The sequence below is a fragment of the Cryptosporangium japonicum genome, assembly GCF_039524755.1.
GTDB classification, from domain to species: Bacteria; Actinomycetota; Actinomycetes; order Mycobacteriales; family Cryptosporangiaceae; genus Cryptosporangium; species Cryptosporangium japonicum.
Genome location: NZ_BAAAGX010000018.1, coordinates 279,198 through 336,253, shown reverse-complemented (window position 1 = coordinate 336,253; position 57,056 = coordinate 279,198). Strand labels below are relative to the sequence as shown.

Annotated in this window: 50 protein-coding genes and 2 tRNA genes (2 of these 52 cut by a window edge); 16 read left to right on the top strand and 36 right to left on the bottom strand. The window is 71.6% G+C overall.

What is annotated here, in order from left to right; translation table 11 throughout:
• Positions 1-798, bottom strand: partial view of a hypothetical protein gene (locus ABD437_RS24840; RefSeq protein WP_344651316.1) — the 5' portion only. It extends 324 nt beyond the left edge of the window; the window shows 798 of its 1,122 coding nt (coding positions 1-798); it begins with the start codon at positions 796-798; its stop codon lies off the left edge, out of view.
• Positions 799-1,009: 211 nt separating this feature from the next.
• Between ABD437_RS24840 and ABD437_RS24835 the strand changes: the two genes are divergently transcribed.
• The gene (locus tag ABD437_RS24835) at positions 1,010-2,569 is read left to right on the top strand and encodes a sugar transferase (RefSeq protein WP_344651315.1); all 1,560 of its coding nucleotides are present in this window, start codon (positions 1,010-1,012) and stop codon (positions 2,567-2,569) included.
• 5 nt (positions 2,570-2,574) lie between these two features.
• Here ABD437_RS24835 and ABD437_RS24830 read toward each other — a convergent pair whose 3' ends face one another.
• On the bottom strand, positions 2,575-3,369 hold the full coding sequence (locus ABD437_RS24830; protein ID WP_344651314.1) for a YveK family protein: 795 nt from the start codon (positions 3,367-3,369) through the stop codon (positions 2,575-2,577).
• A gap of 108 nt (positions 3,370-3,477) precedes the next feature.
• Between ABD437_RS24830 and ABD437_RS24825 the strand changes: the two genes are divergently transcribed.
• The gene (locus tag ABD437_RS24825) at positions 3,478-4,302 is read left to right on the top strand and encodes a phosphotransferase (RefSeq protein ID WP_344651313.1); all 825 of its coding nucleotides are present in this window, start codon (positions 3,478-3,480) and stop codon (positions 4,300-4,302) included.
• Here the strand turns inward: ABD437_RS24825 and ABD437_RS24820 are convergent, their stop codons facing one another.
• On the bottom strand, positions 4,303-5,430 hold the full coding sequence (locus ABD437_RS24820; protein ID WP_344651312.1) for a glycosyltransferase: 1,128 nt from the start codon (positions 5,428-5,430) through the stop codon (positions 4,303-4,305).
• A gap of 184 nt (positions 5,431-5,614) precedes the next feature.
• On the opposite strand from ABD437_RS24820, the gene ABD437_RS24815 reads away from it, so the two are divergent.
• From ABD437_RS24815 to ABD437_RS24795, 5 genes are read left to right on the top strand one after another with little or no spacing between them, the layout of a single operon-like run.
• Entirely contained in the window at positions 5,615-8,026 is a 2,412-nt protein-coding gene (locus ABD437_RS24815) for a glycosyltransferase (protein ID WP_344651311.1), read from the top strand.
• Entirely contained in the window at positions 8,023-9,360 is a 1,338-nt protein-coding gene (locus tag ABD437_RS24810) for an O-antigen ligase family protein (RefSeq protein ID WP_344651310.1), read from the top strand. Before ABD437_RS24815 ends, ABD437_RS24810 begins: the two co-directional genes overlap by 4 nt.
• A complete protein-coding gene (locus ABD437_RS24805; protein ID WP_344651309.1) occupies positions 9,357-10,988 on the top strand; it encodes an oligosaccharide flippase family protein in 1,632 nt (543 codons plus the stop codon). The genes ABD437_RS24810 and ABD437_RS24805 overlap by 4 nt, the downstream gene beginning before the upstream one ends.
• Positions 10,985-11,908: a sulfotransferase domain-containing protein gene (locus ABD437_RS24800; RefSeq protein ID WP_344651308.1), complete on the top strand. Its 924-nt coding sequence runs from the start codon at positions 10,985-10,987 to the stop codon at positions 11,906-11,908. Before ABD437_RS24805 ends, ABD437_RS24800 begins: the two co-directional genes overlap by 4 nt.
• Before the next feature lie 7 nt (positions 11,909-11,915).
• Complete coding sequence (locus tag ABD437_RS24795) at positions 11,916-13,655, top strand: fibronectin type III domain-containing protein (RefSeq protein ID WP_344651307.1); 1,740 nt, start codon at positions 11,916-11,918, stop codon at positions 13,653-13,655.
• Positions 13,656-13,689: 34 nt separating this feature from the next.
• Here ABD437_RS24795 and ABD437_RS24790 read toward each other — a convergent pair whose 3' ends face one another.
• From ABD437_RS24790 to ABD437_RS24750, 9 genes are all read right to left on the bottom strand, one after another.
• On the bottom strand, positions 13,690-14,433 hold the full coding sequence (locus ABD437_RS24790) for a 3'(2'),5'-bisphosphate nucleotidase CysQ (protein WP_344651306.1): 744 nt from the start codon (positions 14,431-14,433) through the stop codon (positions 13,690-13,692).
• Positions 14,434-14,578: 145 nt separating this feature from the next.
• Entirely contained in the window at positions 14,579-14,980 is a 402-nt protein-coding gene (locus ABD437_RS24785) for a hypothetical protein (RefSeq protein WP_344651305.1), read from the bottom strand.
• 93 nt (positions 14,981-15,073) lie between these two features.
• Positions 15,074-15,829, bottom strand: coding sequence for an RNA polymerase sigma factor (locus tag ABD437_RS24780; RefSeq protein ID WP_344651304.1), 756 nt, complete (start codon positions 15,827-15,829; stop codon positions 15,074-15,076).
• The gene (locus ABD437_RS24775) at positions 15,826-16,200 is read right to left on the bottom strand and encodes a hypothetical protein (protein WP_344651303.1); all 375 of its coding nucleotides are present in this window, start codon (positions 16,198-16,200) and stop codon (positions 15,826-15,828) included. Before ABD437_RS24775 ends, ABD437_RS24780 begins: the two co-directional genes overlap by 4 nt.
• A 29-nt stretch (positions 16,201-16,229) precedes the next feature.
• Complete coding sequence (pth, locus tag ABD437_RS24770; protein WP_344651302.1) at positions 16,230-16,805, bottom strand: aminoacyl-tRNA hydrolase; 576 nt, start codon at positions 16,803-16,805, stop codon at positions 16,230-16,232.
• A gap of 69 nt (positions 16,806-16,874) precedes the next feature.
• Positions 16,875-17,498 carry a 50S ribosomal protein L25/general stress protein Ctc gene (locus ABD437_RS24765; protein WP_344651301.1) on the bottom strand — a complete coding sequence of 208 codons (624 nt, stop codon included), beginning with the start codon at positions 17,496-17,498 and terminating at the stop codon, positions 16,875-16,877.
• Positions 17,499-17,678: 180 nt separating this feature from the next.
• Positions 17,679-18,656 (bottom strand): ribose-phosphate diphosphokinase, encoded by a 978-nt coding sequence (locus tag ABD437_RS24760; protein ID WP_344651300.1) that lies wholly within the window; start codon positions 18,654-18,656, stop codon positions 17,679-17,681.
• Positions 18,657-18,734: 78 nt separating this feature from the next.
• Positions 18,735-20,189 carry a bifunctional UDP-N-acetylglucosamine diphosphorylase/glucosamine-1-phosphate N-acetyltransferase GlmU gene (glmU, locus tag ABD437_RS24755; RefSeq protein ID WP_344651299.1) on the bottom strand — a complete coding sequence of 485 codons (1,455 nt, stop codon included), beginning with the start codon at positions 20,187-20,189 and terminating at the stop codon, positions 18,735-18,737.
• Positions 20,190-20,277: 88 nt separating this feature from the next.
• Positions 20,278-20,349 (bottom strand) — tRNA-Gln (locus ABD437_RS24750).
• Positions 20,350-20,506: 157 nt separating this feature from the next.
• Here ABD437_RS24750 and ABD437_RS24745 point away from each other — a divergent pair.
• The gene (locus ABD437_RS24745; protein WP_344651298.1) at positions 20,507-21,499 is read left to right on the top strand and encodes an acyl-CoA desaturase; all 993 of its coding nucleotides are present in this window, start codon (positions 20,507-20,509) and stop codon (positions 21,497-21,499) included.
• Between the two features lie 143 nt (positions 21,500-21,642).
• On the top strand, positions 21,643-22,242 hold the full coding sequence (locus tag ABD437_RS24740) for a TetR/AcrR family transcriptional regulator (RefSeq protein ID WP_084701744.1): 600 nt from the start codon (positions 21,643-21,645) through the stop codon (positions 22,240-22,242).
• A 45-nt stretch (positions 22,243-22,287) separates the two neighbouring features.
• Here ABD437_RS24740 and ABD437_RS24735 read toward each other — a convergent pair whose 3' ends face one another.
• The 8 genes from ABD437_RS24735 to ABD437_RS24700 form a co-directional block, all read right to left on the bottom strand.
• Positions 22,288-22,770, bottom strand: a complete 483-nt coding sequence (locus ABD437_RS24735; protein ID WP_344651297.1) for a hypothetical protein — start codon at positions 22,768-22,770, stop codon at positions 22,288-22,290.
• A gap of 107 nt (positions 22,771-22,877) precedes the next feature.
• On the bottom strand, positions 22,878-24,659 hold the full coding sequence (locus tag ABD437_RS24730) for an ABC-F family ATP-binding cassette domain-containing protein (RefSeq protein ID WP_344651296.1): 1,782 nt from the start codon (positions 24,657-24,659) through the stop codon (positions 22,878-22,880).
• Positions 24,659-25,564, bottom strand: a complete 906-nt coding sequence (locus ABD437_RS24725; protein WP_344651295.1) for a 4-(cytidine 5'-diphospho)-2-C-methyl-D-erythritol kinase — start codon at positions 25,562-25,564, stop codon at positions 24,659-24,661. The genes ABD437_RS24730 and ABD437_RS24725 overlap by 1 nt, the downstream gene beginning before the upstream one ends.
• 120 nt (positions 25,565-25,684) lie before the next feature.
• On the bottom strand, positions 25,685-28,762 hold the full coding sequence (locus tag ABD437_RS24720) for an immunoglobulin domain-containing protein (protein ID WP_344651294.1): 3,078 nt from the start codon (positions 28,760-28,762) through the stop codon (positions 25,685-25,687).
• A gap of 315 nt (positions 28,763-29,077) precedes the next feature.
• Positions 29,078-31,291 carry a hypothetical protein gene (locus ABD437_RS24715; protein WP_344651293.1) on the bottom strand — a complete coding sequence of 738 codons (2,214 nt, stop codon included), beginning with the start codon at positions 31,289-31,291 and terminating at the stop codon, positions 29,078-29,080.
• 70 nt (positions 31,292-31,361) lie between these two features.
• Complete coding sequence (gene rsmA / locus ABD437_RS24710; RefSeq protein WP_344651292.1) at positions 31,362-32,216, bottom strand: 16S rRNA (adenine(1518)-N(6)/adenine(1519)-N(6))-dimethyltransferase RsmA; 855 nt, start codon at positions 32,214-32,216, stop codon at positions 31,362-31,364.
• A gap of 10 nt (positions 32,217-32,226) precedes the next feature.
• Positions 32,227-33,447 carry a resuscitation-promoting factor gene (locus ABD437_RS24705; protein WP_344651291.1) on the bottom strand — a complete coding sequence of 407 codons (1,221 nt, stop codon included), beginning with the start codon at positions 33,445-33,447 and terminating at the stop codon, positions 32,227-32,229.
• 130 nt (positions 33,448-33,577) lie between these two features.
• Positions 33,578-34,627 (bottom strand): aldo/keto reductase, encoded by a 1,050-nt coding sequence (locus ABD437_RS24700; protein ID WP_344651290.1) that lies wholly within the window; start codon positions 34,625-34,627, stop codon positions 33,578-33,580.
• Positions 34,628-34,703: 76 nt separating this feature from the next.
• Here ABD437_RS24700 and ABD437_RS24695 point away from each other — a divergent pair, with 76 nt between their 5' ends.
• Positions 34,704-35,294 carry a TetR/AcrR family transcriptional regulator gene (locus tag ABD437_RS24695; RefSeq protein ID WP_344651289.1) on the top strand — a complete coding sequence of 197 codons (591 nt, stop codon included), beginning with the start codon at positions 34,704-34,706 and terminating at the stop codon, positions 35,292-35,294.
• Between the two features lie 9 nt (positions 35,295-35,303).
• On the opposite strand, the gene ABD437_RS24690 is transcribed toward ABD437_RS24695, so the two are convergent.
• Positions 35,304-36,128 carry a TatD family hydrolase gene (locus ABD437_RS24690; protein ID WP_344651288.1) on the bottom strand — a complete coding sequence of 275 codons (825 nt, stop codon included), beginning with the start codon at positions 36,126-36,128 and terminating at the stop codon, positions 35,304-35,306.
• Complete coding sequence (gene metG, locus ABD437_RS24685; RefSeq protein ID WP_344651287.1) at positions 36,125-37,915, bottom strand: methionine--tRNA ligase; 1,791 nt, start codon at positions 37,913-37,915, stop codon at positions 36,125-36,127. The genes ABD437_RS24690 and metG overlap by 4 nt, the downstream gene beginning before the upstream one ends.
• A 105-nt stretch (positions 37,916-38,020) precedes the next feature.
• Here metG and ABD437_RS24680 point away from each other — a divergent pair, with 105 nt between their 5' ends.
• Positions 38,021-38,851, top strand: a complete 831-nt coding sequence (locus ABD437_RS24680) for a hypothetical protein (RefSeq protein ID WP_344651286.1) — start codon at positions 38,021-38,023, stop codon at positions 38,849-38,851.
• Between the two features lie 7 nt (positions 38,852-38,858).
• Here ABD437_RS24680 and ABD437_RS24675 read toward each other — a convergent pair whose 3' ends face one another.
• From ABD437_RS24675 to ABD437_RS24660, 4 genes are read right to left on the bottom strand one after another with little or no spacing between them, the layout of a single operon-like run.
• A complete protein-coding gene (locus ABD437_RS24675; protein WP_344651285.1) occupies positions 38,859-39,965 on the bottom strand; it encodes a hypothetical protein in 1,107 nt (368 codons plus the stop codon).
• The gene (locus tag ABD437_RS24670; RefSeq protein WP_344651284.1) at positions 39,889-41,775 is read right to left on the bottom strand and encodes a glycosyltransferase family 2 protein; all 1,887 of its coding nucleotides are present in this window, start codon (positions 41,773-41,775) and stop codon (positions 39,889-39,891) included. The genes ABD437_RS24675 and ABD437_RS24670 overlap by 77 nt, the downstream gene beginning before the upstream one ends.
• A 2-nt stretch (positions 41,776-41,777) precedes the next feature.
• A complete protein-coding gene (rsmI, locus tag ABD437_RS24665) occupies positions 41,778-42,635 on the bottom strand; it encodes a 16S rRNA (cytidine(1402)-2'-O)-methyltransferase (protein ID WP_344651283.1) in 858 nt (285 codons plus the stop codon).
• Positions 42,636-42,658: 23 nt separating this feature from the next.
• Positions 42,659-43,837: an FAD-dependent oxidoreductase gene (locus ABD437_RS24660; protein WP_344651282.1), complete on the bottom strand. Its 1,179-nt coding sequence runs from the start codon at positions 43,835-43,837 to the stop codon at positions 42,659-42,661.
• Between the two features lie 55 nt (positions 43,838-43,892).
• Between ABD437_RS24660 and ABD437_RS24655 the strand changes: the two genes are divergently transcribed.
• The gene (locus ABD437_RS24655) at positions 43,893-44,360 is read left to right on the top strand and encodes a MarR family winged helix-turn-helix transcriptional regulator (RefSeq protein ID WP_344651281.1); all 468 of its coding nucleotides are present in this window, start codon (positions 43,893-43,895) and stop codon (positions 44,358-44,360) included.
• Here the strand turns inward: ABD437_RS24655 and ABD437_RS24650 are convergent.
• The 6 genes from ABD437_RS24650 to ABD437_RS24625 are packed head-to-tail and all read right to left on the bottom strand — an operon-like array spanning position 44,357 to position 50,650.
• A complete protein-coding gene (locus ABD437_RS24650) occupies positions 44,357-44,989 on the bottom strand; it encodes a hypothetical protein (RefSeq protein ID WP_344651280.1) in 633 nt (210 codons plus the stop codon). The two genes, ABD437_RS24655 and ABD437_RS24650, sit on opposite strands and share 4 nt — an antisense overlap.
• Positions 44,990-44,995: 6 nt before the next feature.
• A complete protein-coding gene (locus ABD437_RS24645) occupies positions 44,996-45,982 on the bottom strand; it encodes a DUF6879 family protein (protein WP_344651279.1) in 987 nt (328 codons plus the stop codon).
• The gene (locus ABD437_RS24640; RefSeq protein ID WP_344651278.1) at positions 45,979-46,899 is read right to left on the bottom strand and encodes an SCO2521 family protein; all 921 of its coding nucleotides are present in this window, start codon (positions 46,897-46,899) and stop codon (positions 45,979-45,981) included. Before ABD437_RS24640 ends, ABD437_RS24645 begins: the two co-directional genes overlap by 4 nt.
• Positions 46,900-46,934: 35 nt before the next feature.
• The gene (locus tag ABD437_RS24635) at positions 46,935-47,903 is read right to left on the bottom strand and encodes an SCO2522 family protein (RefSeq protein WP_344651277.1); all 969 of its coding nucleotides are present in this window, start codon (positions 47,901-47,903) and stop codon (positions 46,935-46,937) included.
• On the bottom strand, positions 47,900-48,811 hold the full coding sequence (locus tag ABD437_RS24630) for an SCO2523 family variant P-loop protein (RefSeq protein WP_344651276.1): 912 nt from the start codon (positions 48,809-48,811) through the stop codon (positions 47,900-47,902). Before ABD437_RS24630 ends, ABD437_RS24635 begins: the two co-directional genes overlap by 4 nt.
• 6 nt (positions 48,812-48,817) lie before the next feature.
• Positions 48,818-50,650, bottom strand: a complete 1,833-nt coding sequence (locus tag ABD437_RS24625; protein ID WP_344651275.1) for an SCO2524 family protein — start codon at positions 50,648-50,650, stop codon at positions 48,818-48,820.
• A gap of 467 nt (positions 50,651-51,117) precedes the next feature.
• Here ABD437_RS24625 and ABD437_RS24620 point away from each other — a divergent pair, with 467 nt between their 5' ends.
• Positions 51,118-51,993, top strand: a complete 876-nt coding sequence (locus tag ABD437_RS24620; RefSeq protein WP_344651274.1) for a GNAT family N-acetyltransferase — start codon at positions 51,118-51,120, stop codon at positions 51,991-51,993.
• A 9-nt stretch (positions 51,994-52,002) separates the two neighbouring features.
• On the opposite strand, the gene ABD437_RS24615 is transcribed toward ABD437_RS24620, so the two are convergent.
• A complete protein-coding gene (locus ABD437_RS24615) occupies positions 52,003-52,452 on the bottom strand; it encodes a MarR family winged helix-turn-helix transcriptional regulator (protein ID WP_344651273.1) in 450 nt (149 codons plus the stop codon).
• Between the two features lie 41 nt (positions 52,453-52,493).
• Here ABD437_RS24615 and ABD437_RS24610 point away from each other — a divergent pair, with 41 nt between their 5' ends.
• Both ABD437_RS24610 and ABD437_RS24605 read left to right on the top strand, forming a co-directional pair.
• Positions 52,494-53,792: a glycosyltransferase gene (locus ABD437_RS24610; RefSeq protein ID WP_344651272.1), complete on the top strand. Its 1,299-nt coding sequence runs from the start codon at positions 52,494-52,496 to the stop codon at positions 53,790-53,792.
• Positions 53,785-54,264 carry a methyltransferase family protein gene (locus tag ABD437_RS24605; RefSeq protein ID WP_344651378.1) on the top strand — a complete coding sequence of 160 codons (480 nt, stop codon included), beginning with the start codon at positions 53,785-53,787 and terminating at the stop codon, positions 54,262-54,264. The genes ABD437_RS24610 and ABD437_RS24605 overlap by 8 nt, the downstream gene beginning before the upstream one ends.
• Before the next feature lie 86 nt (positions 54,265-54,350).
• Here the strand turns inward: ABD437_RS24605 and ABD437_RS24600 are convergent, their stop codons facing one another.
• Positions 54,351-55,061, bottom strand: coding sequence for a TetR/AcrR family transcriptional regulator (locus tag ABD437_RS24600; RefSeq protein WP_344651271.1), 711 nt, complete (start codon positions 55,059-55,061; stop codon positions 54,351-54,353).
• A 159-nt stretch (positions 55,062-55,220) separates the two neighbouring features.
• On the opposite strand from ABD437_RS24600, the gene ABD437_RS24595 reads away from it, so the two are divergent.
• Positions 55,221-55,955: an SDR family oxidoreductase gene (locus ABD437_RS24595; RefSeq protein WP_344651270.1), complete on the top strand. Its 735-nt coding sequence runs from the start codon at positions 55,221-55,223 to the stop codon at positions 55,953-55,955.
• A 248-nt stretch (positions 55,956-56,203) separates the two neighbouring features.
• Here ABD437_RS24595 and ABD437_RS24590 read toward each other — a convergent pair.
• Both ABD437_RS24590 and ABD437_RS24585 read right to left on the bottom strand, forming a co-directional pair.
• Positions 56,204-56,280 (bottom strand) — tRNA-Ala (locus tag ABD437_RS24590).
• Positions 56,281-56,343: 63 nt separating this feature from the next.
• Positions 56,344-57,056, bottom strand: partial view of a hypothetical protein gene (locus tag ABD437_RS24585; protein ID WP_344651269.1) — the 3' portion only. It continues 331 nt past the right edge of the window; only the last 713 of its 1,044 coding nucleotides appear in the window; its start codon lies off the right edge, out of view; its stop codon occupies positions 56,344-56,346.

Genomic DNA, 57,056 nt, shown 5'->3' with positions numbered 1-57,056 from the left:
GGCGACGTCGCCGTCGGGCGCGTCCCACTCCAGCGCGACGCCCGGTGTGCGCAGCACGAAGCGGACGCCGTCCGGCGAGACCGCGCCACCGGTCACCGAGAGCGCCCGGCCGGGCAGCAGCGGGCGCAGGTCCAGCGTGCCGACGCGGTGCAGCGTGCTCACCGGCTCCAGCGGCACCGAGGTCTCGTAGACCGCGGCCACCCCGTTGCGTACCTTGCTGACCAGTACGAGCCGGCCGGTCAGCGTGGGCAGCACGGCCTCGACGTCCTGCGGGCCGTCGGGGTAGCGCACGTCGTAGCGGCTGACCGCGTTGACCAGCGGGATCGGGTTGTCCCGGGTGACCGGCGTCCCGGCTCGGGCCGAGTCGAGCGTGCGCCCCGGCACCCAGCGGTAGAGCGACGCCACCGTACGCGAACTGGTGTTCCCCCCGGTGTCGGCCAGCCAGAGCGCCCCGTCCGCGGCCACGCCGACGTCTTCGAGGTCGACCGCCTTCTCGCCGCTGGAGCGCAGCGTGGCCCGGGGATCGTGGGCCGAGGGCAGGGTGAGGATCGTCTGCCGGATCGCCCGGCAGCGGTCGTCGAGCTGCCAGACCGTCACCGGCGCGGTGTCGTTGACGACGTAGAGCGCGCCGCGGGTCGTTGCCATGCCGCTGATCGAGTCGAGACGCGGGTCGGTCACGGTGCAGCGGGTGGACGGCGCGCCGTACGACGTCCGCGTCCCGGTCTCGGCGGCCGCCGCGCTCGTCCCGGCGAGTCCGACCGCCAGCAGCGCGGTCAGCAGCGCAGCCCGGCCCCGCATCCGCAGCCTCCGTCTTCGTGAACTCCAGTGCGCGTCGAGGTTACCGTCTTGCGCCGTTTAGTGTTGCCCCGTACCTAAAAGCTACTTTATGCGTTTGACTGTCCAGGAAGTCTTGTTCGCACCTTTTTGCGAACTTCTCGGGGGGACGGATGATCGACCGGGGCGTCCGGAGGACTAGCTGTGCCGTGGTTCGGGAGCCGGGAGTCGGCGGATGACCGCGGAGCAGGTCACCGACACCCTCGTGCTACCGAATTTCGCCGAGACGGTCGAAGTCGCGCCGGTGGAGGCGCCGGTCGACCGGCAGGACCTCCGGCGACGAGCCGCGGTCGCCGCGTGCGACGCCGCGGCGGCGGTGGCCACGGCCACCGCACTCGGCTGGGCTCTCGACTCGCTCCCGCTGCAGCAGGCACTCCTCGTGCCGGCCGGCTGGACGATCACCGCCTGGGCGGTGGGCGCGTACCACCGGCGCCGGCTGAAGATCCGGCTCGGCGACGCCCGCGGCCTGCTGGTGACGACAGTGACGTTGCTGGCCGTGACCAGCGTCGTCGCGACGCTGCTGTCGCTCTCCGGCGCCCGGCCGCTGATCCTGGTCGCGGTGCCGGCGACGGCCGTGGCGGCCGCGCTCAGCCGGGTGGCGCTGCGCCGGTTCACCCGGGTGGGAGAAGCGCTCGCCGCCGCCCCGCTGGTGCTCTACGGCCCGCAGGACGCGGTACGGCAGTTCTGCGCGGCCGCCGGGCGTGACCGCTCCGGCCCGACGATCGCGGCCGCGTGCATCACCGACCTCGGCCGGGCCGGCGGTGAGCGGGCGTCGTGGGCGGGCTGGGACGGCCCCGGCGCCGCCGAGCGCGCGGCCGACCTGGCGGCGCTCGCCGCGACCGGTGGCCCCGGCGGACGCGGCCTGACCGTCGTGGACGTCACCGCCGGCCTCGCCGACGACCCCGAGGCGGCGCTGGACGCCGTCGTCGAGACCGTGCGGCGCTCGGGCGCGGACACCGTCGTGGTGACCGGGCACTGTGATCCGGACGCGCTGCGCGCGCTCTCCTGGCGTCTGGAAGCTCACGCGGTCGGCGTCGCCGTGACGCCGTTGTGGCCGGTGAGCGCGGAACGGGTGTCGGTGCGCTGCTACGGCGACGCCACGCTGGTCGAGGTGGCGCCACCGCGCTACGACGGCGCCCGGCTCACCCTGCGCCACCTCGTCGACCGGGCGATCGCCGCCCTCGCGCTCGTCGTGCTGTCGCCCGCGCTGCTCGGCGTCGCCGCCGCGGTGAAGCTGACCAGCCCGGGGCCGGTGTTCTTCACCCAGTACCGCACCGGCCAGGGCGGCCGCCGCTTCCGGCTGCTGAAGTTCCGCACGATGGTGGCCGACGCCGAGGCGCTGAAGGGCGCGCTGGCCACCGCGAACCAGTACACGGCCGGGACGCTGTTCAAGGTACGCAACGACCCCCGGGTGACGCCGGTCGGCGCGATCCTGCGCGCGCTCTCGCTCGACGAGCTGCCACAGCTGGTGAACGTGGTGCGCGGCGACATGGCGCTGGTCGGGCCGCGCCCGACGGCCACGCCGCCGGAGCAGATGCGGCCCGACTACCGGCGTCGCACGCTGGTCAAACCGGGGATGACCGGGCTCTGGCAGGTCAGCGGACGGTCGAACCTGCCCTGGGAGGAAGCCGTCCGCCTCGACCTGCGCTACGTCGAGAACCGGTCGCTGGGCATGGACTTCGACATCGTCTGCCGGACGCTGCCCGCGGTCCTCTCCCGCGACGGGGCCTACTGAGCCCGCTACCGGCTGCTGGGCGTGATCGACCGGACGATCACGGTCCCGGGGTCGAAGCTGACCGTGTCCTCGTCGTCGAGACGGCGATCTTCCACGGTCGGCTCGTCGAGCGCGGACATCTGGACGGTGTCCTCCAGCGGTTCCGGCCGGGCCAGTGGCGCCGTCGCCAGGACGGTGTCCGGCCCCGGCCGCCGCAACGTCGCCGGTACCACCGGCACCGCGGCCCGCGGATAGCGCCGCCGCACGTACCACCGCACGCCGAGCCCCGCGATCGCACCGACGACGAGTGCCCCCACCGCCGCTCCGCCGAGCAGCACGGCCTCGCTCGGGCCGTCGGCCGCGGTCGGCAGCGGCGCCTCGGCGAGCATGCGCGCGGCCAGCACCGGGTCGGCCGACGCCCGCTCGACGACGAGCGCGGCGATCCGGTTGGCCGCCTCGGAGGCGATCCCCGGCGAGCGGCCGGACACCGAGATCGCCACGTTCGCCGTGGTCGCGGGCATCGTCACGGTCAGCCCGCGCTGCAGCTCGGCCGGCCGGACCCCGACCGAGACGGCCGCCTGCCGCACGACGTACGGCGACGCGGCGTAGGCCACGTACCGGGGCACCATCAACGTCACCGAGGTCGCGCTGACCGGCCGCTCCCCCACCGGAACGAACGCGATGACCGCCTGGGCCGACCAGGTCACCGGGCGGGTGACGACGTGTGCGGCCGACCCGGCCAGCACGGCGAGCGCGGCCACGAGGAAGAACAGCCAACCGCGGAGAAGCGCCGGGGGACGCGCAGCTAGTTTTGTGGGCATTTCACTAGTTTGTCGTATTTTTCTCACTTAGGCTGCCGACCCGTGACACCCTTCGTCCGGGCCGAGGCCAGTCCGTCACTTTCCTACCTTCCTGAACCGGCACGTGCCGTGCTGAGTGATCTGGGAGTCGATCTCCAGGTCCTCGAGTCCCCGCCGTTCGTCGGGCCGCGCCGGCCGGTACGCCGCTTCGTCGGCTGCGGCGTCGTGGTCGAGGTGGCGGAGACCGAGCCCGGCCGGCTGCGCCTCCGGCGGGAGCTCTGGGGACGCCACTGGGCGCACCAGGTCGGGATCCCCACGGTTCCGGTGCTGGCCGCGGACCCGGACGGCGCCTGGGTCGTGGCCGAGTGGTGGCGCCCCGCCGCGCCCACCGGTCCGGAGTTCCTCGACGACGCGGTGGCCACCGCACTGCGCGTGGCCGGCTCTCCCCCGCCGCCGCCGGGGCCACCGCCGGCGCAGTGGACGTCACCGCGGCGGGCGGCGCCGCTCCGGCTGGCCCGCGGGGTGCTCGGCGGCGTACCGACCCGGCTCTGGCTGGCGGCCCGCCGCGCGGCCGCCGGGCTGCCCCGGGTGCCGGTGACCCACGGCGACTTCTACCACCGCAACGCGCTCTGGTGCCCCGACCGCGGCGGGGTGCACGTCGTCGACTGGGAGTACCTGGGGGCCGGGCCCCGCCACGGCGACCTGGTGCGCCTCTGGACGCTGCTGCCGCACCGCACCGACCGGGACGCACTGCGCGAGAAGATACTGGCGCTGAGCCCGGCCTCCGAGCACCGGGAGATCGGGGTGCTGGCGCTCTACCTCGCGCTGCGGTTGCTCGGCGAGAACGTCAAGGGCGCCCGCGCCGACCGGCACCGCGACGATCTGCACCACGCCCGGACGATCCAGCCCGAGGCCCGCGAGCTCGCCCGCGCGCTGGACGCCTGGCCGACCTAGTCAGGTGCCCACCTCGGCCGGTGGGCGGCGGCCGCGGAGCAGCTCGCCGTAGAGGTCGAGCAGCCGGGCCGACGAGTCGTCGCTGCTGCCGGCCGCGGACGCCGCCCGCCGACGTCCGGCGTCGGCGGCCGATCGGGCGGCCTCGGGGTCACCGAACACCGTGACGATCGCCCCGGCGAGCGCCTCGGGGTCCTCCGGCGGCACGATCCACCCGGTTCCCGGCGGCACCGACTCGGCCATTCCGTCGACCGCGGTGGCCACCACCGGCCGCCCGAGCGCCATCGCCTCCAGCGGCACCAGCGACATGCCTTCCCACCGGGACGGACAGACCACGACGTCGGACGCGTGGAGCCAGCTCAGGGCCACCTCCCGGTCTACCGGACCGGTGAACGTGACCCCCTCGGCCCCGGCGGTGTCCACCGCCGCCTCCAGCGCCGGTCGCGCCGGCCCGTCCCCCACCAGCACCAGCCGGGCGCCCGGCGCGGCCGCACGCACCGTCGGCCAGGCGTCGATCAGCACGTCCTGGCCCTTCTGCCGGGCCAGCCGCGCCGTGCAGACCGCCACCGGCGCCCCTGGTTCCAGCCCGAACGCCTCCCGCACCGCGGGCCGCGGACGGGCCCGGATCGGCTCGATCGCGGTCGGCAGCACCGCGTTGGGCAGCACCTCCATCCGCCCGCGCAGCCCGTGCGCCACCCCGGTGTCCCGCTCGGCGGCGCTGACGCAGATCACGACGTCGGTCCACCGCGTCGCGAAGCGCTCCCAGCCGAGCACCGCCCGGCGCATCGCCCCCTCCACGGCCAGGAACGACCAGGCGTGCGGGCTGAACACCGTCGGCACCCGCCCGCGCAGGACGAAGCGCCCGATCAGCCCGGCCTTCGCGCAGTGCAGGTGGACGACGTCCGGCCGGACCTCCTCGAAGATCCGGCGGAACGCACCGGCCTCGGCCAGCATCCCCGGGCCCGGCCCGCGCGCCGCCTTCCAGGTGACGACGTCCGCGCCGCGCGCGCCGGCCAGCGTGGCCAGGCGCCCGCCCGGACAGGCGACGGTCACCTGGGCTCCGTGCTTGGCCTGGTACTCGACGTAGTCCGCCACGCAGTGCGCCAGACCGGTGTTGACCGCGTGGGACACGTGAAGAACCTGGACGGACGACACTAATAACCCTCCAGAACCGGAAAGTGGCTCATTCTTGCTTTTATCGGCGTAAAGAGACTAAAACGACCGAGGCGACCAGTGAGCGTGCCACAGCCGGAGCCACCGACGCGAGCCACGCCACGCCCAAGGTTCAAGGCGCTTCCCGGGAGGACCAGCAGCCATGGCGCACTTCCCGATCACTCCGCCGCTCCGTGCCCTGATCGTGACGCCGAGCGGCGTCCTGGGCGGGGCGGAGTCCTGGCTGCTCTCGATGCTCGACCACACCGAGCGGCTGCGCCCGTGGGTGGTTCTGCTCTCCGACGGCCCGCTGCGTTCCGAGCTGAACGCGCGTGGCGTCCCGGTGATCCGGCTGCCGACCGGGCGTACCGGCGCGGCCGTGGCGGGTGCCGCGGCCCGGCTGGTCCGGACGCTGCGTGAGCTGGACCCGGACGTCGTGGTCGGCAACGGCGTGAAGGCGCAGTGCGTGGTGGCTCCGGCCGCGCGGCTCGTCGGAGTCCCGTCGGTCTGGGTCAAACACGACCACAGCTTCGACCGACGGCTGGCGCGCCGGCTGGCGAAGGCGTCCGACCGGGTGGTGGCCACCGCCGACGACGTCGCGGTCGCGGCGCGGCGTGCGGACACCCTGACGATCACGCCGCCCCGCTCGGCGCCCCCGGTGGAGCGCGACGAGGCCGTGCGCATCCTGCGCGGGCTCGACGTCCCGGCCGGTGAGCGCCTGCTGCTCGCGATGCCGGTACGGTTCGTGCCCTACAAGGGCATCGACACCGCGATCCGCGCCCTCGCCGAGCCGCAGGCCCGCGACTGGGACCTGCTGGCCGTCGGCCCCGACGACCCGACCCGGCCGGACGAGCGCGAACGGCTGGCCTCGCTGGCCGCCGACTGGGGCGTGGCCGGCCGGGTGCACCTGCGCCAGAGCATCCCCGCCGTCGGGCGTCTGCTCGCCGGTGTCGACGCCGTCGCGGTGCTCACGCGCCCCGACGGTCCACGCACGCCCGGGCGGGAGGGCTTCGGGCTGACCGCGCTGGAAGCCCAGCTGGCCGGCGTCCCGGTGATCGCGGTGGACGACGGCGGCCCGGTCGCGCGTCGCGTGGGGCCGCGGCCGTTCGGTTCGGTGAGCCGGTCGGCCGGGCTGCTGGTGCCACCGGCGGACCCGCCGGCGCTCGCGGGTGCCCTCGGCGCGCTGAGCGACGACGAGGTGCGTGCCGCGCTGGGCGACGAGGGCCGCCGCCGCTCGGCCGACCACCCGGACGCGACCACCCAGGCCGCCCGCTTCGCCGCGGTGCTGGCCGAGGTGGCCCACCGGCCCGGCGCCGGGCTGTTCCGGTCCGACGCCCCGCCGGTCAGCGTCGTCAGCCCGGTGCTCGACGAGGCCGCGGTGATTGACGGCCTGATCGGGACGCTCGCCGCCCAGCTCGGCCCGGACGACGAGTACGTGCTCGTCGACGGCGGTTCCACCGACGGCACCGTGGAGCGGATCGCCGCCTGGCACGCCGAGGATCCCCGCATCCGGCTGGTGCGGCACGGCGGCGGCAGCATCGGCTACAGCCGCAACCGGGGCGTGTCCGCGGCCGTCCACGAGTTCATCGCCTGCACCGACGCGGGCTGCACCCCGTCGGCGAGCTGGCTCGACGGCTTCCGCGCGGCCGCCGCCGAGACCGTCGCGGCGGCCCGGCGGCTACCGGTCGGTGGCGGCGAGCACCCGGCGGAGCGGCCGGTCGAGCTGTACGTCGGCGTCTACTCGGCCGCCGTGCGCCCCGACCGCTGGTTCGAGCCGGCGATGGCCGCGATGAACTGGCCGGACCCGGTGGAGCTCCGCCGCCGGACCGCGTTCCGGGCGCTCTACGGGCGGCTGTTCGGGCGCGCGTTCTCCGCCGCCCGCGTCGACGGCCGGTCGGTCGGGTTCACCCGGGAGGTCTGGCACGCCGCCGGCGGGTTCCCCGAGCACCTGCGTACCGCCGAGGACGAGGCGTTCGGGCGCGCGGTGCGTGCGCTCGGCGCCCGCACGACGCTGACGCTCGACGCCGCCGTCACCTGGTACCAGCGCCACGACGTCGGTGCCGCGTTCGCGCAGTTCCGCGGCTACGGCCGGGGCGGCGGCACCGGTCGCTCCGGGTGGCTGCTGCGCCGGGACGCGATCCGGTTCGGCGGGTACGTCGCCGTCGCGGCCGCGCTGACCCGGGGTGGGCGTACCGGGCGGCTGCTGGCCCTGGCCGGTGCGGCCGGGTACTTCTCGCTCCCGATCGCCCGGGTGCTGCGCCGGGGTCAGTCGCCGCTGGTGATCCCGCTGGTGCCGCTGGCCGCCCTGCTCAAGGACGGCGCGAAGCTGATCGGCACCGCCGAGGCACTGCTGGGCTCGGCCACCGGGCGCTACGACGACGAGGCCCCGCCCGCCGAGAACAAGCCCCCCGAGCACTGGGCCTACGGCTGGGACGGCGACGCCTGGACGGTGATTCCCCGCCCGCTGCTCACCGGCGAGGCCGGCGAGGCCGGCGAGGCCGGGGACGCCGGGGACGCCGGGGACGCGCCACGCGAACCGGCCCGCGCCGGACGGGTCATCGAGGCGGAACCGTGACCGGACCGCCGGTACGCGCAGCGCTGCCGCTGGGCGCGGTGGCGCTGGTGTTCGCCGGCCCCGCGGTCGGTGACCGGCCCCTGCCCGGCACCGGCGGCGCGCTCGAGGTCATCCACCTGGTCTGCGTGTCCGCGATCGCCGTCACCGCGGCCTGGGCGCTCGCGGGACGGCTGCCGGTCGGCGCGGTGCTCCACCGCCGCACGACGGTCGCGCCGCTCTGGTTCGGCGCCGGGCTGGTGGCCGCCGCGGCGGCGTCGACGCTCGTCGCCGCGAACCCGCTGCGTGGCACGAAAGTCACCGCGACCTACGCGGCCGGGCTGCTGCTCCTCGTCGCGGTGCTGCTGGTGGCGACGTCACCGGCCCGGCTGCGTGCGCTCGTCGGCACCGCGGTGGTGGGCTCGCTGACCGTGACGCTGCCGATCCTGAGCCAGGCCGAGCAGCTGAAGCCGGTGTACGGCGGCGCGGTCGTGCGTAACCGGGCCCAGTCGATCTTCGCCGACCCCAACCAGTTCGGGTGTTACGCGGCGCTGATCGTGCTGCTCGCGGTGGGGTGGTTCCTCGCCGCACCGCACCGCTGGGAGCGGGTGCTCGCCGCCGGTGGTGGGGCGGGCGCGGCCGCGGCTCTGGTGCTGTCGCTGAGCCGGGGCGCGTGGCTGGGCACCGCGGCCGGCCTGGTCGTCGTCGCGCTGATGCACTCCGCGGTGCGCCGGACGCTGCTCGCCGGGGCCGCGTTGGGAGCGACGCTGGTCGCGGCCGGTGTGCTGGTGAGCCTCACCGCTCCGACCGAGGTGCGCGGCGGGCCGGCGGCCGGGCTGGTCGAGGTCGTCGCCGACCGGATCGCGGTGATCGACGACCGGGCCGCGAACCCGCACGACGTCCGGCCGATCACCTGGCGGGAAGCCGTGCGCCAGTTCACGCTGCACCCGGTGCTGGGCAACGGGCCGGGATCGTTCAGCACGCTCGCGGCCGAGTCGCCGTCGGTGATCCAGTTCGCGCCCCGGCTGCACGCCCACAACGCGCTGCTGCACATCGGGGCCGAGACCGGCGTCGTCGGGCTGTTCGCCGGGGTCGGTTTCGCCGGCAGCTGCGGTCTCTCCGCTCTGGTGAGCGCCCGCCGCCTCCGCCGCACCGCGGCCACCGCGCCGACCCCGGGGACGGCCCGGCGGGCGCTCGGGCTGGTGGCCGGCACCACCGGGGCGCTCACCGCGCTCTCCGTGCACCTGATGGTCGACTACCCGATCCGCAACCCGGTGCTGATGATCACCGCCTGGTCGGTGGCCGGCCTGCTGCTCGCGGCCGGGCGCACGGCGTCGAGAGACCGGGTCGCGGTATGACCGCGGTCGAGGACCGGCGCAGCGCCGAACTGCGGGGCATCGCCAGGGCGGGCACGATCAGCCTGATCGGGTCGGCGGCCTCCGCCGTCCTCGGGTTCGCGCTCGTCGTCCAGGTCAGCCGGGGCCTCGGCGCGGCCGGCGCCGGCGCGTTCTCGGTCGTCGTCGCGGTGGCGATGACGCTGGCGGTCGCCGGCCGGTTCGGCACCGACACCGCGCTGGTACGGATGGCCCCGCGCCTGCGTGCGCTCGGCCGCACCCGGGACATCGACGCCGCCGCGGTGGCCGCGCTCGCGCCGGTGTTCGCCGGCACGACGCTGCTCGCGGCGCTCGCCTGGTGGGCCGCGCCGCACCTGGTCGACGTCGTGTTCGAACACCCGGCCCCGCCCGGTGCGGGGTGGCTGATCCGGGTGGGCGTGGCCACCGTGCCGCTGGCCGCCACCGGGTACGTCGCGCTCGCGGTCACCCGCGGCCTGGGCAGCGTGGTGCCGCTCACGGTCGTGGAGAGCATCGCCAAGCCGGCGTTGCGGTGCGCGTTCGTCGGGATCGCGATGGCGGCCGCGCACCGCACCTGGCCCGACGCCGGGCTCACCGCCGGACCCGTCCTCTGGACCACTGTCGCCTGGGCGATCCCCACCGTCCTGGGCGGCGTCTGGGCCGCCGTCCTGGCCCACCGCGCCCTCGCCGCGGTCCGCCGGGAGGACCCGCCCGCGGCCGTCGACACCGCCGCCGAACCGGGCGGAACCGCGGCCACCTGGCGGGAGCTGTGGCGGTTCGCCACCCCGCGGGCGGCGGCCTCGGCGTGCGAGATCGCCGGGATGCACTCCGGGATCATCCTGGTCAGCGCACTGGCCGGCGTCGCCGACGCGGGCGTCTACAACGCCGCGCTGCGGCTGGCCCTCGCCGGCACGCTGGCCCTGCAGGCGCTCCGGCTGGCGATCGCCCCCACGCTCGCCCGGCTGCTCACCGTCGGCGACGTCGACGGCGTCGAGCACCTGCACCGCACCGCGTCGGTCTGGATCACTGTCGTCTCGTTCCCGCTCTACCTGGTCTTCGCCGCCTGGCCGACCGAGGTGCTGCGGTTGTTCGGTCCGGGGTTCCAGGCCGGCGGCGCGGCGCTGGCGATCCTGGCCGTCGCCACCCTGGTCAACCTCGCCACCGGCCCGGTGTCGACGTTGCTGCTGATGAGCGGCCGTTCCGCGCTCACGCTCGCGGTCACCGCGGTGTCGTTGACCGTCAGCGTCGTGCTCGCGGTCGTGCTGATCCCCCGCTACGGCGTGCTGGGCGCGGCCATCGCCAAGGGTGCCGCGGTGGTCGGCGAGAACGTCGCGGTGACGCTCATCGTCCGGCGCTCGGTGGGCGTCCGCACGCTCTCCCGACCGCTGGCGCGCGCGGCGGCCGTCGGGGTGCTGTGTTTCGTCGTTCCGGCCGTGCTCTACCAGCTGGTCGCCGGGCACGACTTCCCGGCCGCCGTCGTCGTGGTCCTGCTCGGCACCACCGCGTACCTCGCGCTGCTGTGGCGCCACCGCGAGGAGTTCTCGCTCGCGGACCTCGCGGCCGCGCTCCCCCTGGACCGACTGCGACCGCGCCGCCCGAGATCAGGCTCCCGAGCCAGCAAGGAGAACCGATGAGCATGCTTCGCCACGTCGAGGTCCCGGATCCGCTGCGCGCCGCGAAGCGTCACGTGCCCCGGCCGGTGAAGCGGGCCGTGCGCCGGGCCGTGCGCCGCTTCGGTGAGCACACCGCGGAGCAGCGCGCGCTCCCGGACTTCCTGATCATCGGCACCAAGCGCGGGGGCACCACGTCGGTCTGGAACTGGTTGGTGCGCCACCCGAACGTCGCGCCGATGTTCCCGTCGGTCCAGCAGATCAAGAGCCCGCACTACTTCGACATCCACTACGGCCGGGGCGAGCGCTGGTACCGCTCCCACTTCCCGAGCCACGGTGCGCTGGAGCGGGCCGCCCAGCGCAGCGGCATCCGGCCGCTCACCGGCGAGGCGAGCCCGTACTACCTGTTCCACCCGCTGGTGCCCGAACGGGTCCAGCACACGGTGCCGAAAGCGCGGCTGATCGTGCTGCTGCGCAACCCGGTGGACCGGGCCTACTCGAACTACTGGGAGCGACGCGGCTCGAACGCCGAATGCCTGCCGTCGTTCGAGGCCGCGATCGACGCCGAGGACGAGCGCCTGCGTGGCGAGGCCGAGCGGATCCGCACCGAGCCCGGCTACTACTCGGCCCACCACGACTGGCACAGCTACCTGGCTCGGGGCCGCTACGCCGAGCAGCTCGTCCCCTGGCTCGACCGGTTCGGCCGCGACCAGCTGCTGATCCTGCCGTTCGAGGACCTGCGCTCGAACGCGAACAACGCCTACCGCGCGGTGCAGGAGTTCCTGAGCCTGCCGGTCGTCGAGCCACCCCGGCTGGCCCACCACAACAAGCTCCCGGTGCCGCCGATGTCCGCGGCGACCAGGGCGCGGCTCGTGGACTACTACCGCCCCTACAACGCCCGCCTCACCGAACTACTCGGAACTCCCTTTGATTGGGACCGATAGGAGAAAAGTGCGTCCTCCCTCCAACCCCCGAATACGTCTCGTCGTACTCCTTCTGCTCGCTGCGGCGGTCGGGCTGGTTCCCACCCACCCCGCCACCGCCGCCGGCACGGCGTCGACGAAGGTCTTCACCGCCGACGCCCAGCCGACGTGGCAGACGAACGGCATCGTCTGGGCCGTCACCTACGTCCGCGGCGTGATCTACATCGGCGGGAACTTCTCGACGGTCCGTCCGCCCGGGGCCGCGCCCGGCACGCGTGAGGTCGCCCGCGACAACCTGGCCGCCTTCGACGCGAACACCGGCGACCTGCTGCCGCTCTCGCACCGGTTCACCTCGCCGCAGCACGCGTTCAGCGGCGCGAAGCCCGACGTCAGCTGCGACGTCGACTGGGACTCCCAGGTCTACAGCTGCGACACGATCTACCGGATCAAGGCGTCACCGGACGGCTCGACGATCTACGTGGCCGGCGACTTCACGCACGTCGACGGGCAGGTGCGGACCAAGATCGCGGCGTTCGGCGCGTCCCGGGACAACGCCCCGCTGGACACCCGCTTCGCCCCGACCGGGATCAACTCCCGGGTGCGCGCGCTCGCCGTCGGATCGCAGTCCGTCTACGCCGGTGGGCTGTTCACCCAGGCCGGCGGCGCGGCCCGTACCCGCCTGGCCGCGTTCGACCGGTCGAGCGGCGCGCTGACCTCGTTCAACGCGAGCGCGGACGCGGAGGTGATCGCGCTCAGCCTCTCGGCCGACCAGAGCCGGCTCGTCGTCGGCGGCAACTACAACCGGCTCAACGGCGTCGCCCAGCACGCGCTGGGTGCGGTGAACCCGAGCACCGGACGGAGCACGGCCTGGGCCTGGCGGGGCGTACCCCGCACGTCGTACATCACCGACCTGGTGGCCGACAGCAACGCGGTCTACATGACGGCGAACGGCGAGGGCACCTGGGACGGGCGGGCCGCGGTCGACCCGGCCACCGGCCGGCTGAAGTGGTTCGACAGCTGCCTCGGGGCCAGCTGGGCGGCGGCGCTGCACGGCGACCTGCTCTACACCGGCTCGCACGCGCACAACTGCAACGACACCGACGGCGGCTTCCCCGAGCAGGCCACCGACATGCCGGAGCCGCGCTACTACCGGCTGCTGGCCCAGACGACGCGTGGCTCGAGCACGTCGATCCAGTACTGGTTCCCATCGACGAACGGCGGTGACCCGAACATCCCGGCGACCCGGTCGGTGTCGAAGCTGGGCCCGCGTGCGCTGGCCAGCGACGGCCGGTCGATCTGGGTCGGTGGGCAGTTCACCACCGTCAACGACAAACCGCAGCAGGGCCTGACGCGCTTCACGCTCACCGCGAAGTCGATCGCCCCGTCGACGCCGGCCGCGCCGACGGTGCAGAACAGCGGCCAGAACCAGGTGACCGTCACCTGGCGCGGCGTCGAGGACCTCGACGACCCGACGGTGACCTACCAGGTCTACCGGGGTTCGACAGTGGTGTACCGGGTCCGCGGCTCGGCCAAGCCGTGGGAGACCAAGAAGACCTACTCGTTCGTCGACCGGGGCCTCACCGCGGGCTCGTCGGTGCGGTACACGGTCCGCGCGGTCGACGGGCACGGCACCGCGGGTGCGTCCTCACCGGCGGCGACCGCGACGGTCGGCCGCAGCGCCCAGGAGCCCGACCCGTGGGCGGACGACCAGTGGGGCCACGAGCGTGCGCCGTGGTCGGACTGGGACGACCCCTGGGGCGGTTGGTAAGTGGAGCGGGGCCCGGCCGAGTGCCGGGCCCCGTTCACTTGGCCGTCGCTATCGCCTGCAGGATCGGGTCGGCCAGTTCCGGCCGGCAGATGAGCAGGTCGGGCTGGTACGGGTTGGCGTTGTTGTAGCGCAGCGGGCTGCCGTCCACCCGGGACGTGTGCAGGCCCGCGGCCCGGGCCACCACCACCGGCGCCGCCGAATCCCACTCGTACTGGCCACCGTCGTGCAGGTACGCCTCGGCTTGGCCGCGGACGACCGCCATCGCCTTGGCGCCGGCCGAACCCATCGGCACCAGCTCGGCGCCGAGCTTCTCCGCCACCGTCTCCGCGTAGGCCGGCGGGCGGCTGCGGCTCACCAGGATGCGTGGCTGCGGCGCCGCCGGACGCGGACGCGGCGACAGTTCGCTGGTGAGCGTCGGGCCGAGGCCGGGCAGCGCCACCGCGCCCGCGGTCAGCTCGCCGTCCTCCCAGAGCGCGACGTGGATCGCCCAGTCGTCCCGGTCGAGCTCGGAGTACTCCCGGGTGCCGTCGAGCGGGTCGACGATCCAGACGCGCCGTGCCTCGAGCCGCGCGTGGTCGTCGGCGCCCTCCTCGGACAGCACCGCGTCGCCCGGGCGCAGCTTCGCCAGCGCCGCGGTGAGGAAATCGTGCGACCGCCGGTCTCCGTCGTCCTTCAGGCGGCTGGCCGGGACACGCTTGCGCGTACGCAGACGGAGCAGGATCACGCCGGCGTGGGTCGCCAGGAGGCGCGCTAACTCGACGTCGGAATCACAGGTCATCCGGGCTGCGATGGTCTCGGTGTCCGCATCCGAAGTCACTCGGCTACCCCCTGAACCCGGTGCCGTTCTTCTCGACACCGCACGGCGCTGGTGATCCCGAGGCTAGTGGGTGACGGGGCCGGTGAACATGGGGGCGCGTGTCGGGTCACAGCCGGACCCACGACGTCTGCAACGGTTTCGCCTGCGGCGAGCGCAACGGCCGCAGCACCAGACTGAACAGCCCGGTAGGGACGTCGAACTCCGCGCGTCCGTCGTCGTCGGTCGTGACCGTGAACGTGCTGCCGGCGCACCTGACCTCGGCCGACGCCCGCTGGGCCGGGAGCACCTCGAGGCTGATCCGGCGCCCGTTGCCCTGGTCGGTGACGCGCAGGTCGGCGCCGCCGCTCCGGTGCCCGAAACGCATCGTGCGGACGGTGGGGTCGGCGGCGGCCCGCCGGTCGTGGTCCAGGATCGAATCGAACATCAGGTCCGCGACGAGCGTGTCCACCGGTCGCGCGTCGAACGCACGACGCGCGGCGTCACGCACCGACTCTGGCACCACGTTCACGGGCCCTCCCTCGTCCACCCGGACATCCCACGGGCGGGCGTCCTCCTCGGCGGAGTGGGCCCTGCGCAACGGTTCCGGTGACACTGCTACCTCCTAGGAAGAGCCGGCCGCCGCCGGATTGATACCCGTGCCTTCCACGATTCCTCGTAGCTTCTCCAGGCACCGGCCACGGGTGGGGCCGATACTGCCGATCGGGATGTCCAGCGCCGCGGAGATCTCCTCGTAGCTGGGTGCGGGGTCGAGCAGGAGCATCTGCAGCAACTCGCGGCAGCGTGGCGTGAGGCGGCCGAACGCGCTGCGCATCTCGGCGTCACGTTCGGCGGCGAGCAGCGCGGCGTCGGCCTCCGGTGCCGCCAGCCGGAGCCGGTCGGTGCCCGGGTCGAGCTCCTCCCCGGAGAGCACCGTGCGCTTCGAGCGGCCCAGCAGCCGCAGGCACTCCCGGCGGGCCGTCGTGGCCAGCCAGGCCCCGACCCGGGCCGGGTCGCTCAGCCGGTCGATGTTCTCGACCAGCCGGAGCCACGTCGTCTGGCTGACGTCACCGGCGTCGCCGGGGCTCAGCCGGTGGTTGCGCGCGACGGCCCAGATCAGGCCCCCGTAAGCGTCGACGAGGGCGTCCCAGGCGCTGCGGTCTCCGCCGGCCGCCGCGCCCACCAGCATCGCGGCTTCGTCCGGGGTGAGGTTCGCCCGGCGGATCCCGGCCGGGCGGGGAGCGGCGGTCTCCTCGGTGTCGATCAGCTCGGTGTCGATCAGCTCGGTGAGGCCCTCGACCTCGTCCGCCTCGAGCTCGGGCGACGGCTCGGTCTCCGGCGCCGCCGGTGCGAGCCGGACGACCCGCGCCGAGTCGGTCATCGAGCCGGTCCGCCGGCGTCGGCGGCCTGGAAGCCGGGCGCCATCCGGACGACGCCGCCGTCGGCGAACAGCGCCTCCCGGCTGCGTCGCCGCTCGTCACGCAGCCACGCGTCGACCTCCGAGCGGGCGGTGTGCAGGATCCACTCGTCGACCTGGGTGGCCGATCGTTCCACCGGGTGAAGCGTCGGGTCCTTGGTGCGGGAGAGCGCACGCACCGTCGTCCAGCGTTCGGCCATCCGCAGCCAGGTCAGCTGGGAGATGACCGCCGCTTCGGCGCCGTCGAGCCCGGCCGTGGTCGCGATGCCCCAGATGGAGTCCATGTGCTGGTCGACCAGTGAGTCCCAGAGCTGATCAACCGCGTCACCCGACATACCGGACAATATACGCGTTAAACGCCCATCTACCTCGCGTGGAACGTGTTCTGCACGGCGGCCAGATCGGCACCGAGCAGCGCTTCCGCGGCGTCGGCGGCGGTGTCGACGAGGAGCGGCAGGTCCTTGCGCTCGGTCGAACTGAAGTCACGCAGCACGAAGTCGGCCGGGTCCTGGCGGCCGGGCGGACGCCCGATGCCGACACGCACCCGGAGGTAGTCCTTGGTGCCCAGCGAGTTCGAGATCGACCGCAGCCCGTTGTGCCCGTTGTCGCCACCGCCGCGCTTGAGCCGCACGCTGTCGAACGGGATGTCCAGTTCGTCGTGGACGACGATCGTCTGCTCCGGCGGCACCCGGTAGTAACTCCGCAGGCCGGCGACCGGGCCGCCGGACTCGTTCATGTACGACAGCGGCTTGGCGAGGACCACGCGGTGACCGTTGAGCCGGCCCTCGACGACGTCGGCCCGGGACTTGTGCTTGGCGAACCGGCCGCCGATGCGCTCGGCGAGCAGGTCGACGACCATCTGGCCGACGTTGTGCCGGTTGCCGGCGTACTTGGGGCCGGGGTTGCCCAGCCCGACCACGAGCCAGGGGTCGTCGGCCATTTCCTACTCCCTCATGAGTCCGGCCGGGGCCCCGTGAGGGGGCCCCGGCCGGGACTGGCGTTGCTGAGATCAGGCGTCGGCAGTCTGCTTCTCGTCCCGCTCGATGCCGGCCTCGGCCTCGGCGGCCTCGATCTCGGCCTCGGCCTGAGCGGCGCTCTGCTGGGCGACGACGCCGACGACCGCAGCCTCGGGATCGGTGATCAGCGTGACGCCCTTGGGCAGCGCGACGTCCTTGGCGAGCAGCTGGTGGCCGATCTCCAGGCCGTCGATGTTGACCTCGACGCCGTCGGGGATGTTGGTGGCCTCGGCCTCGACCGAGAGGGTGGTGAGGTCCTGGTTGACCCGGCCGCCCCGCTCGACCTCGCCGGTGAGGACGACGGCGAGCTCGACGGTGACCTTCTCGCCCTTGCGGACGAGCAGCAGGTCGACGTGGTCGATGGTCTGCTTGATCGGGTCACGCTGGACGGCCTTGGCGAGCGCGAGCTCTTTGCCGCCGTCGACCTCGATCGTGAGCAGGGTGTTGGCGCCATGCTTGATGGCGTTGGTGAATTCACGGGCCGGCAACGCGATGTGACGAGGCGCCTGCCCGTGCCCGTACAGCACGGCGGGGATCTTTCCGGCCCGGCGCGTGCGGCGTGCGCCGCCCTTGCCGAACTCAGTGCGCGGCTCGGCGGCGATTCGGACCTCGGACACGACTTAACTCCTCGAACGCAAGCGTGAGCAACGATTTGGCTTGGCGAGGGGCCGTGTCGTGGGCACCGCAGACGACGCATCCACGAATCAGCGCGTCGATCACGGAGCCTGCGACACAGCCCCCTCGCCGGGCAACCCGACTATCCTATCTTGCCCAGGCCGTACAAGACGAACCCGGGGTCAGCTGGCGCCACCGAAGAGGCTGGTAACCGAGCCGTCGTCGAACACCTCGCGGATCGCGCGGGCGATCAGCGGGGCGATCGACAGCACGGTGAGCTTGTCCAGTTCCTTCTCCGGGCCGATCGGCAGCGTGTTGGTGAGGATCACCTCGCTGATCGGACCGTTCTTCAGCCGCTCGGTGGCCGGGTCGGAGAGCACGCCGTGGGTGGCGGCGACCACCACGTCGGCCGCGCCTTCCTCCTTGAGGGCGTCGGCGGCCTTGGCGATCGTGCCGCCGGTGTCGATCATGTCGTCGACCAGGATGCAGGTGCGGCCCTTGACCTCACCCACGACCCGGTTCATCACGACCTGGTTGGGCACCAGCGGGTCACGCGTCTTGTGGATGAACGCCAGCGGCGTGCCGCCCAGCACGTCGGTCCAGCGCTCGGCGACACGCACCCGCCCGGAGTCGGGCGCCACCACGGTCAGCTCGCGGCCGGCGTACTTCTCCTTGACGTAGTTCGCCAGCAGATCGAGCGCGAACAGGTGGTCGACCGGCCCGTCGAAGAACCCCTGGATCTGGGCCGTGTGCAGGTCGACGGTGAGGATGCGGTCGGCTCCCGCCGTCTTGAGCAGGTCGGCGACCAGACGGGCGGAGATCGGCTCCCGCCCCTGGTGCTTCTTGTCCTGCCGCGAGTACGGGTAGCACGGGAGCACGACCGTGACGCGCTTCGCCGAGCCGCGCTTCGCCGCGTCCAGCATCAGCAGCAGCTCCATGAGGTGCTGGTTCACCGGAGCGCACACGCTCTGGATGATGAACGCGTCCGACCCGCGGACGGACTCCTCGAACCGCACGAAGAGCTCACCGGACGCGAACTCGAGCGCGCGCGTCGGCGTCACGTCGGTCTCGAGATCGACAGCGATCTCCGCGGCGAGCTCCGGTGCGGCTCGACCGGTCAGGAGCACCAAGCTCTTCCGGCTCTTGGCGTGAATAGCCATCGGTTCTGCGTCGCTTTCAGTGCGGCGGGGCGAGGGGATCTCAGGGGGTCGCTGCGCGGATTGTGCAGGACGAATCGACTATTCGACCGTACCTTCCCCGGACGCGACGCGCCGAGCAGCCGCCGCCGCGTCGGCCGCCGCCGTGCCGGGGCGGCGGCGCTCGACCCACCCCTCGATGTTGCGCTGGCGGGCGCGCGCCACCGCCATCGCCCCCGGGGGAACGTCTTCGGTGATCACGGAGCCGGCCGCGGTGTACGCGCCGTCGCCGACGTTCACCGGAGCGATGAACATCGTGTCGCTGCCCGTGCGAGCGTGGTCACCGATGGTGGTGTGGTGTTTGTTCACACCGTCGTAATTGACGAAGACGCTCGCGGCGCCGATGTTGGAATGCTCGCCGATCGTGGCATCGCCCACATACGTGAGATGCGGCACCTTCGAGCCTTCGCCGATCGTCGCGTTCTTGGTCTCGACGTACGTGCCGACCTTGGCCTTGCGGCCGAGCACCGACCCCGGCCGCAGGTACGCGAACGGGCCGACGGTGGCCTCGGGGCCGATCTCGGCCGAGGTGGAGTGCGTGCGCACGACCGTGGCGCCGGCGCCGACCTTCGTGTCGACGAGCGTCGTGTCGGGGCCGACCTCGGCCCGGTCCTCGATCACGGTGGCGCCACGCAGCTGCACGTTGGGGTGCACGACGACGTCCCGTCCGAGGGTGACGTCGACGTCGAGCCAGACCGTGGCCGGGTCGATCACCGTGGCGCCGGCCCGCATCGCGGCCGTGACCAGCCGGTCGCGCAACAGCGCACGCAGGCCGGAGAGCTCGACCCGGTCGTTGCAACCGAGGGTCTCGCGGTAGTCGGGCGCGACCATCGCGGCGACCGGGTGCCCGTCCTCGACGAGCAGGCCCAGCACGTCGGTGAGGTACTCCTGGCCCTGGTCGTTGTCGGTGGTGAGCCGGTCGAGCATCGAGCGCAGGTGCTTGGCGTCGAACGCGAACATGCCCGAGTTGATCTCGGCGATCGTGCGCTCGTCGGCGGTGGCGTCGCGGTGCTCGACGATGCGCTGGACGCGACCGTCGGCGCCGCGGACGATGCGGCCCAGACCGGTGGGGTCGGGCACCGAAGCGGTGAGCACGGTGGCCGCGTTGCCGGCCTCGACGTGCGTGGACACCAGCGCCTGCAGCGTCTCGGCGGTGAGCAGCGGGGTGTCGCCGTTCAGCACGACGACCGGGCCGTCGAGGTCGGGCAGCTCGGCGAGCGCGCAGCGGACCGCGTGCCCGGTGCCGTTCTGCTGGTCCTGCACCGCGGTGACGATGCGTTCGTTCACGCCGGTGACGTGTGCGGCGACCCGCTCACGCTGGTAGCCGACCACGACCGCCAGGTGCGCCGGCTCGAGCCGGGCCGCGGCCGCTAGCACGTGCCCCACCAAGCTGCGTCCGCACAGCTCGTGCAGGACCTTCGGGGTGTCGGACTTCATCCGGGTGCCTTCGCCTGCGGCGAGGACCACGACGGCAGCCGGTCGGGCCGGGCTCGTCACAACGGGTCTCCTGAGTAATAGGCGGCAGTGATCACTCCGCCCGCATGCTAGCTGCACCAGGGAGACAGCATGTAAGAGCCAAAAGGGGCTCGGCCGCCAGGATTCGAACCCGGACAAGCGACACCAAAAGACGCTGTGCTGCCTATTACACCACGGCCGAAGGCACCTTGATTCTTCCACAGCCTCGCCTCGGGCGGCTGGCGATATCCCCGGCGCGGAAAGCTTGCCAAACCTACGGGGGCGTAGGTTACGCTTCCGTAGGCGTCGGTTGATTCGACGCTCACGGAACTGGCTGTCGAAGCTGAAGGGATAGGCCATTGACTCCGACGTCCGCGGCGGCTGCTGAGGCGACCGCCACTCCGGCCGCCGAGGCTCCCAAGCGGTCGGGTCAGCGTCCGCTGATCTTCGGCCGCAAGGGCAACATCGAGATCGCGTTCCTCTGGTTCTTCGTGGTGGTGCCGTTCGTCGCGGTGCTCGCCGCGGTGCCGTGGGCGTGGGGCTGGGGCCTCACCTGGGTCGACGTCGCGATCTTCGCGGTGTTCTACGTCATCACCGGGTTCGGGGTGACGGTCGGCTTCCACCGCTACCTCACGCACGGCGCGTTCAAGGCCAAGCGCTGGCTGCGGATCGCGCTGACGGTCGCCGGCACGATGTCGGTCGAGGGTGCGCCGATCCGCTGGGTCGCCGACCACCGGCGCCACCACCAGTACTCCGACCAGGAGGGCGACCCGCACTCGCCGTGGCGTTTCGGCGAGTCGACCAAGGGCCTGTTCAAGGGCCTGGTCTGGGCCCACGTCGGCTGGCTGTTCGAGCGGGACAACTCCAACGCGCGCCGGTTCGCCCCCGACCTGATCCGCGACCCCGACATCCGGCGCATCCAGAAGAACTTCGTGCCGATCATGCTGTTCTCGCTGTTCGGCCCGGCCCTCATCGGTGGGCTGGTCACCTGGTCCTGGTGGGGCGCGGTCACCGCGTACTTCTGGGCCGGCCTGGTGCGTGTCGCGCTCGTGCACCACGTCACCTGGGCCGTGAACTCGGTCTGCCACGTGATCGGCGAGCAGCCGTACCGGTCGAACGACAAGGCCCGGAACTTCTGGCCGCTGGCGATCCTGAGCTTCGGCGAGTCGTGGCACAACTCCCACCACGCCGACCCGACCTGCGCCCGGCACGGCGTCGACAAGGGCCAGATCGACACGTCGGCCCGGCTGATCTGGCTGTTCGAGAAGGCCGGCTGGGTGTGGGACGTCCGCTGGCCCAAGCGTGAGCGTTTCGACGCCCGCCGCAACGAGCCGGTGGCCGAAGCCGCCTGAGCACGCCGTAACAGCCCCCGCCCGAACAGCGGGGGCTGTTGCGTTTCGGGGGGCGGTCCGCACAAGTCGTTCGTACGGGCTGACAGGATGTTGATGTGACCGATCAGGAACGCAGCCCGTCCGGCCGCGGAGCCCGGGTCCGGATGACCGGCAAGGAGCGACGCGAGCAACTGCTGACGATCGCCCGGAAGCTCTTCGCCGACCGTGGTTTCGAAGCGACGTCGATCGAGGAGATCGCCACCCGCGCCCACGTCAGCAAACCGGTCGTCTACGAGCATTTCGGCGGGAAGGAAGGGCTCTACGCGGTCGTCGTCGACCGCGAGATGCGGCACCTGCTCGAGACGATCACCAACGCGCTGAGCAGCAGCCACCCGCGGATCCTCCTGGAGCAGGTGGCCCTGGCCCTGCTCACCTACATCGAGGACGAGACCGACGGTTTCCGCATCCTGGTGCGGGACTCCCCCGTGGCCACCTCGGCCGGCACGTTCTCCAGCCTGATCAGCGACATCGCCAGCCAGGCCGAGCACATCCTGGACGAGGAGTTCAAGCGGCGCGGCTACGAGAGCAAGCTCGCCGGCATCTACTCGCAGGCGCTCGTCGGCATGGTCGCGCTCACCGGTCAGTGGTGGCTCGAAGCACGCAAGCCCAACAAAGAGGTCGTCGCCGCCCACCTGGTGAACCTGGCCTGGAACGGGTTGTCGAACCTGGACGCCAAGCCCCGGCTGCGGGTCGCCGAAGACTGAACACACGAACGGCCGGCCCGTTCCCGGGCCGGCCGTGCGGTGGAGCTACTTGGCCGCGCCGAGGGCTTCCTCGGCCACCCGGCCCGCCGACTCGGGGCGGCTGACCGGCTGCGAGCCCGAGACGCCGCTGTAGAGCGCCGCGGTGAACCACAGCGTGCCGAGCACGTACATCACGCAGACGTTGGTGACCGAGAACGCCATGAAGTTGTTCTCGCCGCGGATCAGGCACAGGCCGACCGTCCCGACGACCCACACCACGGGGCCGAGAACCGAGTTGACCTTCGCGTCGATGTTGCGGCCGGCCAGCGCGGCCAGCAGCGCGATCGCGCCGACGACGATCCAGAACACGCCGGCGGCCGGGTTGGCGGCCATCAGGCCCCAGACCTTCTCGCCCTCGGGGTCGGTGAAGCCATTGCCCGACGTCGTGGCCAGCGCGGTCGCGCCGAACGCGATGGAAGCCGCACCGGTGACGATCGTCAGACCCCGGTACAGGCCACGAAGCGGATGGTCGACCGGAAGGTGGGACATTCGGGGTCCTCCCAATTTCTGCGCCAGACTCGGTCTGTGGATTCTGCCCGATCTCATCGGCTGACCGTCGACCAGGTGTCGTCGATCCGGTGAATCCGTGCGGTGTATCACACGGACTCGGAGAGCTCCAGCCATGATTCCTCGGCGGCCTCGCGCTCGGCCTGCAACGTGCGGAGCTCGGCGTCCAGCTCCGCGACCTTCGCGAAGTCGGTCGCGTTCTCGGCCAAGCGGTCGTGGAGCTTGCGTTCGCGCTCCTCGAGTTTCGAGATCTGCCGCTCCAGCCGGCTGAGCTCCTTCTTGGCCGCGCGTTGATCGGCGGCGCTCGACGTCGGCTCGGCGGAGGCCGTGGCTACGGGCGCGGCGGTGGTGGGGCGGCCGGTGCCCGAGCCCGCGGCGGCGCGGCGCTCGAGGTACTCGTCGATGCCGCCGGTGAGCATGCGCAGCGCGCCGTCGCCGAGCAGCGCCCAGACCTGGTCGGTGACCCGTTCCACCAGGTACCGGTCGTGGCTGACCACCACGAGCGTTCCCGGCCACGAGTCGAGCAGGTCTTCCAGCGCCTGCAGCGTGTCGATGTCGAGGTCGTTCGTCGGCTCGTCGAGCAGCAGGACGTTGGGCCCGGCCATCAGCAGGCGCAGCAGCTGGAGCCGCCGCCGCTCGCCGCCGGACAGGTCGCCGACCGGGGTCCACTGCCGGGCCGACGAGAACCCGAACATCTCGGCCAGCTGGGAGGCGGTGAGGTCCCGGTCGCCCACGGTCAGGCGCTGGGCCACCTCTTCGACGGCCTGGAGCACCCGGAGCGTCGGCGGCAGCTCGGTGACCTCCTGGGAAAGGTAGGCCGCCTTGACGGTCTTGCCGACCTTGACCTCGCCGCTGTCCGGCTCGTTCTGCTCGGCCAGCAGGCGCAGGAGCGTCGTCTTGCCGGCGCCGTTGACGCCGACCAGCGCGAACCGGTCGCCCGGACCGATGCGCCAGGTGACCCGGTTGAGGATGGTGCGCTCACCGAAACGCAGCGAGACGTCCTCGACGTCGTAGACCTGCTTGCCGATGCGGGTGCCGGCCAGCCGCTTGAGCTGGACGGTGTCGCGCGGCTCCGGCACGTCGGCGATCAGCGCGTTCGCGGCCTCGATGCGGAACTTCGGCTTGCTGGTGCGGGCCGGGGCGCCGCGGCGCAGCCAGGCCAGCTCCTTGCGCATCAGGTTCTGACGCCGCTCCTCGGCCGCCGCCGCCTGCCGGGACCGCTCGGCCCTGGCCAGCACCCAGGCCGCGTACCCACCCTCGTACTGCTCGACCCGCCCCTCGGTGACCTCCCAGGTGCGCGTGCACACCGCGTCCAGGAACCACCGGTCGTGGGTGACCACCAGCAGGCCGCCACGCTTGGACTTCAGGTGCTCGGCCAGCCAGGCGACGCCCTCGACGTCGAGATGGTTGGTGGGCTCGTCGAGGACGAGCAGGTCGGTGTCTTTGATCAGGAGGGCCGCCAGCGCGACCCGTCGGCGCTCACCACCGGACAGCTTCGCGACGGGCGCGTCGAGGCCGATCGAGTTGAGCCCGAGGCCGTCCAGGACGGTGCGGATCCGCGCGTCACCCGCCCACTCGTGCTCGGCGTCGAAACTGCCGCCGATGACGATGTCACGCACGATCGCGTCGTCGGCGAAGTTCACCGACTGGGTCAGGTGCCCCAGCCGCAGGTCGCCGCGCTGGGTGACCCGCCCGGAGTCGGGCTGGTACTCCTTGGTGAGCACACGCAGCAGCGTGGACTTGCCGGCCCCGTTGAGGCCGACCACGCCGATCCGCTCGGCCTCCCCCACCCCGAGGGAGACCTGGTCGAGCAGTGTCCGGGTGCCGAGGCTGACGCTGACGGTCTCGAGGTTGACGAGGTTCGCGGCCACTAGTTCGTCACCAGCGCAGCGCCACCGACCGGGCCGTGCGCGATTCTGGTGTTCTTCAGCCTGGCCGCCACGGACCGGGCGTGTTCGGCGTCCCGCACGAGGAAGGCGCACGTGGGCCCCGACCCGGAGACGATGCCCTTCAGCGCACCGGCGGCCTCCCCGGCGGCGAGGACGTGGTGGAGCTCCGGACGGAGGCTCAGCGTCGCGGCCTGGAGGTCGTTGCCGAGGGCGTCAGCGAGCGCTCGCGGGTCGGGCTCGTCGAGAGCCTTGATGACGGGTTCGGGGTCGGACGCCGCGGTCGTTCCGCGGATCCGGTCCGACTCCGCGTAGACCGCGGGGGTGCTCAGCCCTTCGGAGGCCGTCGCGAAGACCCAGTGCCGCTGGTACGGGTGGGTGAGCGGGGTCAGCCGCTCACCGCGGCCGGTGCCGAGCGCGTCGCCGCCGAGCAGCGCGAACGGCACGTCGGACCCGAGCTGCGCGGCGAGTTCGTGCAGCTTCTCCGGCGGCGTGGCCAGCTGCCACAGCGTGTCGCCGGCCACCAGCGCGGCCGCGGCGTCGGCCGAGCCGCCGGCCATGCCACCGGCCACCGGAATCCCCTTGCGCAGCCGCACCGTGACGGCCGGCTCGATGTTGGCGTACGCCGCGAGGGCGTTCAGCGCCCTCACCGCGAGGTTCCGCTCATCGGTCGGGACAGCGTTGTCGGGGGTCTCCAGGACCAGGCGGACACCCGGCGGCCCGCACTCCAGGGTGAGCTCGTCGTAGAGCGACACGGCGTGGAAAACGGTCGCCAGATCGTGGAAGCCGTCGTCGCGCAGCGGCCCGACACCCAGATGCAGATTGATCTTGGCCGGGACCCGGACGCGAACCGCGGAACGGGACGGAACGGTCAGCGGATACTCCTCCATCGAACGAGCGTGCGCCCCCAGGCTACCGGTTGTCCCGGCACCACCCGTCCCCGGAGACACGCGACGGGGCCCACCCCCGAGAGGATGGGCCCCGCGTTACTGCGTGGTACTAGATCGGCGTCACTTGACGCCGGTCACCGGCCACCAGCCCGAACCACCGAACTTCACCGAGTCCATGTTGGCGAAGTACCAGGTGGTGTTGGACGGACGGTAGACGGCGATGTCCGAGCTGCCGTCGCCGTCGAAGTCGCCGGCCAGCGGGACGTCGCCGACCCTGCCGAACCCGACGGACTTGGCACCCCACGGGTACCAGGTCGAGTTCGACGGACGGTAGACGGCGACATCGCTGCTGCCGTCGCCGTTCCAGTCGCCGCGGACCGGGATGTCGCCGGCCTTGCCCCAGGTCACGGCCTTGGCGCCGAGGATGTACCAGGCGCCGGTCGACGGCCGGAAGACCGCGATCTCGTCGGACCCGTCACCGTCGTAGTCGGCCGGAACCGGGATGTCGCCCGACTTGCCGTAGACGACGGTCGCGCCGTCCTTGACGTACCAGGTGCCGTTCGAGGGACGCCACACCGCGACATCGGTCATGCCGTCGCCGTCGAAGTCACCCGAGACCGGCCAGTCGGTCGCCTTGCCGAACGAGACGTCCGGGTTGCCGTCGGTCTTCCAGGTGTTGCCCCGGACGACGGCCTTGTCGGCGGCCTTGTCGCTGTCGAAGTTGCCGACGATCAGCTTGTCACCGGCGGCACCGAACGCCTCCGGCTTGGCGGCACCGTTCCAGTAGAACGAGCCGTCCTTGAAGCTGGCGATGTCGGTCTTGCCGTCACCGTCGTAGTCACCCCACGCCGGAGCGTGCGTGGCACCCTTCGGCGTCACCGTCAGCTTGGCCTTCATCGAGTACTCGAAGTTGCCGTTGGCGTCGGTGACCTTCACCTGGAAGTAGGTGCCGCTGTCCGACAGCTTCGCGTTCGGCCACTTCAGGGTCGGGCTGGTGCCGCCCGGAACCGCCGCGAACGAGTCGTCGGCGCCGGTCTTGCTCCACTGCCACTGGTAGGTCAGCGCGCTGCTGCCCGAGGCCTGCACCCAGAAGGTGGCTTCCTTGCCCTCTTCGACCGAGGTGTTCTCCGGCTGGTGCGAGATCACCGGCGCACCGGTGATCTGCAGCGTGGCCACGTTCGACGCCACGCTGCCGGTCGCCGTGCCGATGATGGCGCGGAACTTGGCGCCGTTCAGCGACGAGTCCACCTTCGCGACCGTCAGGACGGACGGGCTGGTGGCCACCGGAGAGCTCGTGACGTAGTTCGTGCCGCTGGCGTCCTCCCAGTCGTTGTGTCCGACCTTCAGGACCTGCCACCGGGCCGACGTGACGGCCGATCCACCGGGCACGGTGAAGCCGGCCGAGAACTTGACGTTCGTCGCACCGACGAAGACCGAGTCACCGGCGGGCTGCGTGGTGATCACGGGGTAACCCTTGATCGGCAGCGTGCCGACCGCGGACACCTTCGTGCCGGCGCTGTTGGTCGCCACCGCCCGGAACTGGGTTCCGTTCTGCGCGGTGGAGCTGGTGAAGACCTTGAGCGTCGTCGCGTAGGACGTCGACGGCGGGGTGTTCGTGGTGGCGATGTTGTAGATGCCACCGTTCTGGACCGGCTGCCAGTTGGTCGAGCCCGGGGCTGCCCACTGCCACTCGATCGTCGGCGTGACGTTGCTCGTGAAGGTGACCGCGAACACCTGCGTGTCACCCACGTCGACGCCGGTGGAAGCGATCGGCGTCGCCGTGTTGTCCGAGCTGATCGTCGGCGCGGTGACCACCGGAGGCGCCGAGGGCGCGACCAGCTTCCACCCCGCCGCGTCGTACCGGTAACCGCCGGTGACCTGGCGGTTGGTGCCGGCACCGACGATCGGCGTGCCGATCGGCGCGGTGGTCGTGGAGGTGGTCGAGAAGGTGATCGGCTCGGCCGTGACGCTGCCCAGGTGACCGAAGTCGCCGGACTGCAGGCGCTGGTAGCCGTTGCTCCCGAACGCCGGGTCCATGCCACCGGAGAGCGTCCAGCGGAACACCTCGGCGGTGCCGTCGGCCGCGTCGTTGGCCAGCCAGTAGCGCGTCGGGCTACCGCCGACCGCGATCTCCGGGTCGCCCGCACCGGCCGGGCTGGCCGCGATCGAGGTGACACCGTCGTTGCCGAACGCGGTCTGCAGGTCGCCCTGGCCGCTCGCGGTGTTGATCTTCGCGAGGAAGTAACCGCCGGCGGCCTTGCCGGAGACCAGCAGGTTGGCGTTGGAGTCCACGGCGATCACATCGGCGAGCGACTCGTTCTGCCACTTCGGGGACTGCGCCTCGGCGTAGGCCTCGATGGCGATCGACTCACCGGTGGCGGCCGTGCCGTTCGTCGTGTTACCGAACGTCATGTCGGCGGTGCCGGCGGCGGCGATCCGGTAGACCGACGATTCGGTGTCGTCGCTCGCGGTGGCGCCGGACACCTGGGCCGTGCCGAAGAGGACGTCCGAGGCGCCGTAGCCGATGCCGCCGAGCGACAGCACCTTCCGACCGGACGCGGCCGGAACGTCGACGTAGCCGCTGGTGGTGTTGAAGTTGGCCGTGTCCAGCGCGCCCGCAACCGTGACCTTGTAGATCCGCGCGTAGTTGGTCGGGCTCAGCGTCGTGCTCGACGCCTGCACCGCGACCGCGAGCTTGCCGGTGCTGTCCAGCGCCGCGTCGACGATGAAGAAGCCCGACGCGTAGCCGGCCGCGATACCCGTCGTCACGACGTTACCCGTGAGGGTGGAACCACCGGAGATGGCGGTGCCGGTCGCGTCGAGGTGCCAGATGACGATGTCACTGGCCTTCTTGCCGACCACCCAGATCGAGTTGTCGGTGGTGTTGACCAGGAGCTCGGAGACCGTCACGCCGGCCGTGGTGGTGCCGTTGTTGGTGAGATCCACCCGGCCGCTGTTACCCGTGCCCCACGAGTCGAGGGTGCCGTCGGCCTTGAACTGCGTGAGCGAGATCGCTCCGGGCGTGCCACCCGGCGTCGACGCCGGCGCCTGGCTCAGCACCAGGCGCTTACCGCTCGCGAGCTGAACCGCTGAAATTCCCAACGTGTCGGACCAGCCGGCCAACGCGGCACCCTTGAGGTTGCCGTAGCCCGTGTCACCGACAAGGTTGACCGCCGAGGCGGGTGGACTAGCAAGCATCGCAGCCACGGTGCCGACGACGGCAGCGGCTGCGGGTGCTCGCCAGTGGGACGCGCGACGCGCGTGTGCCCCCATGCTCTTCCCCCCATGAGTTTGACTTCACTCTCCCGACGGTGATCGGGAGTTCTCGTCGCACGCTAGCACTATCCGGACATAAGTGACTTATCGGATTCTCACGCCACGCATAGACGTCTACGGAAACAGGCAGAAGAGGACACGAGTGATTGATACTTATAAAAATCAACGCCGTTAACGATTGAGCGGCCGGATTCGCCCTGCCCAAACCCGGCCGCTCACATCGTCCACAGTGGCGAACTACACGATGTTGACCGTGAGCAGCGAAGACGACGACGTCGCGGTCTCGCTGCCGTTGGTGGCCACGGCCCGGTAGCGGTACCCGTTGCGCAGCGCCGTCAGCGCGGAGAGCGTCAACTGCGACGTGTTCGCCCCGGCCACCCCGGCGCCGTTCGACAGGTTCGTCCACGTCGACCCCACGGTCGGCGCCAGCGACTGCCACTGCACCGACGGCGGGGTGTCACCGCCGGACGCGTTCACCGCCAGCGTCACGGTCCCGTTCAGCGCCGACGTGACCGCCGACGCGGGATTGGTGATCGACAACGGCGTTCCCGCCACCGTGAGCACTGCCGAATCCGACACCGCCGGGGTGTCGACACCGTTCGTCGCCACGACCCGGTACCGGTTGCCGTTCTGGTTCTTCGTCAACCCGGTGAGCGTCAGCGTGGCCAACCCACCGACCTGCGCGGCCAGCACGCCACTCCCCACCGAGACGTTCGCCCACCGCGCGCCGGACGTCGGTTCCAGCACCTGCCAGCGCGCCGTCGGCAGCGGGTCACCGGAGACGTTCGCGGTGAACGTGGCCGCACCCAGCGTCGCGGTCTGCGCCACCGGGTTCGACACGTCCGCGACCGTGCCGGAGATCAGCTGGGCCGAGTCGGACACGACCTGGCCGACGGCGTTCTTCACGACCGCCCGGTACCGCGAGCCGTTCAAGGCCGAGGTGACCCCGGTCAGCGGCAGCGTGGCCACACCCCCGGACACCGTGCCCTGACCGATCAGGTCCTCCCACTGCGCCCCGGCGGACGGACCCCGCCGCTGCCAGGTCACGGTCGGCGCCGGGTCACCGGTCACGTTCACGGCGAGCGTCCCCGCTCCGGAGCTGACCGTGACGTCCAGCGGGTTCGTGACGGTCGGCGCCAGCCCGGCGATCAGCTGCGACGAGTCGGACACCACCGTGTCCACGGCGTTCTTGGCCACCGCCCGGAACCGCGATCCGCTCAGCGCCGACGTCAGTGCCGACAGCGGCAGCGTCGAGACCAGGCTGCCCGCGCCGGTGGAGACGGTGGTGCCGACGCCGGTCAGGTCCTCCCACACCGCGCCCGTGGTCGGCAACTTGCGCTGCCAGGTGACCACCGGTGCCGGGTCACCGGTCACGTTCACCGACAGGTTGACCCCGCCGAGCAGCGAGATCTTGTCGAGCGGGTCGGTGATCGTCGGCTTGGAGCCGGCCACGGTGACGGTCACGGCACCCGATTCGGCCGACTCGCCGAAGTTGTTCGACGCCACGACCCGGTACTGCGCGCCGTTGTCGGCGGTGGTCAGCCCGGTCAGCTTGGCGGTCGCGACACCGTTGGTCAGGCTCGTCGCGGACGAGACCACGTCGGTCCACAGCGCTCCCGAACGTCGCTGCCATTTCACGCTCGGCGTCGGGTTGCCGGTGATCGTCGACGTCAGCGTCGCGCTCCCGTTCACCGCCGTCTGGTCGGCCGGCGTGGACACGGTCGGCTTCACCCCGACGTCGACCTTGACCGGCTCGGAGATGTCGATGCCGACCGCGTTCGAGGCGACGAGCCGGTAGGAGTTCTTCGCGACGTCCGCGGTCAGGTTCGAGAGCGTGAGCGTCGCGGTCCGGGCGCCCGAGACACCCGATCCGTTGGTCAGCGAGGTCCACCGCGACGCCACCAGAGCGGGCTTGAGCACCTGCCAGCTGTAGGACAGCGGACTCAGGCCGGTCACCGTTCCGGTGAGGTGCGCGGTGCCGCCGGCGACGACACGCGGCTCGACCTGCCCGACTCCGACGATCGTCGGCGGATCCCCCACCGCGACGCCGACCTCGTCGGACGTCGCCGCACCGCCCCCGAGCGAGCTGGACACCTCGACTTTCAGCCCGATGGCGTTCAGCACCGGGGTCACGGTCTTGAGCTTCAGCGTGTCGGTGTTGCCACCGGTGTAGCCGATGTTGAGGATCTCGGCGGACGGCAGGGCCTTGACCCAGATGCCGGTGCCCTTGATCAACTCGTAGAACCACTGGTAGTTGAGCGTGCCCGCATCCGTGGAGTTCGCCCCCACGGTCAGCTCGATGTCACTGCCGGTCGGCCCCGCTTCGACGACGGGCTGGGTGGTGATCGTGGGTGTCGCCGCGAACGCCGGCGCCGGAACCCCCACCAGCGCCACCGCCACCGCGAACCCGGCCACGACCGTCAGTGGCCTGAAACGGACGAGTCCCTGCATGCTTCCCCCCGAAAGCTTGTCAGCACTGCCGGGAGATTAGCACCGTATGCTTTTCTAAATACCAATCGCCCTATTCGCGAAGGACGTGACGAGCGCTCGCGATCCGGGAGAAGCCGTCGACGTCGATCGTCTCGCCTCGCGCGGTCGGATCCACGCCCGCCGCACGCAGGGCCTCCTCGGCCAGGGCGGCCCCACCGGCCCATCCGGCCAGCGCGGCACGCAACGTCTTGCGACGCTGGGCGAACGCCGCGTCGATCACCGCGAACGTGTCCTTCCGGGAGCCGGGCGGCGGATCGCGACGCACCAGCCGCACGAGCCCGGAGTCCACATTGGGAACCGGCCAGAACACCGCCCGCGGCACCGCACCCGCCTTGGATACCGCGCAGTACCAGGCGGCCTTCGCGCTCGGCACCCCGTACGTCCGGGAACCGGGGGGCGCCGCGAGCCGGTCCGCCACCTCCGCCTGCACCATCACCAGCGCGCTGCGCAGCGACGGCACGGTCTCCAGCAGGTGGAGCACGACCGGTACCGCCACGTTGTAGGGCAGGTTCGCCACCAGCGCGGTCGGACGCACGTCCGAGAGGTCCACCGCCATGGCGTCGGCCTCGACGACGGAGAGCCGGGCGGCCAGCGACGGCACCCGCGACGCCACCGTCGACGGCAACGCCGACGCCAGCACCGGGTCGATCTCGACCGCCACCACCGACCCGGCCGCCCCGAGCAGCCCGAGCGTGAGCGAACCCAGCCCCGGACCCACCTCCAACACGACATCGTCCGGACCGACTTCCGCGGTCCGGACGATGCGTCGGATCGTGTTCGGGTCGTGCAGGAAGTTCTGCCCCAGCGTCTTGGTGGGACGAACCCCTAGGCGCGCGGCGAGCGCTCGGATCTCGGCCGGGCCGAGCAGCCCGTCGTCACTAGACACCCGGGTAACTCTAGGAGAAGAGCCGCGACCCGCAGACCGGCCACTGGCCGGCACCCGCCGCCTTGTAGAGCATCTGGGCCCGCATGGTCTGCTCCGAGGCCGAAGCCTGCGACGGCAGCCCCGAGCCACCCATCCGCTGCCAAGTACTCACGCTGAACTGGTAGAGCCCGTGGTAGGTGCCGCCCGGCGAGACCGCGCCCGGCCGTCCACCCGACTCGCACTTCGCCAGCGCGGCCCAGTTCAGCCCGGTGCCACCCGGCACGTACGACGACGTGACCTTCTTCGTGCCCTTGGCCACGACCTTCGTCTTGGCCGCGGTCACCACGGTCTTCGACAGCATCTGCTTCGAGGTGACCTTGCCGTCGGTGTACACGTACCGGACGACCTGGGTGGCCTGCCCGGCCCGACCCGGCGTGACGACCCGCGTGGTGCCGACCGTCAGGCTCGAGTCCTTGCGCGTCTGCACCGGCGCGGCGATCGTCACCGTCTCGGTGGCGGTCTTCGTCGCGATCCGCTGCACGGTCACGTGCTGCTCGGCGACCAGCCGGGTCACCGCCGTCGGCGTCACCCGGTCGTCCGCGTCGAGCTTCACGCCCCGCTCGGCGAGCAGGTCGCGCACGGTCGCCGCGTAGGTGGTGGCGGTCGTCGTCCGACCGTCCGCCTTCACCGACACCTGCTTCTGCGTGTCGACGCTGAGCCGCGCGCCGTCGAGGGGAAGGCGCGTGTGGCGCGACGCGGACAGCTTGACGTCCCGTCGTCCCATACTCAGTTCGTCGAGGGCCTCGTCGACCGTCGGTGCGGTGACCCACACCTCCTTGGTGGTGCCGTCGACGGTGACGCGGAGCTTCCGCGCCCGGTCGACCTCGATCGTGTCGCCCTTGCGGACTTCGGCGTCGACGGCCGGGATGACCTCGTCGCGGTCTCCGACCTTCACGCCGGCGGAGGCGAGCACACCGCGGACGTCGTCCGCGTGGGTGTGCACCGTCCGCTCTTCTCCGTCAACACGGAGGGTCACTGCGCGATCGGTGGCTACCCAGGCACCTCCCCCGGCCAGTAACGCCGCGACCGAGGCGATCTTGATTCCTGTAGCAACTTTTTTCGCGCGTGGCGAGCCGTACTGCACCCGACTCCAGACTTCACAGGGCCCGGGCAGGACGGGGTAATCGTGGTGCGGTCCATCCCGGCTGTTCGAGCCGCTCGGCACACACCGGGCGACCCGACGGGCCACCATACGTGGCGATTCACCACGCTGCTACCCGGTCGACACCTCGCATTCAGGACATCCGGGCGAGCCGGCGCCCGATTTGTGTCTCCCTACCGCAGCGTTTCCGTGGCCCTCCTCACGGCGATTTCACATCGCGTCACGCGGTCGAACCGGCCAATAGGGACGGATTGACACGGGCGAAACCGGCCTGACGCTCGTAGGGAAAGTAGGGGTACGGAGCGGTCCGCGCGCTCGCCGAATCGAGCCGTCGGACGTGCTCGGGCGTCAACGACCACCCGACCGCGCCGAGGTTCTCCCGGAGCTGCTCCTCGTTACGCGCACCCACAGTCACCGACGCGACGGTGGGGCGGCGCAGGAGCCAGTTGAGCGCGATCTGCGGCACGCTCCGGCCGGTCTCCGCGGCGATCCCGTCGAGCACGTCGACGATGCGGTGCACGTCCTCGTCCGCGACCGGCGGCCCGAACGACGCCGTGTCGTGCAACCGGCTGCCGGGCGGCACCGGCGCACCACGACGGATCCGCCCGGTCAGGCGACCCCAGCCGAGCGGGCTCCACACCATCGCGCCGACACCCTGGTCGGCGGCGAGCGGCATCAGTTCCCACTCGTAGTCGCGCCCCACCAGCGAGTAGTAGACCTGGTGGACGACGTACCGCGGCCAGCCGTGCCGGTCGGCGAGCGCGAGCGACTTCATCAGCTGCCAGCCGGCGAAGTTGGACACTCCGACGTAGCGGACCTTGCCCGCGCGTACCAGCTCGTCCAGCGTCGAGAGCACCTCGTCGATCGGCGTACGGGCGTCGAACGCGTGGAGCTGGAACACGTCGATGACGTCGGTCCCGAGCCGTCGCAACGCGGCTTCACAGGCCCCGATCAGACGCCGACGCGAGGTGCCGGCCTCGTTCGGCCCGTCGCCGGTCGGGAGGCCGGTCTTCGTGGAGAGCAGCACGGCGTCGCGCCGCCCCTTGACCGCGGCGCCGAGCACCTCCTCCGAGGCGCCGTCGGAGTACACGTCGGCGGTGTCGAACATCGTGACGCCGGCGTCGAGGCACACGTCGACGAGCCGCCGCGCCTCCGCCACGTCGGTGCGGCCCCACGCGCCGAACAGCGGCCCGCGCCCGCCGAACGTCCCGGCGCCGAAGCTCAGCGCGGGAACCTCGAGCCCGGACGCCCCGAGTCGTCGATACTCCATGATCGGCCCCTTAATGGCACTAGAGTTCCGTTAGCAGGGTCGAAGTTACCACGCTAAAGGAACTGGAGTTCCGTTAATGACCGAGAGGCCGGGTGGACGCACCGCACGGGTCCGCGCCGACGTGCTGCGTGCGGCCGAGGACGCGCTGATCGAGAAGGGGTTCGCCGGTCTCGACCTGGCCGACGTGGCCCGACGCGCGGTCGTCGGCAAGACCACCGTCTACCGGCGGTGGAGAACGGTGCCGGCGCTCGTCGCCGACCTGCTGGCCGACATGGCCGCGCAGTCGCTGCCGCGCGCGGACACCGGGTCGCTCGAGGCCGATCTGCGGGCGAACGCGCGGCTGGTGCAGCGCACGCTGACCGATCCGCGCCAGGGGCCACTGTTCCGGGCGTTCCTCGCGGCGGCCCTCACCGATCCGGAGACCGCCCGTGCACTGCACGGGTTCTACGCGACCCGGATCGCCGAGTGGGCCCCGTGCGTGGAGGCCGCCGTCACCCGGGGCGAGCTCCCGGCGGACACCAGCGCGCCGGAGGTCATCCGTGCGGTCAGCGCTCCGCTCTACTACCGCCTGCTCACCGGCGAGCCGCTCGAACCCCACCACGCCGACCGCGCCGCGACCGCGGCCGTCGCCGCTGCCCGCGCCGGCGCCTACGTCGGCGCGGGCTGACCGGGACCGTCAGGCCACCGGGCCGAAGATCCGTTCCCCGGTGGACCAGATCGCGGCGGAAAGCTCGTCCACGTCCTCGCCGCGCACCTCGGCGAGGGCACGCACGATCAGCGGAATCAGGTACGGCGCGTTCGGCCGGCCCCGGTACGGCATCGGGGTCAGGAACGGGCCGTCGGTCTCCACCAGCAGCAGCTCCCTCGGCGCCACCGCGGCCGCGTCACGCAGGCTCTGCGCGTTCTTGAACGTGATGTTGCCGGCGAAGCTCATCACGTACCCGGAGTCCGCGCACCGCTTCGCCATCGCCGCGTCACCCGAGTAGCAGTGGAAGACCACCCGGGACGGCGCGCCCTCCGACTCCAGGACCCGGAACACGTCCTCGTGGGCGTCCCGGTCGTGGATCACCAGCGCCTTGTCGTACTGCTTCGCCAGCTGGACGTGGGCCCGGAACGACTTCTCCTGCGCCGCGAGCCCCTCCGGCCCGGTGCGGTAGAAGTCCAGCCCGGTCTCCCCGATGCCACGCACCTCGGGCCGGGCCGCCAGCGCGGCGATCTCCTCGAGCGCCGCGTCGAGGTTCGCGGCCCCCACCGGCGCGGGCGCGTCGTTCGGGTGCAGCGCCACGGTGGCCGCCACCGACGGATGCGCCGCGGCCAGGTCGGCCGCCCACACCGACGACGGCACGTCGCACCCCACCTGCACGACCCGGGTGACGCCCACCGCCGCGGCCCGGTCCAGAGCCGCGGCGGGGTCACCCCCCTGGATGTCCAGATGGGTGTGGCTGTCGAGCACCGGAACCGCGAGCGGTGCGGGATCCGGCGGCGCCGAGCCCTCCCTCACTCGCCCCCCAGACGCGCCAGCTCGTCCTCCACGATCGACTCGTCGAGCTTCTTGAACACCGGCTTCGGCGGGGCCAGCGGCCGCCCGACCTCGATCGGCCGGGACGCCCACCGCGCTGCCGCCGACGCATAGTCACCCTGGATGACCGGGTAGTCGGGGCCGCCCTCTTCGGACACCTCACGCACCTCCGGCGAACCCGACCAGACGCCGCTCTCCCCGAGCAGCTCGTGCACCTTCTGCGCCGAGTGCGGCAGGAACGGCGTCAACAGAGCCTTGCAGTCGTCGACGACCTGCAGCGCGGTGTGCAGCACCGTGTCCCGGCGCTCGTGTTGCGACGGGTCCTTCAGCGACCACGGCGCCTGATCGGACAGGTACTTGTTCGCCTCCCCGACGACACGCATCGCCTCACCGATCGCCGCCTTGAAACGTGACCGCTCGAGCAGCGCCCCGACCGACGCGAACGCGGCCTTCGACGTGTCGAGCAACGCCGCGTCGGCCTCGGTGAGCGTGCCGGGGGTGGGCACCGCACCGACGTTCTTGGCCGCCAGCGAGATCGACCGGTTGACCAGGTTGCCCCAGCCCGCGACCAGCTCGTCGTTGTTGCGCCGCCGGAACTCCGTCCAGGTGAAGTCGGTGTCCTGGTTCTCCGGGCCGGCCGCCGCGATGAAGTACCGCAGCGAGTCGGCGTCGTACCGCTCCAGGAAGTCGTTCACGTAGATGACGACCCGGCGCGACGACGAGAACTTCTTGCCCTCCATCGTCAGGAACTCGCTGGAGACGACCTCGGTCGGCAGCTGCAGCGTGCCGAACTCACCCGGCGAGCCGCCGTGCGCCCCGAGCCCGTTGTAGCCGAGCAGCTCGGCCGGCCAGATCTGCGAGTGGAACGTGATGTTGTCCTTGCCCATGAAGTAGAACGAGGACGCCTCGGGGTTGCACCACCACGACTTCCAGGCGTCGGGCTCCCCCGAGCGACGCGCCCACTCGACCGAGGCCGACAGGTAGCCGATGACCGCGTCGAACCAGACGTAGAGCCGCTTGTTGGGGTTGTCTTCCCAGCCGGGCAGCGGCACCGGGACGCCCCAGTCGATGTCGCGGGTCATCGCGCGCGGTTTGAGGTCGTCGAGCAGGTTCAACGAGAACTTGAGGACGTTGGGCCGCCAGTCGGTACGCGTCTGCAGCCAGGACCCGAGCGCCTCGGCCAGCGCCGGCAGATCGAGGAAGAAGTGCTCGGTCTCGACGAACTGCGGCGTCTCACCGTTGATCTTCGAGCGCGGGTCGATCAGGTCGGTGGGGTCGAGCTGGTTGCCGCAGTTGTCGCACTGGTCGCCGCGCGCGCTCGGGTAACCGCAGATCGGGCAGGTGCCCTCGATGAACCGGTCGGGCAGCGTGCGCCCGGTGGACGGGCTGATCGCGCCCTTCGTCGTCTTCTCGATCATGTACCCGTTGCGGTGCAGGGTCTTGAACAGCTCCTGCGCCACCGCGTAGTGGTTGCGCGTGGTGGTGCGGGTGAAGAGGTCGTAGCTCAGACCCAGGCCCTGCAGGTCGTCGACGATCACCCGGTTGTACCGGTCGGCGAGCTCGCGGGCGGTGACGCCCTCCTGCTCGGCCTGCACCAGGATCGGCGTCCCGTGCTCGTCGGTGCCCGAGACCATCAGCACCTTGTTGCCCGCCATGCGCTGGTACCGGCTGAAGACGTCGGACGGGACGCCGAATCCGGAGACGTGGCCGATGTGCCGCGGGCCATTGGCGTAGGGCCACGCGACCGCGGTGAGGATGTGACGGGTCATGGTCTAAGCCTAGGGCTTCGGTAGGACACGTTTTCCCGCGCCGCCCGCCACGCCGAATACCGGAGCTATCCGGCATTACGGGTGCGCTCGGGTTCCAATTGTTCCGTGGGTACCAGCAACGAGGCGCTGTCGACCGAGGTGCCGACACTCGCCACGCCACCGGCCGAGCCAGTTCTGTTCGACTGGGACGGTCCCGTCCCGGTCGAACCCTCCGACACGGAGGAGTTCCCCGCCGACGTCGAGCCGGCCGCACCGCACGAAATGGAAGGTGCGGTGCCGCTGCCGCTGGACCTCCCGGAGGAGCCGCCGGGACCGCCTCCGGGTTCGGACCGCTTCGTCGACGAAGGCCTCGCGCTGGTGCTCCGCAACCGGCTCCACGCCGAACGTCCCGGCGCACCGGCCGCCCGCCGGGTCGTGGCCCACCAGCCGGTGCGGCCCGCGCCGGCGCCGCGAGCGGCTCTCCCGGCCCTGCCGCTGCGCCCACCCGGCCCCGGACTCGCGGCGGCGCTGGCGCTCGGGCTGGTGGCGGCGTTCTTCGGCTGGGTCAGCGCGGCGCCGTTCTGGCTCGCGCAGGGCGTCGGCACGACGGAGAAGGTCACGGTCGTGCGGTGCGACGACCGCTGCGAGGGGCGCGTCGGCGAGCGGACCGTGCGGCTGGTCGACGTCGAGGCATCCGATCGGACGCCGGGGACCACTGTCGAAGCCCGGATGCTCGACGACGACGGCGTCGCGTACGCGAGTTCGCCGGCCGGCCTGCACCTGCGTTGGGTGCTCGGGTTCGTGCTCGTCGTCGCGTGCGGTGTCGGGGTCGGGATCGCGACCGGCGTGCCGCGTCTGCGTCGAGAGGGGACCCACCGGGTCGCGACGCTCTGGGCCCTCTCGCTCGGCGGCCCCGGCCTGCTCGCGCTGATCCCCGTCGTCGGCGCCCTGTTCTGACCGGGCTTCACCACCACGGCACACGCACCGGTGACGACCACCAGGCGAGCGCGATCTGCAGGGTCGCGGCGGCTACGAGCAACGCGGTCACGACCCGGTTCTCCGGGCGGCGAACCGTGATCACGGCGGTGTACGCCAGCAGGACGTACGCCAGCCCCGGCGAGTACCCTGCCCCGAGCCAGGCCGCGAACAGCAGTGCGATCACCGGCGCGAGGTAGGCCACCAGCGACGTCGGCCGCCGCCACGCCGCGAGCCCGGCTCCGAGCACGTAGAGCGGGACGTGCCCGACCGCGCCCAGCACGGTGCGGGCCGCGGCGTCGAAGCCCTCCAGCACACCGCCGCGGAACGTGAACGCCGGCGTCGGGACCGCCCCGGTGAAGCGCCACTGGACGAACACCCAGGCCGCGGTCACGAACCCGATCGGGAACAGCACCACCGCGAGCGTCGCGGTCGCCGAGCCCCGCTCGGACCGGTAGCGGGCCCCGGCGATCGACGGTGCGGCCACGGCCAGCGCCACCGCGAACACCAGCGCGGTCGCGGAGAACCCCGCGGCCAGCGCGACCGAGAGCCCGGCCACGAAGCCGCCCTCGGTGTCCTTGTCGATGACGAACCGGGTGAATCCGTCGATCGCCAGCGCGAACAGCGCGGTGATCGCGATCGACGGCAGCGCCTCGGACGCGAGGTAGGCCGCCACCGGCGCGGCCACCAGCGACGCCAACAGCGCCACCGCGACGACGAGCGGCACCCGGCGCAGCACCAGCCGCTCGGCGAGCACGTGCAGCAGCACGCCGGCGAACAGCGCCGCCACGCCGCTGAGCGCGAGCTCGCCGCCGGGCAGCACACCGGCCAGGAACGTCGGAACCGGCGGGTAGGCGTGGTTCAGACCGCCGAGCGCGGCACCACCGTCGACGACCGCCTCGGCCTGCCGCTCCAGCCGGGTGTGGACACCGCTCCGGTAGCCGTAGGTGTCGGCCCAGGTGGCGAGCAGGAAGAGCGGGGCGGCGAAGCTCAGCCGCACCAACCAGCGCGACGCCGGGTCAGCCGGCCACCGGTTGCTTCTCCAGCCCGGGAACGCCGACGCCCGCACCTCCGGGAGCGACAGTGCTGAGGCCATGGAGCGTCTTCTCCCAGTAGTGGGGCTTGGTGATCAGCTGCCAGACGGCCTTGTACGAGGCGATCGAGTGGAACAGCCAGTAGACGGGGTTGATCAGCGCCCAGAGCACCAGCGCGTAGCGGCCACGCTTGAACGCGCCCATCATCGACACGTAGATCATCAGCCCGTTGCCGAGCAGCAGGTTGACCAGGCTGATCCAGAGCACCCAGCCGGGGAACAGGCCGGCCAGCGCGGTCGGGCTCAGGAACATCGAGGCCAGGAACAGCGCGTAGAGCGGCGGCGTGGCGAGGAACGTCGCCGGGGTCCCGCCGATCAGCAGCAGGAACGCGCTCACCTGACGGAGGCCGGCGTGGCGTACGAGCGCTCGCGGGCGTCGCGCGTGGACCAGGAGCGTCTGCAGGTACCCCTTGATCCACCGGGAGCGCTGCCGGATCCAGTTGCCCTCGGCCCGGTTGGCCTCCTCGTAGGTCGTGCTGTTGACGACGCCGACGGTCTTGCCGAGCGCGGCGGCGCGGATGCCCAGGTCGGCGTCCTCGGTGACGTTGAACGGGTCCCAGCCGCCGAGTTCGCGCAGTGCGTCGACCCGGAAGTGGTTCGACGTCCCGCCGAGCGGGATCGGCAGCCGGAGGCGCTCCAGGCCGGGGAGCATGTAGTCGAACCAGAACGAGTACTCGAGGGTGAACATCCTGGTCAGCCAGTTCTCCTCGGCGTTCCAGTAGTTCAGCGCGGCCTGCACGCACACCAGGTCGTCGCCGCCGCGCCGGAACGCGATCAGCGCCTTCTTGAGCTGGTCGGGGTCGGGGCGGTCCTCGGCGTCGTAGATCACCAGGTAGTCGCCGCGGGCGAGGTAGAGGCCGACGTTGCAGGCTTTGGGCTTGGTCTTCGGGAGGTCGTCGGGCACCACGACGAACGTGAACGTGGCCGGGGGGTCGGCGGCGCGGGCCGCGTCGATCGTCTCGGCGTCGTCGGCTTCGAGCAGCAGCAGCACTTCGAGCCGTTCCTTGGGCCAGTCCAGATCCCCGAGGTTCGTCAGCAGGTCCTTGACGACGTTCGCTTCGCGGTAGACCGGCACGAGCACGGTGTACATCGGCAGGTTCTCGTCGGAGAGCGCCCGGACGTCCTCGTCGGAGACGGTCTCGAAGCGTTCGTGGCGCGCGCCGACCATGCAGACCGCGAACTTGAACGCGACGCCGGCCAGCAGCACGAGCGAGAGGCCGGCCATGACCGCCGCCACGGTCGCGCCGGGCGCGGCGACCGCGGCCCCGGCCACCAGCGCCAGGAACGCGGCCCCGAGCACTTTCTGGGCCGGGAACAGCACCGTGCGCGCGGACTGGGCGGCGTCGCGGCGCCAGAGCCCAAGGGACGCCTGGTCGGCGATGATCTCCTCGTAACCGCGGTGGAGGCCCTGGATCAGGTCCCACTCGGTGGTGATGCCGAGGTGGACCGGTTCGCCGAGGGCCTTCTCGATGCGGTTCTTGACCGCCGGTGTCGGCCGCTCGACGGTGGCGACCACCGGGATGCCGTCGGGGTCGCGGCGGGTGGGGATCCAGCCTTCGTCGGCGAGTTGCTCCGGGGTGACGCGGCCGAGCAGCGTCGGGTCGAGGGAACTGCCGGCCACGTCGACGAAGGGCGCGTCCCAGCGGTCGGCCAGCAGCCGGTAGAGCACCTGGCGACGCACCAGCCCGGCGGCGACCAGGATCGCGCCCAGCCGGGAGCCGGTGCGTCGCTGGGTGGTCAGCGCCCAGTCGAGCTGCTCCGGCGTGAGATGGCCGGCACCGACGAGCAGTTCCCCTATCGGCGTTTCCTGCACATTTAGTGCATATCACGCTTCGCGGCTTGAACCGCATCGTAAACGACGCTCCGGGAGACCCCGACCGCGGTGGCGACCGCGCGCATCGCCTCCTTGCGCGGCACCCCGCCCGCCTCGGCGAGCGCGACCCGCCGGGCCAGCTCGGCGGCGTCGGGCGCGTCGTCGGCGCTCGGCGGCGGCGCTCCCCCGACGACCACCGTGATCTCGCCCAGCAGACCTTTGTCGGCCCAGGTCGCGAGCTCGCCGAGGGTGCCGCGACGGACCTCCTCGTGCGTCTTCGTGAGCTCCCGGCACACCGCGGCCGGGCGGTCGACGCCGAACGCGGCGGCCGCGTCCTCGAGCGACTTCCCGATCCGCCGCGGCGACTCGAAGAACACGAGCGTGCGCGGCTCGTTCGCCAGCGCGGCGTAGGCGCTCCGGCGTTTGCCCGGTTCCCGCGGCAGGAAGCCCTCGAAGCAGAACCGGGCGCTCGGCAGCCCCGACAGGGCCAACGCCGTGGTGACCGCCGAGGGCCCCGGCAACACGCTCACCGGGACGTCGGCGGCGATGGCCGCGGCGACCAGGCGGTAGCCCGGGTCCGAGACGCTGGGCATGCCGCCGTCGGTGACCAGCAGGACGGTGGCCCCGGCGGCCGCCCGGTCCCGGAGGCCGTCGGTCTGCCGCTCTTCGGTGACGTCGTCGTAGCGGACGATCTGACCCACCGGCGACACCCCGAGGTCGGCGGCGAGCCGCCGGGCCCGGCGGGTGTCCTCGGCCGCGATGACGTCGGCGGTGGCCAGCGCGTTGCGCAGCCGGTCGGTGGCGTCCCCGACGTTGCCGAGCGGCACCCCGGCCAGGATCACCCTTCCCTCACTACTCACCGGACCAGTATCCCGGGCACCGCTCAGGCCGCGGAGACGGGCGCGTCCCAGTCGATGTGGTACCGGTGCATCCAGTCGGTCTTCATCATTCGCGACGCCATCGGCAGGAACAGCGGCATCATCGCGTCACGCAGGACCCGCCCGACCGGCCCGGCCACCTTCATCGAGCTCGACCGCGCCCCGGCTTTCACGATCCGCTCCACCCGCGGCCGCCGGATCCCCACGTAGGTGGCGAGCGCGTCCGACCGGTCCGGCACGTCACGCAGGGACTTGGCCAGCACGACCGCGTCCTCGATCGCCAGCGACGCCCCCTGGCCCGACGAGGGTGAGGTGGCGTGCGCGGCGTCCCCAACCAGCACCATCCGGTCGCGGTGCCAGTTCGGTACGGCCGGCAGGTCGTAGGTGGCCCAGCCGCTCATCGGGTTCGTACTCGCGTCGATCAGGGCCACGGCCGGTGTCGCGTCGTCGGCATAAAGCTCGAGCAGACGTTGACGCCACGTGTCGCCCGCGTTCATCCCGGCGAGCTCGGCCGCCGACGGCGGAGTCGGGTGGGGCGGGTTGGCGAACCACCAGACCTCACCGTTCGGCGCCGGCACGTAGCCGAAGAACGCGCGCTTGCCGAAGACCATCGTGAACGTCCCCGGCTCGGCGTCGACGTGCACACCGCGCGCGTATCCCCCGGTGTTCAGCACCGGGACGTACCGCGGCGCCGGGGCGTCCCGGTCGATCAGGCGCCGGGTCGGCGAGTGCAGCCCGTCCGCGCCGACGAGCAGGTCGCCACCCGCGTCGGTGCCGTCCGCGAACCGCGCACGCACGCCGTTCGCGCTCGACTCGACGTCGGCCAGTGCTTTTCCGTAGTGGATCGGGATACCGCGGCGGACCACCTCGTCGCGCAGCGCCCGGTACAGGTCGGCGCGGCGGATCGTACGGCTGGCGTCGCCGTTGGACATCGAGCCGAGCACCCGGCCGGTGCCGCTGCGCATCACCATCCGGGGCGTCGGGAACGCGGTGGCCTCCACTTCCGCACCGGCCCCGAGCACGTCGAGGGCGTCCATGCCGTTCCCGGCGAACGTGAGGAAGAGCCCCACGTCGTCGGCGACGCCGGGATGACGCTCGTAGATCTCCGCGTCGATGCCGGCCCGATGCATCGCGATCGCGGTCGCGCTCCCGGCCACGCCGCCACCGATGACCACCACACGCATGTCCGCCTCCATTTATTTCGTTCGGCCGAACTAAGTAAAAGTTAGGATGGCAGACATGTCAACGGAGCGGGAGGCTCTCGTACGAGAGCTCGACAGCGGCGGACGGGCGCTGGCCACCGCCGCCGTGCTCTTCCACTCAGCCGTGGCGGCGCTCTCCGGGCTGACCGCCTCGGACCAGCGCGCGCTCGACCTGATCGAGCGCTTCGGCCCCCTCACCGCCGGTGAACTGGCCGAACGGTCAGGGCTGGCGCCGGCGTCGGTGACCGGCCTGCTGGCCCGGCTCGAGCGCAAAGGGCTGGCCCGGCGGGTGCCCAACCCGAACGATCGGCGCAGCGTGCTGGTGGAGCTGGTGTACGAGGGGATGACGGTGATGGGGCCGCACTTCCTGGACCTGGGGCGTCAACTGCACCAGCTGTACGAGTCGTTCGACGACGCGCAGCTCGCGACGATCGCGCGGTTCCTCCGCGAGGCGGCCCAGATCCAGCAGGACGCCGCGTCCCGGATCCCGGGCCCGGAGAGCTAGCGGAGCTCGCGCACCCGGCGGGTGGCTCCGCGGACGACGATCCGGTCGTCGGCACGCACCCGCCGGCCACGCAGCCCGATCGTGGCCGCCAACCCGGCGCCCAGAACCGCCAGGTACGCCGCCCAGCCGTACGAGGCGAACGTCCACACGTCGAGCGACGCCAACGTGATGATGCTGCTGGTCGCGAGGCACGCGTACTGGACCCAGTTCTCGCTCTCCGGGTTCGTGAACGACTTGCGGAACGTCGGGATGGCCGCCAGCGCGTCGGCCACGATCGCGAAAACCAGGGCGTAGCGCGCGTCGGCGAACACCGCCCAGCAGACGACACCGAGCACGGCACAGAGACCGCACCCGACGTCGAAGCGTGACGTCTTCCAGTGGGCGGTGCGGCTGCGGACCGACACCAGCAGCGTCAGCGTCGGGCTGACCCCGGCCACCAGCGTGACGAAAGCCGGCAGGCGCACGCCCTCGCTCAGTTGCGCGAGGAACGCGACGTAGGGCACCACGGCCCACAGCGACCAGGTGACGAGGTGCGGCCGCACCCGACCCCGGAGCGCTTTACGCACATAGATACCGGCACCGAGGAAATTGAACAGCAGCGCCAAGAACACGAAGTGCGGATCAATCATCGGCCCTCACCCGGATATCGGCTCTCCGAGCGACCAGAGGTACTCGAAATCCGCCACTCGCTTGCGGATCTGTCCGATGTCCAGGACCAGTTTGGTGTTGAGGATGGACGGCAACGCGAAGGACCGCTGGCTCGCCGACACCACCGTCTCGTAGCTGACGCCACCGTCGAAAAGAATGAAGTCACGCAGGTCCATGAGCGACTGGTTGATCCGGTTGTGTTCGAGCACCCGCACGTCGATACCGGCCGCGACCTGCATCGCGCAGATATCGCGGAAGTCGGAGTCCGCGTCGAAATCGGGTTTGTCGAAAATGAAGATCCGGCGCACGATGACGCCCCGCTCGTGGACGGCGTCGCTCTGCGCCTTGAGGTAACGGCGGCCGAGCGGCGTCTGCCAGAAGCCGTCGCTGAAGCTCTCCCCGCCCGCGTCGACGGTGGCGAAGCTGGTGGCGTCGATACGCGACCGGGTGCAATCGGTCAGCCCGATCAGCCAGTCGCGATCTTCGCCCTCGTAGGTGGCCTCACCCGCGGCCAACGCCTTGAGGAACGACGAGGTGCGGCCGATCTCGCTCTGCGCGAAGTCGTAGACGACGCTGGGCTGGGTGGGCTTGATCAGGATCGCGTGCCGCACCATCTGGGTCACCGCGTCGGAGCGTGCCGCGGTCTCCTCGAGCAGGCCGAACAACCGGGAGGCCTCGTTGATCTGCGCGAAGGCACCCTGCACCACCCCTTCGACGCGGTTCTCGTGAGCGGCCTGCCGTAATTCGAGCCCGCGGAGCCGGCCGTCGATCTCCATCAGGAACTGGACGACGAGCACCACACCGCCCAGGAACACCGACAGCGTGAGCGCGGTCAACGCGGCGTCGTTGCTCGACTTGGTGTCGGCCAGCGCGGTCACCCCGTAGGTGGCGGCTCCGATCGCGAGCGAGACGACGATCCGGCGGGCGATCCGGACGTGGGACGCACCTGAACTCTCGACGGTGTCGCGGCTCATGCGTTCTCCGGCAGCGCGACGGAGCCCAGCAGGCCGATCGTGGACAGCGCCAGCTGGTCGCGGACGCGGGCGACGAGGCTCTCCCACTGCCGGCTCAGACCGGCGGCCTCGTCGAGGCCGCGCCAGAGCTCCTTGCCCTCGGCGTCGAGCCGCGCGGCCGGCATCCAGTGGTGCAGGAGATGAACGATCACCGGCCGGAGCTTCCGCACGGTGGCCGGCCCTCCCCCGGTCTCCAGCCCGCTCCGGTCGACCGCCTCCACCAGCGCGGTGAGCAGCCAGTCGTGCAACGCGAGGTCGGCCGCGAACTCGGCCACGACGCGGGGACGCAGGTCGCCGGTCAGCCGGAGGAGCCGCAGGTCGTCCGACTCCAGCGAGTAGGTGAGCCGCGCCGGCTCCGGGCTGCGCGCGTGGACCCACCGCAACCGGGCGCGGCCGGTGCGGCGGACCGCAGCGGCACCGGACAGCTGCGGAGACATCTGCACGGTGTCGAGCAGCCGGTCACTGATCGCCCCGAGATTCGGACCGGCTTTGTCGGCGGCCGCCCATCCGTCCGCCAAGTGGTCCCAGACCGGTTCGCTGCCGATCGTCTCGACCTGCCCTGGTCTGGACAGGTAATACGACCACGGCATCCGTCGATTGTTCTCTCCGTGGACGATCGACGTCATCGTCACGGCCTGGGCGATTTGGCCACCGGTGATCGCGGCGAACGAGGCGGCGGTGCCCACGGCACGGTGACGCGCGCCGCCACCGACCCGGCAATCCAAACCGTCGTAAAGGTCCGGCGAGATCGCGTACGACGTCGGCCGGGTGGAGGTACGGATGTCGTCACCGAGGCGGAACGAAAGAATTCGCTTGGCCGACGCGTTCGACACCGAAGCCGAATGCCACAGGAGTTCTGTGTGTACCTCGCCGAACATCAACACGTCCGCCCCCGGTCCGAGATCAGGCCGGCTCACGGATCACCGGCAATACTCCCATCCAGAAAGTAGTTGATACGCCGCACGATTTCGGGCGGAAGGACGAATCCCTCACCCTCACTACGCTCTGCTATCTGCGTCAGCACCGCATCGTCCACACTCACCTGCTCGAGAATCACGCGCACCGCGTGTTCGACGGAGAGGAAGCGACCGGACAGCACGGAGAACGTCTGGTAAGCGCTGAAAGCCTGCGCTTTCTGGTTCAGTTGAATGACTGCGGGGAGTTCGTCCCAATCGCGGACCGAGTTCACCTCCACCGCTCGCGGTTGCGCCACAGGAGAGCCGTGGAAGCGCAGCATTCCCAATCGCATCAGCTGCCAGACCGCGGCGAGAAAGGGGCACGACCACGTACGGTTGCCGTCTTTTTCGCTCCACAGTTCGACGTCGACAAATATCGAATGCCGACGGGCCGAGTTCTCCTCCGGCGGCCCCCAGCGCGGCACCCGGCCCATCGCCTCACCCCCGACCGGCGACCGGCGGCCGTTGCTCAACCAGCCGGTCTGCGTCACCGGCGGCCGGGAGCCGTCGGTGTCGGCGGACGGCTCGGGAACCAGCCGCCGCTCCACGAGCGACGCCAGGTCGACGCCGTCGGCCAACGCGCACCCGGCCTCCCGGGCCAGGTAGTCGATCCGCAGGCCGGCCGAAGCCGCCGCCCGCTCCAACGCGGGAATGACGACGGCGGGCGACTCGAACTCGGTGAAGTAGTCGTCGATGAGGTAGCACGTGCTCATCCGCAGCCGGCTGCCGTTCGGCGGCGCGTACAGCAGCTTCGCCGCCTCCACCTGCGGCGCGACCCGGGCGAAGTGCCGGGCCAGCCCTGGGCCCGCCGGGTCGAAGTCCTCGCGGTAGAGGTGCCCCAGTTCGACGGAGAGGTGCGCGAGCGGCACCGACTTCACTTTCCGACGCGCGGTCGCTTCCCCGTACGAGGCTTCGACCGTACTCACAGGCCCTCCCAGCTCTCCTTGTCCGCCAACCGGTCCGCGAGCTCCTCGAACGCGTCCACCGTCGCCCGGTTGGCGACCTGCCTGGCGAAGACGTCGTCGTCGAGGATCAGCTGTTCACGCCACTGCAGGACGGGGTCGAGCGGGATGCTGCCGAGCGTGTTGGTCCGGCCGAGTTTGTGCCGGCCGGCCAGTTCCTGGAGCTCCCGGTTGCAGTTGCGCAGCCAGGCGACCTGCTCCGGACGCAGACCGGCCAGCTGGGGTGAGTCGGGGTCGACGACCGCCGTGCGGACGAACCGGACGACGTCGCCGAGCCGGCCGTCGGCGTCACCGGCACCGTTGGCCAGCAGGCCGTGCTCACCGAACACCAGGCCGGACGCGGCGATGATGTGCTGCCTGGTCCAGCGATGGAACACCAGCCAGCGGCTCTCGGCCGCGGCCAGCTCGGGGGTGCCCACGGCGCGCAGGACGAGCTCGGTGGCGTAGGACCGGCCGGCGCTCAGGTCGACCAGACAGTAGTCGAACTGCTCGTTCAACTTGCGGAAGAGCCGCGCGCAGCGCTCGACGTCGTTCGGCCGGCGCGAGAACTCGCCGCCCCCGCTGTCACCGGGCAGCAGGACGAGCCGGCCGGCGCCACGCGGCCGCTCGCGCAGCTCGTCCCGGTCGGTCGTCGTCCACACGTCGCGGCGTGTGGGGTCGGTGATCGATCCGCCCAGGTAGGAGTGCGTGCCGCCCTGGGTGGTGCCCCGGGCGACCTCGTTGATCGTGAACATCGCGCCGGCGGTCGGCGAGCCGAAATCGAAGTCGACGTAACAGACGTCCGCGCCACGCAGCGCCTGTCGGTAGGCGAGGTTGCTCAACGTCACGGAGCGCCCGGTGCCGCCTTTGTCGGAGGTCGCGAACACGATCACGGCGCCTCACTCCATCGCGCTCTGCTGGGCGGCGGCCAGCTGGTCCAGACGACGCAGCACCTCCGACGCCAGCGCGTCAGCGGTGCCGGGCTTCTCGGTCAGCACCCGCTGCGCCCTCCGCAGATGGGCCCGGAGCTCCTGCATGCTCCCGCGGATCGACGGCCCCGCCTCCAGCGAGCCGGCGAAGATCTCCCGGTCGAACAGCTGCTCGGCCTCGGCGATGCGGTCCCGGGCGATCTCGTACAGCCGTTGGCTGCGCGCGGGCGGCGCGAGCACCAGATCGGCGAGCATCACGAGACATTCCATGACCCGCTCGGTGTGGTACCAGGATGGCAGCTCGAACTCGTTCCCGACTCCGAAGATCGCCGCCGGCTGGTCCCAGAGCGCGCCGGTGCCGCCGTCGTCCATGCGCCTGCTGTTCAAGTGGTCCCACACCTGGTCGGCGAGGGTGGTGAGCTGGCTGCGCAGCTCCGGGCTGCGGGCCTGCAGCGCGAGCGTCACGACCCGCTTGAGGAGCATGACCGAGAAGTCCGACACCACCCACGTCAGACGCGGGTTGGCGTCGCCCTCGCTGCCGCCCAGCCGCAACGGGACGCCGGGCGTGTGCAGCTGCAGCGCGATGTCGTTGGCGAGGGCCCGCCGGGTCACCCGCCCCCGGCTGCTCAGCTCCTCGAGCACCGAGAGCACACGGCGCAGATCGGTGTCGGGTGCGTTCCGCTTCGAGAGGTCGTGCGTGACCAGCGACGTGACCAACAGGCTGAAGTAGTCGGACTCCTCGCCGTCGCTGGTGCGCCAGGGCAGTTCCTCCAGCGGCCAGCGGTCGCCGCTCCCGCCGTCGGCGCTGGCCTCCGAACTGGCGACCGTCGCCCAGTACGACCGCGTCAGGTCGTAGCGGAGCTGGAGCGCCGCGGCGAGCCGCTGCTGCTCCTCGTTGAGCAGGCGCAGCACGCGGGTGCGTTCGGTCGTCAGGTCGACGATGCCGGCCAGCGCGATCGTCGTGAAGTAGAGCAGCGGCCGACGCTCGGCCAGACCGCTGCCCTGGACGCCGACCGGTTCGGTGGTGTCGATGGTGGGAGCGCCGCGCAGCGTGCCCCACGTCCAGCCGCACTCGAACAGGAGGTTCGAGTTCTCCAGCTCGACCTGGCCGGACCCGATGGACAGGTCGCGCAGCCCCGCGCGCACTTCCTGCAGACGGTCCTGCAGATCGGAGACGACCCGGTCGTCGGACTGCCCGCGCCGCCGGACCGTGGTGATCAGCGTCCGCCAGGGCAGCGTGTTCTCGCCGAACGCGTTGACCGTGAAGCTCCGGAGCAGGCCGACCATCGCCGCGCTCAGCCGGATGCTGGCCAGCTTCTCCAACTCGTCGACCTGCGTGCGCAGGTCGGCACGGGTCACCCGGCTCCGGAAGACGCGGACGAAACCGAGCGTGGCCAGGGTGAGCGTGATCGACATCGAGTACGAGTCGACGACGTGGAGTTTGCTCTGCTCGTCGGCGACCTTTTCATCCGGATCCTCGGTGCGGAAATAGGATCCACCGGAGAAATCGGGCGCGCCGTCCTCGTCGGTGTAGGTGCGCATGTAATCGATCAGGACGCGAATGAGTTTGCGCGGGATCTCGATACTGTCACCCATAGCGCGAAGGGCCGCGAGTACGTCCGGATGGGTGTCGTCGGGGCGATCCAGCTGGAAACCGTCGACCAGAGAGGCCGGGTGCATGAGACAAAGCAACTGTTCCGCATCGGAAATCGAATTGCGTCCGTCCCGGCCGCCCCATTCCCAATCATCACCCAAGCGGGCAACCGCCCGCCAGATGTCCAGCATTTGCTGCCTGGGCTGCATTCTCACTGGAGCATCGCCGCCCTTCCCGTCATCAGCCGACCGTCCGAACGCGATGGTTTCACGCTACTACAAAGAACTGCCGTCGCGGACCGGGAAGCTATTCGGACTTCCGTGGAAACAGATCACTCTGGGGCGAACGTGAATCACCGGCACGTGCGGCGATCGGGCATCCGGTCGTAAGCAGGTTTGAGCGCGGCGAATGATGGATATGTCGCCTATAGACAGCAGTGACTCGAACGGCACTTGGGTCCCGGCGCCGCCCGCTCGGGCGACACGGGCTGCCGGTCCACGTCGACGGCCCCACGGACACCAAGTTTCCAGGTTGTTTCCGTGCGCAGAGGCCACTCATTCCATTCGTCCACAGACCGTTCGACCGGTTACATACGCGTCGTCGGCGTGGTGGTAACGTCGTGCGCCTCTATCGAGATCGAGAAGGAAACTTCGACGTGATCGCGTCTACGCAGGCGATGCAAGCGACCAATAGCGCCGCAACTGACGAGTATTCGGTCTCACCGTACTCGTCCGCGGACCTCGAGGCGGTACACGCTCTCGCTACGGCGGTCACTGGTTCGGACTCTTATCCGAAGTTCCTCATCGCCCAGCTCGCGGACATTCTCGGTCCGGGCTTCCTGGTCGCCCGCGACGCCGACGCCCGGGTCGTCGGGTACGCGGTGGCCACCCCGCACGCGCAGATCACCGATCGCGGCGTGGTGCTCGCGCTCGTCGTCGACACCGAGCACGCCGACGTCCAGCGCGAACTGGTCGGCGCCGCGGCTGGCTACCTGCGTGGCCAGGGCTGCAAAGACATCGTGTTCGCGCCCACCACGGCGCCCGAGCCGTCCGGCGATCCGGACGACTCCCCCGCTCCGGCCGACGCGTACCGGGTCCGGCAGTTCACCCCGGCCGACCTCGACGACGTCTACCGGGTCGAGCTGTCGGCGTTCGGCAGCGATCCGTACCCGCGTCTGTTCTTCCTGCAGCTCGCCGAGGTTCTCGGCACCGGCTTCCTGGTCGCCGAGAGCGGTACGGGCAGCGAGCGCCGGGTGGTCGGCTACCTGCTCGGCGTCCTCGACCGGGTCGCCGACGGCCGCGGCTGGGTGATGTCGGTGGCGGTGCACGCGCTTCACCGCGGCCGCCACGTCGGCTGGCAGTTGATGGAAGAGGCCGAGCGCTACTTCCGGGAGGTCGGCCGCAAAGAGGTGCAGCTGACCGTCGACCCCGACAACGAAGTGGCGGTCGAGCTGTACCAGCACCGCGATTACGAGACCGTTTACTGCCACGCCGACCTGCACGGAATGAAATTGTCGCGGCTGGTCATGCGGCTCCGGCTCCCGGTGCGCTGAAAACGCCGTTTAGTTCGGCGTCTCCAGGCCTCGGGCCAGCCGGGAGGTCAGCTGCGCCAGCGTCGCGACCTCCTCGTCGGTGAGCATCGAGAACCAGTCCGCCACCGCCGCGTGGTCGTCGGGATTCCGGCCCGCCCAGTACGCGTCGTTCTTCTCCGTGGTCGCCAGCCGGCGGCGGCGCCGGTCGGCCGGGTCGGGCTCGCTGACCAACCAGCCCTTGCGCTCGAGCGAGGCGACCAGCTGCGCGGTGTTCTGGTGCGTCGTGGCGAGCGCCGCGGCCGCCTCGCCGAGCGTCGGGTGGCCGAGCACGCTCACCACGGTCAGCAGCGCTGCCTGTTGCGTGGTCACGCCGTCCGGCCGTAGCCGGGCGTCCATCAGGTAGCGGAGCCGCTGCGCGGCCAGCAGGACCATCCGGAACGCCACCACCGGCGGCGGCAGGGGCTGTTGCTCGTCAGTCATAGGCAATATATTACCTAATGCTGACCGAGAGGAGCGGGCCGATGATCTGCCTGCTGCCGCACTGCGGCTACCTGTCCGAGACCTCACGCATGCTCGAGCTGCGCCAGGCCCTGGCGGCCCGCGGCGCGCCGGTGCGGGTCGCGACCCACGGCGGAACCTACGAGCACCTGCTCGATCCCGGTTACGACGTGATCGGTCCGCCGATGGACGCCGAGCGGGCCGCCGCGTTCGTCCGCGACGGCGTCGGCCTCGGCTCCCCCGACCAGAGCATGTACTCCGACCAGGAACTGCACGCGTACGTCCGCGCCGAAGTGGACTACTTCCGCCGGCACGACGTGACTACGGTCGTCACCGGGTTCACGTTGACCGCGCTGCTCTCCAGCCGGGTGGCCGGGGTGCGGCTGGTGACCGAGCACGCGGGCAGTTTCGTCCCGCCGATGTTCGAGCACGGCCTGGTGCCGCCACCACTCGAACGGCTCACCCGCTGGCAGCGGGCCATGCCCGCCGCCGTGGTGCGGCGGCGGTACGGGCGCACCGTGCCGGGCCTGCCGTACTACTGCGCCGGGTTCAACCGGGTCGCCGCCGAGTTGGACGTGCCCGGCGTCCCCGGGCTGGCCGCGCTGCTGCTCGGCGACCTGACGCTCGTCCCCGAGGTACCCGAGGTGCTCGGGCTGCCGGCCGCGGCGGTCGACGAATGGGTGCCGGGGGCGTCGTACCGTCCGGAGACGCGCCTGCGGTGCACCGGGCCGCTGTTCGCCCGGCTCGACCGGCCGGTGCCGGACGAGGTGCAACGCTTCCTCGACGCCCCCGGGCCGCTGGTGTACGTCGCGATCACGTCCAGCGGGGTGGAACTGGTGCGCAGCGTGCTGGAGGCGCTCGCTCCGCTCCCGGTGAAGGTTCTCGTCGCCGCCACGGTGCACGCGCGGGCCGCGCTGGCCGACGTCACCGGTGCGGCGAAGTTCCTGGTGGCCGGCGTACTGCCGAGCCACCGGATCATGCCCAGGGCCGCGCTGGCCGTCACCGCGGGCGGGCAGGGCAGCGTGCAGACCGCGCTGGCGTGCGGAACGCCGCTGCTGGGCATTCCGTTGCAGCCCGAGCAGTTGCTGAACGTGGAGTTGGCCGAGCGGGTGGGGGCGGCGCGGAGCGTGCCGAGCGGGCAGTTGACGGTGCCCCGGGTACGTAGCGCGGCGCTGCGGATGCTCGGTGATCCCGCGTACCGCCGGTCCGCCGAACGGATCCGAGACCTGTATGCCGACGTCGACGGCCCCGCGCTGGCGGCCGAAGCGATCGTGGGCGCGGGCTCGGCGGCCTCCGTACCGGGCGGCGGTGAGCGTGCGTAGCCGGGTGGCGGCCGCCGGGAGCGGGATGTTCTTCGCCCTCGCGCCCGGGACCGTCGCCGGGGTGGTGCCGTGGGCACTGACCGGCTGGGAGGCCGGCGCCGCCCCGCTGCCGTCACGGGTCGCCGGCGCTCTCCTCGTCGCCGCCGGCGCGGCCGTGCTGCTGCACGCGTTCGCCCGGTTCGTCGGCGAGGGACTCGGCACCCCCGCACCGGTCGCGCCCACCACCCACCTGGTCGTCGGCGGCCTGTACCGCTACGTACGCAACCCGATGTACCTCGCGGTCGTGACCACGATCCTCGGCCAGGCGCTCGTCCTCGGCCGCCCGATCCTGTTCCCCTACGCCGCGCTGATCGCGGCGACGACGGCGACGTTCGTCCGCCTCTACGAGGAGCCGACGCTGCGCGCCCGGTTCGGCGCCGAGTACGACGCCTACCGCGAGGCCGTCCCGGGCTGGTGGCCGAGATTTCGATAGTGCCGGTCCGGGCTGCTCCCGGGTGGACGCCGCCGTGTTCCCGGGCTCCGGCGCGAGGAGGTCGCGCTGCTCGCGGGCGACCCAGGTCAGCTGCTCGCGATGCGGACCAGCAGCTCCTCCAGCAGGAGGCGCTCGCCGGGGGTGAGATTGCCCGGCACGTCGTGGTCGGGTGCGCCGAGGGCGGCGGTGAGCGCCACGGCGCCCGCCCGTAGGTCACCGGCCGCCGCGCTCGGTTCGGTGCCGACGATGCGGCCGAGTACGGCGTCGCGAAGGACCGTCGGGTCGAAGGCGGCCCGAGCGGCGGGCGGAAGGGAGAGCGTGTGCAGGACGGCGCCCATCCCGGCCGCGTGGATCGTCGACACCGCCTGTTCGACCGGCACGAGGAGCAGCCCGGCCTGCGCCACCTTGACCACGAGCCCGCGCAGGATGGACAGGGCCGCGGCGGCCGGCGAGTTCTCCCGATCGTCGCGCTCACCGCGGTAGCCGAAGATGTGGACGTAGACGGCGGGGTTCTCGATGCCGAAGCCGACGTGCAGCTCCCAGCCCGTGCGCAGGGCGCCGACCGGGTCGTCGTCGTCGCCCAGGCTGCGTTTCCGCTCGAGGTACTCGGCGAGGGTCTGTTCGGCCACGACGTCGAGAAGGCCCTGCATGTCGCCGAAGGCGCGGTAGATGGCCGCCGGCTGCACACCGGCCGCCGCACTGACGGCTCGAGTGGACACGGCATCACGCCCGCCCGCGGTCAGCAGCTCGACCGCGGCTCGGCGGATGCGTTCACGGGTGAGGTCTCGCGGCGGCATACCTCACGGTAGCACCGCCCGGCATCAGTGATGTCGAAAAAATCGCTGATGCCGATTCTCTGGACATCACTGTTGCCATCGCCGCGATCCGTGTGCTTACATCGGTGATGTCAGCATGAACGACATCGCCGATGTCGTCGCCAACCGGAAGGAGTCATCATGACCGAGAACCTGCGCGTAGCGGTGGTGACCGGCGGGTCCCGGGGCATCGGCCAGGTGGTGGCCGAGAGGCTGGCCGCCGACGGCCTCGCGGTCGCGATCGTGTACGCGAGCAACAAGGAAGCGGCCGACGCCACGGTGGCGGCAATCACCGGGAACGGCGGCCGCGCGCTGGCCCGCTCGGCCGACATCGGTGACGAGGCGGCGATGTCCGCCGTGTTCGACGACGTCGAAGCGGAGTTCGGCGGCATCGACGTGGTGGTCAACTCGGCCGGCATCATGCATCTGCAGCCGGTGGCCGAACTCGACCTGGCCGCGCTCGACCGGATGCACCGCACCAACATCCGCGGCGCTTTCGTGGTCAACCAGCAGGCCGCCCGCCGCGTCCGCACCGGTGGAGCGATCATCAACTTCTCCACCTCCGTGAAGAAGCTGGCCCTGCCCACCTACGCCGCCTACGCCGCGTCCAAGGGCGCCATCGACGCGCTGGTGCCCGTGCTGGCCAAGGAACTCCGCGGCCGGGACGTCACCGTCAACGCGGTCGCGCCCGGCCCCACCGCCACCGACCTCTTCCTCGAAGGCAAGGACGAGGCCACCGTCACCGCGATGGCCAACATGAACCCGATGCAGCGGCTGGGCACCCCCGCCGACATCGCCGAGGTGGTCTCCTTCCTGGCCGGCCCCGGCCGGTGGGTCAACGGCCAGACCGTCTACGTCAACGGCGGCATGGTCTGACGGCCGGTTGACGTGGGTGGGGTCGGGCACCAGCCCGGTCGTCCCGCCGTTCCTGAGCCCGTACACCGCGGCCGAGGCGGCTCCGCGACGTGGGGCGCCGGTCCGATGCCGCCGGGCAACTGCGTGCGGCGTACGAGACGTTGTCGCGCGGCGGGGTCCGGAAGTACCCGGGGTTTCTCGACGAGTAGCCGGAAACGGAGAAAGGCCAGCTTCTCTCTCGAGAAACTGGCCTTCAACCTGGTAAGGCTTGGTGGAGATGAGGGGATTCGAACCCCTGACCCCCTCGATGCGAACGAGGTGCGCTACCGGGCTGCGCTACATCCCCAAGCCGGTGACAACCTTACCAGGACACGCGGCCCGCTCACGCATCCGCCCCCGCGCCCCGGAGTCAGCCGTTGACGACCTTCGGCAGGGCCGCACCCGCGGCGCGGGCCTGGCGCCGGGCGGCCGGGGTCGCACCGGCGGCGTCGCGGGTGCGGGCGGCCGGCCGCGACACCGGCCGCACCGCCCACGAACCGTCCGCGGCCAGGTACACCTCACGCCCAGCGGCGGCCAGCACCCGCACGACGTCACGGGCCGGGCGCTCCCGCTCGGCCCGCGGCAGCGACAGCCAGCCCGCGGCCTGGTGGACCGCTTCCGGGCCGAGCCACGCCTCCCGGTCGGCACCGGCGGGCACCTGACGCAGCGCCCGCCGGACGAACGCCTCGGCGCGGTGCTGGCGGGCCCGGGCGATGAGCACCCGGGCCTGCCGCTCCTGCGCTTCACGCTGCTGGCGCTGGGTGGCGACCGCACGCAGCCGCCCGAGCAGCCCGACCGCGACGACCGCCGACACGACCGCGCCGATCCAGAACGCCGGGCCGACGAACACCCCGGTGACGGCCTGGCCGACGACGAGCAGCGCCAGGATCAGCACGAGCCGACGCCGACGGGCACGCTGGAGTTCCGCGGCCCGACGCACGGCCGCGGCCGACACGACGGCCGGAGCGGTGCGTGACGCCGGAACGACGCTCACCGGCCGCGTGGCCGGCGCCGAAACCGGCACCGCGCTGACCGGAACCGCGCTGACCGGCACGGCGCTCGTGGGGCGGTCGACGTTCGCCG

Coding starts and splice junctions, on each gene's coding strand:
- ABD437_RS24835 (WP_344651315.1), top strand. CDS start 1,010: ATGACCGCGGAGCAGGTCACCGACACCCTCGTGCTACCGAATTTCGCC.
- ABD437_RS24830 (WP_344651314.1), bottom strand. CDS start 3,369: ATGCCCACAAAACTAGCTGCGCGTCCCCCGGCGCTTCTCCGCGGTTGG.
- ABD437_RS24815 (WP_344651311.1), top strand. CDS start 5,615: ATGGCGCACTTCCCGATCACTCCGCCGCTCCGTGCCCTGATCGTGACG.
- ABD437_RS24805 (WP_344651309.1), top strand. CDS start 9,357: ATGACCGCGGTCGAGGACCGGCGCAGCGCCGAACTGCGGGGCATCGCC.
- ABD437_RS24800 (WP_344651308.1), top strand. CDS start 10,985: ATGAGCATGCTTCGCCACGTCGAGGTCCCGGATCCGCTGCGCGCCGCG.
- ABD437_RS24790 (WP_344651306.1), bottom strand. CDS start 14,433: ATGACCTGTGATTCCGACGTCGAGTTAGCGCGCCTCCTGGCGACCCAC.
- ABD437_RS24780 (WP_344651304.1), bottom strand. CDS start 15,829: ATGACCGACTCGGCGCGGGTCGTCCGGCTCGCACCGGCGGCGCCGGAG.
- ABD437_RS24775 (WP_344651303.1), bottom strand. CDS start 16,200: ATGTCGGGTGACGCGGTTGATCAGCTCTGGGACTCACTGGTCGACCAG.
- pth (WP_344651302.1), bottom strand. CDS start 16,805: ATGGCCGACGACCCCTGGCTCGTGGTCGGGCTGGGCAACCCCGGCCCC.
- ABD437_RS24760 (WP_344651300.1), bottom strand. CDS start 18,656: ATGGCTATTCACGCCAAGAGCCGGAAGAGCTTGGTGCTCCTGACCGGT.
- ABD437_RS24740 (WP_084701744.1), top strand. CDS start 21,643: ATGACCGGCAAGGAGCGACGCGAGCAACTGCTGACGATCGCCCGGAAG.
- ABD437_RS24735 (WP_344651297.1), bottom strand. CDS start 22,770: ATGTCCCACCTTCCGGTCGACCATCCGCTTCGTGGCCTGTACCGGGGT.
- ABD437_RS24725 (WP_344651295.1), bottom strand. CDS start 25,564: ATGGAGGAGTATCCGCTGACCGTTCCGTCCCGTTCCGCGGTTCGCGTC.
- ABD437_RS24720 (WP_344651294.1), bottom strand. CDS start 28,762: ATGCTTGCTAGTCCACCCGCCTCGGCGGTCAACCTTGTCGGTGACACG.
- ABD437_RS24715 (WP_344651293.1), bottom strand. CDS start 31,291: ATGCAGGGACTCGTCCGTTTCAGGCCACTGACGGTCGTGGCCGGGTTC.
- ABD437_RS24705 (WP_344651291.1), bottom strand. CDS start 33,447: ATGGTGGCCCGTCGGGTCGCCCGGTGTGTGCCGAGCGGCTCGAACAGC.
- ABD437_RS24700 (WP_344651290.1), bottom strand. CDS start 34,627: ATGGAGTATCGACGACTCGGGGCGTCCGGGCTCGAGGTTCCCGCGCTG.
- ABD437_RS24695 (WP_344651289.1), top strand. CDS start 34,704: ATGACCGAGAGGCCGGGTGGACGCACCGCACGGGTCCGCGCCGACGTG.
- metG (WP_344651287.1), bottom strand. CDS start 37,915: ATGACCCGTCACATCCTCACCGCGGTCGCGTGGCCCTACGCCAATGGC.
- ABD437_RS24675 (WP_344651285.1), bottom strand. CDS start 39,965: ATGGCCTCAGCACTGTCGCTCCCGGAGGTGCGGGCGTCGGCGTTCCCG.
- ABD437_RS24660 (WP_344651282.1), bottom strand. CDS start 43,837: ATGCGTGTGGTGGTCATCGGTGGCGGCGTGGCCGGGAGCGCGACCGCG.
- ABD437_RS24655 (WP_344651281.1), top strand. CDS start 43,893: ATGTCAACGGAGCGGGAGGCTCTCGTACGAGAGCTCGACAGCGGCGGA.
- ABD437_RS24650 (WP_344651280.1), bottom strand. CDS start 44,989: ATGATTGATCCGCACTTCGTGTTCTTGGCGCTGCTGTTCAATTTCCTC.
- ABD437_RS24645 (WP_344651279.1), bottom strand. CDS start 45,982: ATGAGCCGCGACACCGTCGAGAGTTCAGGTGCGTCCCACGTCCGGATC.
- ABD437_RS24640 (WP_344651278.1), bottom strand. CDS start 46,899: ATGTTCGGCGAGGTACACACAGAACTCCTGTGGCATTCGGCTTCGGTG.
- ABD437_RS24625 (WP_344651275.1), bottom strand. CDS start 50,650: ATGCAGCCCAGGCAGCAAATGCTGGACATCTGGCGGGCGGTTGCCCGC.
- ABD437_RS24620 (WP_344651274.1), top strand. CDS start 51,118: ATGCAAGCGACCAATAGCGCCGCAACTGACGAGTATTCGGTCTCACCG.
- ABD437_RS24615 (WP_344651273.1), bottom strand. CDS start 52,452: ATGACTGACGAGCAACAGCCCCTGCCGCCGCCGGTGGTGGCGTTCCGG.
- ABD437_RS24610 (WP_344651272.1), top strand. CDS start 52,494: ATGATCTGCCTGCTGCCGCACTGCGGCTACCTGTCCGAGACCTCACGC.
- ABD437_RS24600 (WP_344651271.1), bottom strand. CDS start 55,061: ATGCCGCCGCGAGACCTCACCCGTGAACGCATCCGCCGAGCCGCGGTC.
- ABD437_RS24595 (WP_344651270.1), top strand. CDS start 55,221: ATGACCGAGAACCTGCGCGTAGCGGTGGTGACCGGCGGGTCCCGGGGC.